48 protein-coding genes and 2 pseudogenes (1 of these 50 cut by a window edge) are annotated in these 57,409 nt (G+C 70.8%); 24 read left to right on the top strand and 26 right to left on the bottom strand.

Annotated elements, in window-relative coordinates; translation table 11 throughout:
* Together ACSIH6_RS13850 and ACSIH6_RS13845 are read left to right on the top strand one after the other, a co-directional pair.
* Positions 1-266: the 3' portion of an ATP-binding protein gene (locus ACSIH6_RS13850; RefSeq protein WP_435108679.1), read on the top strand. The gene continues 280 nt to the left of window position 1, outside the view; the window shows 266 of its 546 coding nt (coding positions 281-546); its start codon lies beyond the left edge, outside the window; its stop codon occupies positions 264-266.
* On the top strand, positions 263-772 hold the full coding sequence (locus ACSIH6_RS13845) for a hypothetical protein (RefSeq protein WP_435108678.1): 510 nt from the start codon (positions 263-265) through the stop codon (positions 770-772). The genes ACSIH6_RS13850 and ACSIH6_RS13845 overlap by 4 nt, the downstream gene beginning before the upstream one ends.
* A gap of 92 nt (positions 773-864) precedes the next feature.
* Here ACSIH6_RS13845 and ACSIH6_RS13840 read toward each other — a convergent pair whose 3' ends face one another.
* The 9 genes from ACSIH6_RS13840 to ACSIH6_RS13800 all read right to left on the bottom strand — a co-directional run bounded on the left by ACSIH6_RS13840 (position 865) and on the right by ACSIH6_RS13800 (position 6,580).
* Positions 865-1,428 carry a GNAT family N-acetyltransferase gene (locus tag ACSIH6_RS13840; protein ID WP_435108677.1) on the bottom strand — a complete coding sequence of 188 codons (564 nt, stop codon included), beginning with the start codon at positions 1,426-1,428 and terminating at the stop codon, positions 865-867.
* Positions 1,421-2,041, bottom strand: coding sequence for a lasso peptide biosynthesis B2 protein (locus ACSIH6_RS13835; RefSeq protein WP_435108676.1), 621 nt, complete (start codon positions 2,039-2,041; stop codon positions 1,421-1,423). Before ACSIH6_RS13835 ends, ACSIH6_RS13840 begins: the two co-directional genes overlap by 8 nt.
* Positions 2,038-2,556, bottom strand: coding sequence for an asparagine synthase-related protein (locus ACSIH6_RS13830; RefSeq protein WP_435108675.1), 519 nt, complete (start codon positions 2,554-2,556; stop codon positions 2,038-2,040). The genes ACSIH6_RS13835 and ACSIH6_RS13830 overlap by 4 nt, the downstream gene beginning before the upstream one ends.
* Positions 2,549-3,712 carry an albusnodin/ikarugamycin family macrolactam cyclase gene (locus tag ACSIH6_RS13825; RefSeq protein ID WP_435108725.1) on the bottom strand — a complete coding sequence of 388 codons (1,164 nt, stop codon included), beginning with the start codon at positions 3,710-3,712 and terminating at the stop codon, positions 2,549-2,551. The genes ACSIH6_RS13830 and ACSIH6_RS13825 overlap by 8 nt, the downstream gene beginning before the upstream one ends.
* 34 nt (positions 3,713-3,746) lie before the next feature.
* A complete protein-coding gene (locus tag ACSIH6_RS13820) occupies positions 3,747-3,860 on the bottom strand; it encodes an albusnodin family lasso peptide (protein WP_435108674.1) in 114 nt (37 codons plus the stop codon).
* A 160-nt stretch (positions 3,861-4,020) separates the two neighbouring features.
* Positions 4,021-4,863, bottom strand: a complete 843-nt coding sequence (locus tag ACSIH6_RS13815) for a helix-turn-helix domain-containing protein (RefSeq protein ID WP_435108673.1) — start codon at positions 4,861-4,863, stop codon at positions 4,021-4,023.
* Positions 4,864-5,418 (bottom strand): DUF6879 family protein, encoded by a 555-nt coding sequence (locus tag ACSIH6_RS13810; RefSeq protein WP_435108672.1) that lies wholly within the window; start codon positions 5,416-5,418, stop codon positions 4,864-4,866.
* Between the two features lie 364 nt (positions 5,419-5,782).
* The gene (locus ACSIH6_RS13805; protein WP_435108671.1) at positions 5,783-6,058 is read right to left on the bottom strand and encodes a GNAT family N-acetyltransferase; all 276 of its coding nucleotides are present in this window, start codon (positions 6,056-6,058) and stop codon (positions 5,783-5,785) included.
* 15 nt (positions 6,059-6,073) lie between these two features.
* Positions 6,074-6,580, bottom strand: a complete 507-nt coding sequence (locus ACSIH6_RS13800; RefSeq protein WP_435108670.1) for a flavoprotein — start codon at positions 6,578-6,580, stop codon at positions 6,074-6,076.
* A 513-nt stretch (positions 6,581-7,093) separates the two neighbouring features.
* On the opposite strand from ACSIH6_RS13800, the gene ACSIH6_RS13795 reads away from it, so the two are divergent.
* The 3 genes and pseudogenes from ACSIH6_RS13795 to ACSIH6_RS13785 form a co-directional block, all read left to right on the top strand.
* Positions 7,094-7,774, top strand: a complete 681-nt coding sequence (locus tag ACSIH6_RS13795) for a Panacea domain-containing protein (RefSeq protein ID WP_435108669.1) — start codon at positions 7,094-7,096, stop codon at positions 7,772-7,774.
* Entirely contained in the window at positions 7,771-8,139 is a 369-nt protein-coding gene (locus tag ACSIH6_RS13790) for a type II toxin-antitoxin system PemK/MazF family toxin (RefSeq protein ID WP_435108668.1), read from the top strand. Before ACSIH6_RS13795 ends, ACSIH6_RS13790 begins: the two co-directional genes overlap by 4 nt.
* Before the next feature lie 49 nt (positions 8,140-8,188).
* Positions 8,189-8,909 (top strand): annotated as a pseudogene (locus ACSIH6_RS13785) (3'-5' exonuclease); the annotation flags it as partial.
* A 156-nt stretch (positions 8,910-9,065) separates the two neighbouring features.
* Here ACSIH6_RS13785 and ACSIH6_RS13780 read toward each other — a convergent pair.
* From ACSIH6_RS13780 to ACSIH6_RS13770, 3 genes are read right to left on the bottom strand one after another with little or no spacing between them, the layout of a single operon-like run.
* Complete coding sequence (locus ACSIH6_RS13780) at positions 9,066-9,785, bottom strand: DUF6518 family protein (protein WP_435108667.1); 720 nt, start codon at positions 9,783-9,785, stop codon at positions 9,066-9,068.
* Positions 9,782-11,383, bottom strand: a complete 1,602-nt coding sequence (locus tag ACSIH6_RS13775) for an alpha/beta hydrolase (protein ID WP_435108666.1) — start codon at positions 11,381-11,383, stop codon at positions 9,782-9,784. The genes ACSIH6_RS13780 and ACSIH6_RS13775 overlap by 4 nt, the downstream gene beginning before the upstream one ends.
* A gap of 11 nt (positions 11,384-11,394) precedes the next feature.
* Positions 11,395-11,715 carry a hypothetical protein gene (locus ACSIH6_RS13770; protein ID WP_435108665.1) on the bottom strand — a complete coding sequence of 107 codons (321 nt, stop codon included), beginning with the start codon at positions 11,713-11,715 and terminating at the stop codon, positions 11,395-11,397.
* Between the two features lie 586 nt (positions 11,716-12,301).
* Between ACSIH6_RS13770 and ACSIH6_RS13765 the strand changes: the two genes are divergently transcribed.
* Positions 12,302-12,463 carry a hypothetical protein gene (locus ACSIH6_RS13765; protein ID WP_435108664.1) on the top strand — a complete coding sequence of 54 codons (162 nt, stop codon included), beginning with the start codon at positions 12,302-12,304 and terminating at the stop codon, positions 12,461-12,463.
* Between the two features lie 22 nt (positions 12,464-12,485).
* Here the strand turns inward: ACSIH6_RS13765 and ACSIH6_RS13760 are convergent, their stop codons facing one another.
* Complete coding sequence (locus ACSIH6_RS13760; protein WP_435108663.1) at positions 12,486-12,992, bottom strand: flavoprotein; 507 nt, start codon at positions 12,990-12,992, stop codon at positions 12,486-12,488.
* A 556-nt stretch (positions 12,993-13,548) separates the two neighbouring features.
* Here ACSIH6_RS13760 and ACSIH6_RS13755 point away from each other — a divergent pair.
* The 4 genes from ACSIH6_RS13755 (at position 13,549) to ACSIH6_RS13740 (ending at position 21,277) form a co-directional block, all read left to right on the top strand.
* Positions 13,549-14,325 (top strand): hypothetical protein, encoded by a 777-nt coding sequence (locus ACSIH6_RS13755; protein ID WP_435108662.1) that lies wholly within the window; start codon positions 13,549-13,551, stop codon positions 14,323-14,325.
* A 303-nt stretch (positions 14,326-14,628) separates the two neighbouring features.
* Positions 14,629-17,274, top strand: coding sequence for a DEAD/DEAH box helicase (locus tag ACSIH6_RS13750; protein WP_435108661.1), 2,646 nt, complete (start codon positions 14,629-14,631; stop codon positions 17,272-17,274).
* Positions 17,275-17,503: 229 nt separating this feature from the next.
* Positions 17,504-19,090 carry a serine/threonine-protein kinase gene (locus tag ACSIH6_RS13745; protein WP_435108660.1) on the top strand — a complete coding sequence of 529 codons (1,587 nt, stop codon included), beginning with the start codon at positions 17,504-17,506 and terminating at the stop codon, positions 19,088-19,090.
* Positions 19,091-19,138: 48 nt separating this feature from the next.
* Positions 19,139-21,277, top strand: a complete 2,139-nt coding sequence (locus ACSIH6_RS13740) for a UvrD-helicase domain-containing protein (protein ID WP_435108659.1) — start codon at positions 19,139-19,141, stop codon at positions 21,275-21,277.
* A gap of 453 nt (positions 21,278-21,730) precedes the next feature.
* Here ACSIH6_RS13740 and ACSIH6_RS13735 read toward each other — a convergent pair whose 3' ends face one another.
* The 4 genes from ACSIH6_RS13735 to ACSIH6_RS13720 form a co-directional block, all read right to left on the bottom strand.
* A complete protein-coding gene (locus ACSIH6_RS13735) occupies positions 21,731-22,348 on the bottom strand; it encodes a DUF1707 SHOCT-like domain-containing protein (protein ID WP_435108658.1) in 618 nt (205 codons plus the stop codon).
* 194 nt (positions 22,349-22,542) lie between these two features.
* Positions 22,543-23,508 (bottom strand): acyl-CoA desaturase, encoded by a 966-nt coding sequence (locus ACSIH6_RS13730; protein ID WP_435108657.1) that lies wholly within the window; start codon positions 23,506-23,508, stop codon positions 22,543-22,545.
* Positions 23,509-23,651: 143 nt separating this feature from the next.
* Positions 23,652-23,780 (bottom strand): hypothetical protein, encoded by a 129-nt coding sequence (locus ACSIH6_RS13725; protein WP_435108656.1) that lies wholly within the window; start codon positions 23,778-23,780, stop codon positions 23,652-23,654.
* A gap of 96 nt (positions 23,781-23,876) precedes the next feature.
* Positions 23,877-24,476 carry a hypothetical protein gene (locus ACSIH6_RS13720; RefSeq protein ID WP_435108655.1) on the bottom strand — a complete coding sequence of 200 codons (600 nt, stop codon included), beginning with the start codon at positions 24,474-24,476 and terminating at the stop codon, positions 23,877-23,879.
* 183 nt (positions 24,477-24,659) lie between these two features.
* Between ACSIH6_RS13720 and ACSIH6_RS13715 the strand changes: the two genes are divergently transcribed.
* The 3 genes from ACSIH6_RS13715 to ACSIH6_RS13705 all read left to right on the top strand — a co-directional run bounded on the left by ACSIH6_RS13715 (position 24,660) and on the right by ACSIH6_RS13705 (position 30,990).
* A complete protein-coding gene (locus ACSIH6_RS13715) occupies positions 24,660-26,228 on the top strand; it encodes a hypothetical protein (RefSeq protein WP_435108654.1) in 1,569 nt (522 codons plus the stop codon).
* Complete coding sequence (locus ACSIH6_RS13710) at positions 26,225-28,867, top strand: hypothetical protein (protein WP_435108653.1); 2,643 nt, start codon at positions 26,225-26,227, stop codon at positions 28,865-28,867. Before ACSIH6_RS13715 ends, ACSIH6_RS13710 begins: the two co-directional genes overlap by 4 nt.
* Before the next feature lie 533 nt (positions 28,868-29,400).
* Positions 29,401-30,990: a 3'-5' exonuclease gene (locus ACSIH6_RS13705; protein WP_435108652.1), complete on the top strand. Its 1,590-nt coding sequence runs from the start codon at positions 29,401-29,403 to the stop codon at positions 30,988-30,990.
* A 520-nt stretch (positions 30,991-31,510) separates the two neighbouring features.
* Here the strand turns inward: ACSIH6_RS13705 and ACSIH6_RS13700 are convergent.
* Entirely contained in the window at positions 31,511-31,846 is a 336-nt protein-coding gene (locus ACSIH6_RS13700) for an EthD domain-containing protein (protein ID WP_435108651.1), read from the bottom strand.
* A gap of 98 nt (positions 31,847-31,944) precedes the next feature.
* On the opposite strand from ACSIH6_RS13700, the gene ACSIH6_RS13695 reads away from it, so the two are divergent.
* The 4 genes from ACSIH6_RS13695 to ACSIH6_RS13680 all read left to right on the top strand — a co-directional run bounded on the left by ACSIH6_RS13695 (position 31,945) and on the right by ACSIH6_RS13680 (position 34,889).
* Positions 31,945-32,400, top strand: a complete 456-nt coding sequence (locus ACSIH6_RS13695; RefSeq protein WP_435108650.1) for a MerR family transcriptional regulator — start codon at positions 31,945-31,947, stop codon at positions 32,398-32,400.
* A 285-nt stretch (positions 32,401-32,685) separates the two neighbouring features.
* A complete protein-coding gene (locus ACSIH6_RS13690; protein ID WP_435108649.1) occupies positions 32,686-33,510 on the top strand; it encodes a peptidoglycan recognition protein family protein in 825 nt (274 codons plus the stop codon).
* Positions 33,511-33,851: 341 nt separating this feature from the next.
* Positions 33,852-34,415 (top strand): CG0192-related protein, encoded by a 564-nt coding sequence (locus ACSIH6_RS13685; protein WP_435108648.1) that lies wholly within the window; start codon positions 33,852-33,854, stop codon positions 34,413-34,415.
* A gap of 114 nt (positions 34,416-34,529) precedes the next feature.
* A complete protein-coding gene (locus ACSIH6_RS13680; RefSeq protein ID WP_435108647.1) occupies positions 34,530-34,889 on the top strand; it encodes an MmcQ/YjbR family DNA-binding protein in 360 nt (119 codons plus the stop codon).
* A 129-nt stretch (positions 34,890-35,018) separates the two neighbouring features.
* Here the strand turns inward: ACSIH6_RS13680 and ACSIH6_RS13675 are convergent, their stop codons facing one another.
* The 5 genes and pseudogenes from ACSIH6_RS13675 to ACSIH6_RS13655 all read right to left on the bottom strand — a co-directional run bounded on the left by ACSIH6_RS13675 (position 35,019) and on the right by ACSIH6_RS13655 (position 40,777).
* The gene (locus ACSIH6_RS13675; RefSeq protein WP_435108646.1) at positions 35,019-38,489 is read right to left on the bottom strand and encodes a DEAD/DEAH box helicase; all 3,471 of its coding nucleotides are present in this window, start codon (positions 38,487-38,489) and stop codon (positions 35,019-35,021) included.
* 288 nt (positions 38,490-38,777) lie between these two features.
* A complete protein-coding gene (locus tag ACSIH6_RS13670; RefSeq protein ID WP_435108645.1) occupies positions 38,778-39,719 on the bottom strand; it encodes a VOC family protein in 942 nt (313 codons plus the stop codon).
* 259 nt (positions 39,720-39,978) lie between these two features.
* Positions 39,979-40,176 (bottom strand): annotated as a pseudogene (locus ACSIH6_RS13665) (phosphohydrolase); the annotation flags it as partial.
* 120 nt (positions 40,177-40,296) lie between these two features.
* Positions 40,297-40,539, bottom strand: a complete 243-nt coding sequence (locus tag ACSIH6_RS13660) for a helix-turn-helix domain-containing protein (RefSeq protein WP_435108724.1) — start codon at positions 40,537-40,539, stop codon at positions 40,297-40,299.
* A gap of 67 nt (positions 40,540-40,606) precedes the next feature.
* On the bottom strand, positions 40,607-40,777 hold the full coding sequence (locus ACSIH6_RS13655; RefSeq protein WP_435108644.1) for a hypothetical protein: 171 nt from the start codon (positions 40,775-40,777) through the stop codon (positions 40,607-40,609).
* Between the two features lie 121 nt (positions 40,778-40,898).
* Between ACSIH6_RS13655 and ACSIH6_RS13650 the strand changes: the two genes are divergently transcribed.
* From ACSIH6_RS13650 to ACSIH6_RS13630, 5 genes are all read left to right on the top strand, one after another.
* Complete coding sequence (locus ACSIH6_RS13650) at positions 40,899-42,332, top strand: plasmid pRiA4b ORF-3 family protein (RefSeq protein ID WP_435108723.1); 1,434 nt, start codon at positions 40,899-40,901, stop codon at positions 42,330-42,332.
* A 361-nt stretch (positions 42,333-42,693) separates the two neighbouring features.
* A complete protein-coding gene (locus ACSIH6_RS13645) occupies positions 42,694-44,328 on the top strand; it encodes a TIGR02677 family protein (RefSeq protein ID WP_435108643.1) in 1,635 nt (544 codons plus the stop codon).
* Positions 44,328-45,518 (top strand): TIGR02678 family protein, encoded by a 1,191-nt coding sequence (locus ACSIH6_RS13640; RefSeq protein ID WP_435108642.1) that lies wholly within the window; start codon positions 44,328-44,330, stop codon positions 45,516-45,518. The genes ACSIH6_RS13645 and ACSIH6_RS13640 overlap by 1 nt, the downstream gene beginning before the upstream one ends.
* On the top strand, positions 45,515-49,660 hold the full coding sequence (locus ACSIH6_RS13635) for a TIGR02680 family protein (protein WP_435108641.1): 4,146 nt from the start codon (positions 45,515-45,517) through the stop codon (positions 49,658-49,660). Before ACSIH6_RS13640 ends, ACSIH6_RS13635 begins: the two co-directional genes overlap by 4 nt.
* Entirely contained in the window at positions 49,657-50,901 is a 1,245-nt protein-coding gene (locus ACSIH6_RS13630) for a TIGR02679 family protein (protein ID WP_435108640.1), read from the top strand. The genes ACSIH6_RS13635 and ACSIH6_RS13630 overlap by 4 nt, the downstream gene beginning before the upstream one ends.
* A gap of 13 nt (positions 50,902-50,914) precedes the next feature.
* Here the strand turns inward: ACSIH6_RS13630 and styA are convergent, their stop codons facing one another.
* Positions 50,915-52,162 carry a styrene monooxygenase subunit StyA gene (gene styA, locus ACSIH6_RS13625; protein ID WP_435108639.1) on the bottom strand — a complete coding sequence of 416 codons (1,248 nt, stop codon included), beginning with the start codon at positions 52,160-52,162 and terminating at the stop codon, positions 50,915-50,917.
* Between the two features lie 402 nt (positions 52,163-52,564).
* Between styA and ACSIH6_RS13620 the strand changes: the two genes are divergently transcribed.
* Positions 52,565-53,764 carry an FUSC family protein gene (locus ACSIH6_RS13620; RefSeq protein WP_435108638.1) on the top strand — a complete coding sequence of 400 codons (1,200 nt, stop codon included), beginning with the start codon at positions 52,565-52,567 and terminating at the stop codon, positions 53,762-53,764.
* A 99-nt stretch (positions 53,765-53,863) separates the two neighbouring features.
* On the opposite strand, the gene ACSIH6_RS13615 is transcribed toward ACSIH6_RS13620, so the two are convergent.
* Positions 53,864-54,157, bottom strand: a complete 294-nt coding sequence (locus ACSIH6_RS13615) for an Rdx family protein (protein WP_150252677.1) — start codon at positions 54,155-54,157, stop codon at positions 53,864-53,866.
* A gap of 387 nt (positions 54,158-54,544) precedes the next feature.
* Here ACSIH6_RS13615 and ACSIH6_RS13610 point away from each other — a divergent pair, with 387 nt between their 5' ends.
* Positions 54,545-55,543, top strand: coding sequence for a glycoside hydrolase family 11 protein (locus ACSIH6_RS13610; protein WP_435108637.1), 999 nt, complete (start codon positions 54,545-54,547; stop codon positions 55,541-55,543).
* 17 nt (positions 55,544-55,560) lie between these two features.
* Here ACSIH6_RS13610 and ACSIH6_RS13605 read toward each other — a convergent pair whose 3' ends face one another.
* A complete protein-coding gene (locus tag ACSIH6_RS13605; RefSeq protein ID WP_435108636.1) occupies positions 55,561-57,189 on the bottom strand; it encodes an IS200/IS605 family accessory protein TnpB-related protein in 1,629 nt (542 codons plus the stop codon).
* Positions 57,190-57,409 lie beyond the last annotated feature (220 nt).

Below are 57,409 nucleotides of genomic sequence, written 5' to 3'. Positions count from 1 at the left end.
CCACTTTGCACCTGGGCATCGTCGACGACGGGGTTCGGGAGTCCGCCCCCACTCTTCCGGAGATTCCGCGCCAGCGCACGGCGTCTGAGTGGGAGGAGGCCGAACGCGGCCGGGGCCTGCTGCTCATCGACTCCCTGGCCATGCGCTGGGGGAGCCGGGCCGTGGTGGACTTCCCGTCCTGCGGAGGCCTGGGCACGATCGTGTGGGCCGAGTTCACCCTCACCACCGACACCAACAGGACCGCAACCGCAGGGGCCGACCGATGACCGCCGAACCGGTCTCCTCGGGGGTGCGCGCGGTGCTGGACGCGCCCCGGGGACGCCGCTTCTCCAAGCCCAGCTACCCGACCCCGCTCACCCGGGAACAGCGGTTGCTCGCCCAGATGAAGGGCAACCCCCGCGTCGCCTACCGGCAGGCCCACGGCGAACTCCCGCCCTGGATGCACGTCCACGCCGCCCGACTGGCCGCACGCGACACCCCGAACCCCGAAGGTCCGGAGCGGCCGCGCAAGCCCGCCACGCCGCCGGTACGCCCTCAGACACCCGCGGTTCCGCGACCGCGCCCGGCCCCCGACGACGGTCCGATCCCGCCCCGGCGGGAGCGCCCGCCGCTGCCGCGCCGCCCCCGGCGTCCGCACAGCCACCGCAAACCGCGCAGCTGGTTCCGCACCGGTCGCCCTGGCCGCCCCGGCCCAGTGCGTCTGCTGACCGCCTACACCCTCGCCGTCAGCACGGGAGTCCTGGTCCACCACCTAGCCACGGCCCTGCTGTAGCGGGGGAGCGTCCCGCACTCGAACCACATCAGGAGGCCGCGCCGGATCGGGGGCCCGGCGCGGCCATCACCTTTCCGTTTTTTCAGGCCCTCTCAGCCGTCCGCGCCCATGATCACCGACGGCCCCGAGAAGTCCTCAGGCACGGCGTCCATCAGCAGCTCGTCCACCGGCACGCCCTGCCAGAAGCCCGCCTGACGCAGACGACCGGCGTGGCGGAACCCCGCTTTTTCGTAGGCGGCCACACCGGCCCTGTTGGGTTCGAGCACCTTCAACCACACCATGTGCAGCGCCGCCAGGTGGAAGGCCCAGTCCAGAGTGAGGCGCGCGGCCTCGGTGGCGTACCCCTTGCCGCGTTCGGTCGGGGCCAGGACGATGACGAACTCGGCGGTGCGCACGAAGCGATTGATCTCCAGCGTGGTCATTCCCACCGGTTCCGAGTCCTGGAGGCGCACCACCTCGAATTGGGGATAGTTCATGTTGCCGCGCTGGCGTTCCCACCCGGCCTCTCGGGTCTCCCAGGACTGGGGGACCTGGTTGCCGTAACCCATGAGGGTGCCGGGGTCGTTCTCCCAGGTGTGGTAGGTGGGCAGCATGTCCTTGCGGGGCATTCCCAGCGCAAGGCTCTGTCCGGTCAGCAGCACGTGCGGTTCACTCAAGAGTCTTCTCCAAGGTGGGCCCCAGCACGGGGCCGTCGGTTGTACGGATCGGGGTGTAGGCGCTGATGTCAGGCCCCTCACCCACGGGATGCCCGTCGCGATCGGCGACCCAGGCGTGTAGCCGGACCGGATCGGTGGCCAGCCCGTGGCGCCATTCGGCGCGTCGGCCGGTCAGGGCGAGCAGGAACGCGGTCGCCACCGACTGCTCCAGGCACGCCCATCGGCCGGGCAGGTAGGCGGAAAGGGCCCTGACAGCGTCCAGCGCCGCGCGGACACGTCCGTTCGAGGCCGGAGGCAGGCGGCGGCCCAGAGATGCCAGTACGACCAGACGGCCCAGACGCCCGCCCCGGGGCCCGAGAAGCAGGGCCGCAGCGGTCACCGTGACCGCTGGTAGGCACAGCAGCAGCCAGAGCGGTCTCCTGCGGGGCGGACACGGCAGTACCGCGGCCGTCTCGCCGGTCCCCCAGGAGGGGACCTGCTTCCCCAACCGGACGGTCGCGCACAGGCGCTGGCCGTCGGGCGGTGTGGTGCGCAGTTCGGTACGGCCGGTGCGGTAGTCGACGAGTACCCAGGCGTGCCCGGTGTCGACCGCGATCGTGGACGGGCGGTTCATGCGACGGCCCCGTCCGTTACGGACCAGCGGGGTACCGGGGCCTCTTCCGCCGCCTTCCACCACAGGTGTGCGCCCAGTGTGGTGAGCAGGTGAGCCCAGGGGACGCGGGCTCCCAAAGCCGCCGCGTGTACCGCTGAGCGCAGCTGCGCGGGGTCGACCAGCCCCGCCTCCGAAAGGGGCCCCTCGCACATGTCCAGCACCGAGTCGAGGTGGATGCGCACGGCACGGTGGTAGTCGCGGACGAACGAGCCCTTCGTTGTGCGCTTCCGGACGGAGTCGGGGAGTAGGTCCCCGAGGGCGTCCATCAACACGGGCTTGTAGCGCCGGGTCGAGAACCGTTCCTGTGCCGGGAAGGAGACCACCGCGTCGAGCACGGCTCCGTCGAAGTACGGGTTGTGCTGTTCGACGCCGACACGGTCGGCCAACTGGATGTCGGAGGCCGCCAACCTGGCCACGGTGTTGACGAGGGCGATCAGTGCTTCGTCGGCGTCGGCGGGGACCGGTCGCTCAGGCACGGGGGGACCGGAGCCACGGTGGAGCGCTCGGCGCGGAACGGGCCAACGAGGCCACATCATGGGTGAGCGCTGCCCGTACGTAGGGCCACGGTGCGCGTCGGCGCAGGCGTGCCCAGGCGCAGGCGTCGCGCCACACCCTCGCCCACTGACGATTTCGCGCCAGGGTCACCAGGTGGGTGGGCGGCGGAAGGAAGAGATTGTCTCCGCCGTCCCCGGTCATGTGGCACCCGTCTCCTCCCGCCCGCCTGGCGGTACGCAGTTGCCCGGCGAAGGCCGCCCAGCTCACCGCTGAGGGCGGTGGTTCGTCGGTGGGTGGGAGTGCCCCGGCGGACGGGCTGAACGGAAGATGCCGCTCGGTGACCTCGAAGCGCTCCCGGGTCAGCCCGGGAACGGTCAGGGCTCGTACATGGTCCAGATCCCCGCCTTCGACGCGGTCTCCGGGGTGGGCGGTCACACCGGTGACGGGACCGAAACGGGCCGCGATGACGGCGAGGGCGGTCGAGTCGGCCCCGGAGAGGTCGGTCGACATGGGACCGCCATGGGCTCGTGAGCGCACCCCTGCCACCAGAGTGGTCCGGATGCGGCACAGAGCCTCCTCACGCGGCAGCGCCGTGGGCCACCACCACCGGTTCACGGTCATGGAACCGGAGGTCAGGATCAGCCGGTGGCCCGGCGGGACCGGGCGTACCCCCGCCCACGCACTGTGGTTCGGAGGAACGGCGTGTTTGTCGCCCAGGTACGCCGCCAGCCACTCCCGGTCGATGCCGGAGCCGTCAAGAGCCGCCAGCGCGCGTGAGCTGGACCCCCACACGGTGAGTCCGTCACCGGTACGGGCGGTGTACACCGGGCACGCGCCGGAGGCGTCGGTGACGACCTCCAGTCTGTCTCCGGTGGAGCGGACGACGGTGAAGGATCCCGCCCAGGAGGCGGTGACGGCGGTGGGGTCGGGGGCGTGTGCCGCCTCGGCCAACCGGTCCTGACCGGCTGAGCAGGTACCGATGACCGCCAGGCGGACCCCCTCGCCCTCGAAGGTGCGTATGCGCTGCTCACGCCATGGCCCCACCGTCCACAGGGACGGAACCGACCATGGGAGGGCCGCGCCCGTCGGGACGGGAACACTCCGTCCCGACGGGGCACAGCCACCGAACCAGCGCATCTGGTTCCTGCCGCGATCAGCGGCACCGAACGTGTCAGTCATAGGGAGACTGCTTGCTCTCGACGCTCTGGTCGTCGCTGCCCTGAGTCAGGACGGCCGCGTCACCGAGCTCGATCACATCCGGTGCGCCTTCGTACGGTTCCTCCACGTGTACTCCTTCCTGTGGGTGTGGCACCAACATAGGAAGAAGCGGATTGACCAGCGATGAGAATACTCGCTTATGCGTATGCTCACGGGTGCCATCGGTAGTTCGAGAATAGTCTCGAATAAAGGTGCCTCGTCGCCTGTGCTCCTGGCCGGGGCGCGCGCTATCTGGCAAGCCTTTCCGCCGCATTCCTGAGAAGTTCCCTGGCCTGACCCTGGAAGCGGGCTCCGGAGGAGGCCATGGTGAAGACGTGCTCGTACTGCTCGATCTCGCTCTGATGGGTCAGGGTCAGTTCCGCGGAGACGGTTTCGACCACCACGGAGGACTCATCCTGGATCCAGAATCCGTGGAGGGGAAGATAAGGGGGAGAGGAATCGAAGGGGATAATCCCCAAGGAGACATGTGGAAGGTCGGAAACCGTGACCAACCGGTCGATCTGGGCGGCCATCGACTCCGGATTTCCTCTTCTGTGGCAGACGGTCGCTTCACTGATGACGAAACGGAACTGTCTGCCGCGTCGGTAGAGAATCTCCTGGCGACGCATTCGCTGCCCCACGGCGTCCTCGATACCGAAGGACGGTGTTCCGTTCTTGCGGTTGGCCGCTTCCAGGACCGCGCGTGCGTACCCGGGGGTCTGGAGCAGACCCGGGACGATCATTGGCTCATAGACCCGAAAGAGCCGTACGCGCTCCTCTTCGAGGGCCATACGCGACTGGATGCCGCCCAGGCCGCCGTGGAGCTGGTTCCTCCACTCCACCCACATCGATTCAAGGTCGTTCAACCTGGCGACGAGGTCATCGGTGAGCTGCGCTTGGTCGCAGACCTCAGTCCACGCGGCGATCTCGGCGGCGTTCGGTGCCTGACGCCCCGTCTCGATCTTGGAGACCTTCGGCTGGCTCCACGACAACAGCTCCGCGAGCCGGACTCCGGTCAGTCCCGCCGACCGTCGTACCTCGCGGAGCCGTCTGCCCAGATCCTGACGGGCTCGTTCGATGCTGTGGGACACCTAGGTATTGAATCCCGCGCGGCCTTCGGGTGCGAACTCGGTGTGCGCGACCGCGTGCCGCCAGGCGGTCTCACGCCATCGGCGGTAGCGGGCGACATCGTCGGGGTCGTCGACGCGTTCGAGTTCGTGGGGCACGTCATCGTCATCGAAGTGCAGGACGCAGGCCCACGTGTCGTCGAACAACCAGAAGTCGAGGTCGGGCAGTTCCGCCACGGCTGGGTGGTGTCGGGGGAGCCAACGGATGTCCTCCCCGGCCTCGATGTTGAACCGCGTGACGGCGTGTTCCCAGGTGATGTAGTCGCTCAGTGGTCGGGAGACGACGCGGACCCTCTGCCAGACCTTCCCTTCCTTGACCCCGGCGGTGACGTTGCGGTGCCAGGAGGAGGTGAGAGCGTGGTCCCTCTCCCGGCCGAGATCCCCGGTTCGGAGGAAGCGGTCGATGGTCTCGGCCTCCTCGTCGACGTTGTAGCGGTCGCGGACCTCCAGTTTCCAGGCGCTGTGTTCGAAGTCGGTGAACTGGCGGACGAAGTCGTCCTCAGTCAGGAGCCGTCCCATCGGTCAGGCGCCTTCGTCCGCGTAGCGCAGCAGCTCACGGGGGATCTCGACCAGGGTCTCGTTGTCCGCCAGGTCGCGGACGTCCGCGAGAGCGCCGCGTCGGTGACCTTGTAGCCCTGAACGACGATGGTGTCGCGATCAGTCCGGTAGAGGGTCGGGCACTTGCCGCCTTCGCTGTCGGTGCCCAGGAACGTCAAACGCATCAGTGCCAGCTCTCCTATAGTCGCGAATATTCTTCCAGACAGAGCATGACATGACGGAGGGCAACGAAGGAGTCGTTCCTCGTGACCGCATGTGGCCACGAGGCAGAGGCTCCCTGACAGACCAGGATCCCGGGGCGGCCGCCATCGCTTCCACCCCTCCGTCAGTCGTCCGCGTCCACGATCACCGACGGCCAGGGGAAATCCTCGGGCAGGGCATCCATGACGGCCTCGCCGCAGCGGCGCCCCTTCCAGACTCCGGAGCTGCGCATGGTGCCCATCTCCCGAAAGCCCGCTTTGGTGTAGGTAGTGCGCCCGTCGGTGTTGGGCTCCAACACCTTCGGCCACACCATTTCCAGGCCGATGACGTGGAAGGCGTAGTCCAGCGTCAGCTGCGTCGCGACGGTGCCCACACCCTTCCCACGGGCTTCGGGAGCCACGTTGGGCCCTTCTGATCAGAGGGAGTTCACGGTGTCGATGACCTGCCGCCACGTGGGCATGCGGCGTTCGTAGGGAGCGTCGGGATCGTACAGAACGGTGACCGCCTCCATCCCGCGCAGAGTGTCCAGGGAGCGGATGAACGCCGGATGGGAGGCGAGCTGGAGTTTGCAGTGGGGCACCACCACGGTGGGCACCCGGTACCCGGCCATCTCACACAGCAGCGCGACGGCGAAATTGTCCGCGAGGCCCTGGGCGAACTTGTTCACCGAGTTGAAGGTGAGCGGACACGCCAACACCATGTCGGCTGGTGGTAGGGCCTTGCCCGTGCCGGGCCTGCGGAACGCGGATCGGACCGGTTCTCCTGTGAGTTTCTCCAGCCGCGTCTGGTCGTGGAAGTCCAGGCCGGTAGGAGTGGCCAGCACCGCCACCTGCCAGTTCTGGCCCTGGAGAGCTTTGACGAGTTCGGGGGTTCCCTCGGGCGCGGGGGCTCCGGACACCACCAGGTACAGAGTTCTCGGCATGGTGCAGAGTCTAGGCAGGAGACTGTGGGCGACGCCCGGGGCTGATTTTTTGTAGGGAACCGCGTGCTTCCAGGCTGTGCCGCGCAGGCCGCGTCGGCCGCACCGGACCGGCCCGCCTGTTGGCCGCCTACACCCTCGCCATCAGCACCGGAGCCCTGGCCCACCACCTGGCCACGGCCCTGCTGTAGCGGGGGAGCGTCCCGCACTCGAACCACATCAGGAGGCCGCGCCGGATCGGGGACCCGGCGCGGCTCCACCCGTCTCACCAACGCCGACCGGTTGTCCACAGCCCAACGCCCCGCTCCTGCCGGAGTCTCCGCCCCTCGCTGACGTTCTCGGTATCGGAGGACCTCACCCCTCGACCCGCGGTCCCTGTTCGTCACATCCGCACGGCACCGAAACTCTTCCCGTTCGCCCACCGCGGCGCGTCGGGGCCTGTCATCATGAAAATGCCTTCCGCACGGCAACCGCAGTATTCGACAAGCCGCCCCCTAAGCTTGAAAGAGATTCGGTATGACGATCTCCTCGTGTGAGGCGGAGGTGACGCACGGCATGATCTTCAGCCAACCCGAAGACCCGCTGTTGCGCTCCGTCCTCTCCCTGTTCCGGGTCGCGCGGGACCAAGGGCACAGCCTCAACCGGACCAAGATCGCCAAGCTTCTCTACCTCGCGGACCTCTCCGCGGTGGAGAACGGGAGTGTCGCGTTCAGCGGCGCGACCTGGCGGTGGGAGAACTACGGCCCCTTCGACCCGGCCCAGTACCGGGTCGAGGACGCCTTGGTCGCCACCGGGATCATCGAACGCACACAGGACTCCCAGAGCCCCTGCGGGGAGGTTCGGCTCCGTCTGGTCGAGGACATCGAAGCGCCCCTCGAATCCGTACCGCTGACCGTGCTCGGCAGAACCGTCGCCGAACACGGCGGCAAGTCCGCCGCCCAACTGAGGGACCTGACCTACGAGACCGCTCCCATGGTGCAGGCCCAGTCCGAAGGCGAGCGCGGGGTGCTCCTCGATCTCAACCGGGCCAGGCGTCGCAGGCAGTACGCCGCACTCAAGGAGCGCTACCGGGCACGACTGGCTGACAGAGGCCCCGTCGAATCCGATACGGGTGTGGGTAAGGACCTTCTCGCGGAGATGGGCGAAACAGCCGAGGTCCGCCGTCGGGCGAACACGAAGGCGCTGGGTGAGGAGTGAAGCCCCCGATCAAACGCGGTGGGGTCTACTGGGTTCCCGACCGCCTTCTCGCCCTGCCCCCTGACTACGACCGGGACCCGCACCCCCGACGTGCCGTCGTGGTGATCAGCGGTGACGCCGAGCACGAGAACCAGGACTGGCCGATCGTCCTGGTCGCCCCGTGTTCGAGCCAGTCCTCGCGCAGGACCCGGTACTGCGTGAAGCTCAGCCAGGGTGTCGCCAACATGCAGAAGAAGTGCTGGGTCCGTGTCGCCGCCGCGCAACCGATCGCCAAGGAGGACATCGGCGACTACGTCGGTCAACTCCCCGCCCACCTGTTGGAGGACATCTACGTCAACCTCGCCGAGTACACCGGCCAGGTCTGAACGGAACCACCGAACTCTCCTCCCCCATGCCCGACACGGCGTCGGGGGAGGGGCGCGGCAGCTGACGGACGATTCCATGCGTCTGGAGCGACTCGACGTCACCACGGTCAACGCCCAGGCCGCCGAGGTCCTCACCGAGGCAGCCGGAGGCACCAAGCCCTCCTACGTCAACCACACCCAGGAGCTGGAGCGGTGGCGCGCCCTGGTGGAGGAGCGCCAGCTGCCGTGGACGGCCGAGTTCCTGCTCCAGGAGTACCGTCACATCCTTCTCGCCCAGAGCCTGGACACCCTTCCCGAGTACCTGTCCGCCACCCGCCGCGGACGCGGGCGTCCCCTGAGCGACGGCCAGCGCACCCAGGGGGGAGGTGATGTCCGCCTTCACCGTCCGCTTGGTCGCCGACGGTCTGCGCACGCAGTTGCAGGCGTGCGACGCGGCCGCGCGGCGGGCGGTCAACGCCCTCACCGAGGCGGGCGTTCACGCCTGCGAGCTGCGCACCGCGGGCCCGGACGATCCGGGGGTGCGCGCGGGGACGATGCACTCCCTCAAGGGGCTGGAGTTCCGGTGCGTGGCCGTCATCGGCGTCAACGACGGTGCCGTGCCCTATGCCAGGGGCATCACTCCCGAGGAGGTGGATCCGCTCCAGCACGAGGCCGACCTGATGGCCGAACGGTGTCTGCTCTTCGTGGCCTGCACACGTGCACGCGACCATCTGCACGTGTCGTGGTCGGGCCAGCCCAGCCGGTCCCTGACCGAGGCGGGCATCGGCTGAGCCATGGAAAGCGAGAATCAGTGTGACGTCAGCAGCAGGCGGAAGCGCTTGGGAGGCTGCCCCAGCCACAGGTGTCCGCGTGCACGCGGGCACCTGCCCGGGACATTCGCGTGCTCTCTCCACTCGCCGACATATCCGCTTACCCGCGCATGAGCCTCAGTAGTCTCCGCTCGCGAACCACATGAGCGAGAACACGGACAACATGCCGAAGGCGAACGGGATACTCAGTACGGCCGCCCACACCAGGGCCACACCCCGAGCGGCCCACCCACGGCACAGCGCCAAGAGGAGCAGTACCAGGGCCCCTTCGAGGAGAAGCACGCCCAAGTGGACTTCCTCCCCACCGGAGCTCACGTACGCCCTGACGCTCACCCACAGGAAGACCGCCATCAGCCCGAGGGGAAAACCCGCGGCGAAGGCCCTGACGCCCGTGGCGTGCGATCGGAACCTGTTGCCGAGGAACCCCAGGAGCGCCCCCGTGACCAACCCGACGAGCACCCAGACCCAGTACTCCCGCATGGTGTAGTCGCCGGCTGCCAGGTGGGTGGTGGCCAGGTGTCCGAGAACGGCGGACAGGTACGTGACTGAACCCGCGATGGCCGCCGACCGGGAACGGACCGCCGTCCAGCCGACCAGGAACGGCGGCGTGACATAGAGGCCGACGGACCATTCCAGGAACGGGAGCCCTTCGGAACTGAGTCCGTCGACGAACACCGCGAGCGCTCCGCAGACCAAGCCCGTTCCCACGGACAGCGCCAGGAACAGCCCCAGGTGCCGGTCCAGAAGGTCGCGGATGACGGAGGGCGGTTCCTGTCGGGACCTGTTCTCTCCGCCCGCCTGTCTGCTGTGAGGAGAAGGGGTGGGGTCCGTGTTCACCGGGGGGTGCCTCCTGTCAGTACCTCGCCCAGATAGCTGAGTGTCTCCTCGTCCGTGAAGTACCCGCTGTGGTCGGTGTCCGCTTCGGGATCGAGTCGGTTGCCCAGCTCCTCTCCGGGGTTGTCCGGATCCTCGAAGAACTCATCCTCGTGTAGCGGAGTTCCGAAACCCTCGATGAGGAGCCCGAAATCGTCTCTGGCATCCTCGATCCAGTCGTCGTCTCCCTGGATGACGTGCACGTTCTCCTCGTCGACGGTGAGGTCGCTGATGTGGTCGACGCTCGCGCCCGCCCCACCGACGAAAACGAGCGAGTCGGCGTCAAGACCGCCACCGATATGGGGGTTGGCCGCGGCACCAGCGATGTAGGCACCGTAGCTGTGTCCCAGCACGGTGTTGTGCGAGGGCTCATCACCTTGGTGTGTGGCACGCAGCCCTTCCTGGAACGAGGCGAGGGCCGTGGCGCCGTCCTTCGAGTCCCAGTGGGTGGGGGGTGCGTTGTATCCCATCCAGGTGATCGAGGCGTGCTCAGCGTTCGGATCGTTCTCGACCATCTGGGCGTGGAGCGCTTCGGAGCGTTCGATCGGAGTCGCGAGAGTGCCCATGTCGTTGAACATCCCGGGGACCATGGTGGAGACATGGTCCGCCAGGTCGGGGTTGCCAGTGGAGAGGGCCGTCTGTCCTCCCCCGGGGGCGAAGGGATCGAAGTGTATGAGGAACTTGTTGTCATCTCCCTTGGTCGCCTCCTCGATCTCCCGCAACTGCTGGAGAGCGAACGGATTGCTCCCGCCCCCGGGAGAGGAGAAGTGGTCGATCGCCTCCTCAAGCGCCGTGCGGTTCAGTTCGTCCCTGACGACGACGGGTACACCGTCCAGGTTCCGCAGGTCGTCCGGGTATTCCTCCATCGCGTGTTCCCGCTGGTTCGGTGCGAGGGTGGACCACCATTGCGCCACCTCCTCCGGAGGCCAGTCGTCCTGGGGTTCGAAGTCGACCGCTAGATCGGGTACGCCGCCGAAGAGGTGGATCTCCCAGCCGGTCATGAGGCCCGCGTCCTCGATGCGCTTCCAGGACGCGGCACCCGGGCCGTTGGTCAGAGCGTCCTTGGCGTCGTCGGTCGCGTCGTCCAGGTCCGACCGTGCCTGGGTGTGCTCGCCCAGGAGCCCCTCACGAACCCCGTTCAGGTAGTCCACCTCGGCCTGTTCCTGGGAGACGCCGTTGAACGTCATGGTGTCGGCGCCGAATTCCTCGATCCGCGCTAGGGCCTCGCGCTTGCACTCACTCCAGCGGATATGGAGGTCGACGCGCACACCTCGGTACTCCTCGACGGCGTCGGCGTACAGGGTGAACGTGCCCGAACCGTGGGTCAGGATCTCGGCCGCGTCCTCCCAGGTCTGGACCTCCTGTGCGGTCGCGTCCTTGATGTCCCAGGCGACCGTGTCACTGAACTCGTTCGCGGTCGCCCAGAAGCCGGTCTCCAGATCGGCCGACTGTCCGAGCATCGTGTTCCTGGTGGCGAGGAGGCCCGCGGCTCCGTCGCGTATGGCGTCCTCGTCCGCTTCGACGTCGTCGGGAAGACCGAGGACCATGGATTCGGGTGACATGTGGCCTTCCCTCAGAAGTTGACCGGTCGGGGAATGGACGGAACGGCGTCTGCGTAGTCCGAGGATGACCGGTAATCCGTCTCCGAGAATTCGCCACCGGCGTGTCCGCTCTTCTCGGCGAGGCTCCTGCTACTCATCACCGAAAGACGAATGCGCTCGTTGCCTTCGATGTCGTAGTCCACCAGGGAACCACCGAGCTCCGGGGCCCCGGAATAGAGCGGAGAGATGTTGTTCCCGAAGTCCTGGGTGAGTGTGGCCATACTGTCGGCCATGTCCGCCGCGCTGCCAGCGGAATTCACGGCATCGCCCGGGTTCGCGCCTGCGCCTGCCATGTGTTTCTCCTGGGGGGAGGGGGTGGTCGTGCGCTGATTCTAGCCAGGGAGAGGCGTCTCCGAGGACGATGGGAACGGGCTGGTACACGCGGTTGGCCGTGACAACTGGCTGTTCCTGGTGAACGTTCCAGGTCAACGGATTTTCTGGTCTCTTCTGTGTGTCACGCGAGAGAAGAGGGTAAACCTTTGTCTTTCGCAAGTAAGATGCCCTGGCCTGTGGGTTCCTGGTATCCGGCGCCGTGGGCTGGAGCCTTGGGATATGGCCACATTCGGCCATTCCGTACCTCTTCCGGAAGGCCGCGCCGGGCCCTGGTCCAGTGCGGCCATTCCTGGTGTTCCGTGGCCCGGTCCCCGCCAACGGTGCACAACGGGAGCTCCGGGGGGATCGGTCCCGTACAGGTCCGGTTTTCTGTACACCTGACACGCGGTCCCACGGCCCCACGGCCTGGGACACGTGGCCGTCGGTGCCACGCGCTCCGGTACCGAACCGAACATGATCCGGGAGCGGTCTGAGGAATCGGACAGCCCCGGAAACCACTCGTCTAGACTCGGTCAGCATCCCCACCCCCCGTATGGAGAGGCCTCCGTGCCAGCGACCGTTGAAGGCCCGGTCTGGGCCGGTAGAGGACTGGACCAACGGGGCGGGATCGATCCGCTCCGGGTGGCCCGTCCCGTTCTGGACACCGTGGACCGACTGCTCCCGGGAGTCTCCACACTGACCCACTTCGCCCGCCCCTACGCGTTCTAGGGGTCCACGTTGGCCCTTCCGGTCAGAGGGAGTTCACGGTGTCGATGACCTGCCGCCACGCGGGCATGCGGCGTTCGTAGGGAGCGTCGGGATCGTACAGAACGGTGACCGCCTCCATCCCGCGCAGAGTGTCCAGGGAGCGGATGAACGCCGGATGGGAGGCGAGCTGGAGTTTGCAGTGGGGCACCACCACGGTGGGCACCCGGTACCCGGCCATCTCACACAGCAGCGCGACGGCGAAGTTGTCGGCGAGGCCTTGGGCGAACTTGTTCACCGAGTTGAAGGTGAGCGGACACGCCAGCACCACGTCGGCTGGCGGTAGGGCCTTGCCCGCGCCTGGCCTTCGGAACGCGGATCGGACCGGTTCTCCTGTGAGTTTCTCCAGCCGCGTCTGGTCGTGGAAGTCCAGGCCGGTAGGAGTGGCCAGCACCGCCACCTGCCAGTTCTGGCCCTGGAGAGCTTTGACGAGTTCGGGGGTTCCCTCGGGCGCGGGGGCTCCGGACACCACCAGGTACAGAGTTCTCGGCATGGGCAAGGTCTAGGCAGGCGACTGTGGGCGGCGCTCGGGGTTGAATTCTCCGTGGGGAATCGTGTGCTTTCAGACTGTGCCGTGCAGGCCGCGTCGGCCGCACCGCCCTGGCGCGCCTGCTGGCCGCCTACACCTTCGCGACCAGTGTCGGAGCCCTGGCCCACCACCCAATCTCGCCGAGTACACCGGCCAGGTCTGAACGGGGGCCATCGAACTCTCCTCCCCATGTCCGGCACGGCGGTGGGGCGAGGTCTGCTTTCCCGCGCCCGCCCGGGTGGTGCGGTACCGGGGGAGCCCGCCGTGACCATGAGGGGGCCGCACGCGGGCAACCGCCTCAGGTCCGCCCCGTCCGTCACGTACGCGCACCATCGGTCGTACCCGGCAGGAGGAGGCGTATCGTCGCAGCTCAGAGCTCCCGTCCTGTCCGCCGGGTCACACTCGCCTGACACCAGCGCCCACACGGAGTCACCCGCCGGGTGATACCGGGTTCCACCACCACCGTGGACAGTGGAGACGGTCTGCCTCCTCTGGTAGGCCGTCGACCCCCGGAGTCCCTGTGGCGCACAACCACTCCTGCGCGAACGCCAGAAAGCCCGGTTGCTCGTGCTCCGGTTGCGGAGGCAGCCTGCACGGCTGGCCCGGACACCTCGAACTGTCGCGCAGACCTCCCGAGGAGCGCGCGGTTCGCCGCGAGGGCGCCCAACAGGACTGGTACGCCGCCGTGGGGTTCGACGAACAGACCAGACGCGAGCACCTGGCCGCCCCCACCCCGCGGATGCTCGGCCACGCCGTCGAGGCCGCCAGGGTCGACATGGCCGACTACCTTGCCGCACACCCCGCCACCGCGAACAGGATCCGGGAGTTCGGCGGCCTGCTCAACACCCAGGCGTTCGGCGTGGTCAAGACCGAGGCGGTTCGCCGCACCGCTCGGCACCCCGAACTGGCGCGGGTCGCCGAGGCCCTGCCCGGCCACTTCTGGTGCTCCCTGCTGACTGCTCTGGTCGGTGCCTTCGATCGGGTGGACCAGGCCGTCGACAAGATCCCGGCCCAGGCACGCGAGCTGCTCCAGGAGGAGGCGCCGCCGGACTGGGGCCTGGCTCAGGAACTGATCTCCGACACCGCGCTGGAAGCGGTCTGGGAGTGCGCCGCCGTGTTCCTCACCCTGTGGCGGCCGGGCGAGCTCCTCCTCGTCATGCGGGTACTCGCGGTCCTCATCTGTCCCGACCCGGTTCGCCACACGGAAGTCGTCCGTGTGTGCCTGCTCCCCCTGGGGCTCGGCGTCCTCCAGGACGCGGTCACCCTCATGCTCCACCAGAGCCTCACCCCGAACTAGGGAGGTTTCCCAACGGCCCGTCCACGCCACCCGACCCGGCTCGAAGGATCCCCGTCCTCTGCTCCGGGTCCCGTCTTGGCCCCGACGTCCATGCGGCCTCACATCCTCCCAGGAGGTTCGCGGTGAACGGATCCGCCGGAGAACCACGCCCGCGCCTCTCGTGCCCCGGCGGCTCCACCGCCAGAAGACGTGTGCTCGGATCGCCATCGGCTCCGAGCAGCGGAGGATAGGCTTTCCCCGCTTCCTCTTCGTCTATGCGGTACCCCCCTCGCCTTCCCCCTCCCCACGCGCGCAGAAGGACGTATGAACCGAGACGAACGCCGGGATCTGGACGTCCTCGTCGCCCGGATCAACGCCTGGATCGCACGGGCCCGCAGCATCCGATCCCAGCGCGGTACGGCGAGTGAGGTGGTGCGGGGATCGGCCGAGTACCTCCGGCGTTCCCAGTTCACCCTCCACCGTGATGGACGACCCGTCTGGCAGGCCCTGCCGATCACCCCCGAGGCCGACGTCCGTCTGGGAGACCTCCTCGCCTGGAGCAGGATGCCGACGGCGACGCGTGCGGACACTCGTGCCCTGCGTGCCCTGGCTGAGGACCTGCCCGCCCAGGTTCGGGCGGCGCGATCCCTGCTGGGGTTGCGCAGGTTCCTCTCCTCGAACCAGAGGAAGGAGGAAGCCGTCGCGGCCGCCTCCCACCTCGCGAACTACCATGCCCGTGCCGAACGGGAACAGCTGTCCCGGCGGCTGGAGGCACTCGACGTCCCCTTCCGCCGGAACGGGGTGGACGCCGCTCGCAGCCTTGCCCGGGACCTGATCCCACTGGAGGAGCACCTTCCGGAGCTGAAGGGGCGCCCCGTCCTTCTGGAACTGTGCGTGGTCAAGGAATTGGACGCCGCGATCAGCCGGATCCGACGGGCCCGGAGGCACGAGGCCTCCTACCGTGGCGCCGCGCTGAGAGCGGGTAACAACGTTCGCGGGGCGCAGACCCGCAAGCTGCTCGCGGAGATGCCGCTGGACCGGTTGAGGGAGGTCACCCGTGACCGGCTGCGCACCGCCCCGCTGACGGCCGCGGGGTTCACGACCGTGCTCGACGTCCTGGGCCTTGGCGAGCGCATCACCAAGCTGCCCGGTATCGGGGACAAGACGGCCCTCCACCTCCTGGGAGCGGCGCAGACGCTGCGGCAGACCACGTTCGACGAGACGCCCGCCCGGATCGACATCCGCCAGCGCACCAGTGAAGCCACCGTGCTCCTACAGGCACTGCGCGCCTGGGACGCCGCACGTGACCTGGCGGGCGGTTCGGCCCTGCTGTCGCGTGTGGACGAGTTCGCTCCCCTCGTTGACAGCCGCGGGACCGCCAGGGTCACGCACGTGGCGCTCTACCCCACCGCGCACGCCCCCGATCCCGACGTGCTGCGTCAGGACATCAGGGCCGTGTGCGACGGCGCCGCCCGCCTGGGTGCGTCCGCTCCCACCAGCAGGGGCGAGGGGGATGTGTGGGACGACTTCACCTCGCGCCCCTCGGATTACTTCGCTCTCCTGGCCGAACTCGGCATCAACCCCGAGGACGAGGCCAGGTCCACCGGGGACCTGCCCGACGAGATCATCCAGGCCATCCGCGACCTCAGTCTGAGGACCGACCACCTCAGGGTCGCGGCCCTGCGGGGCTACCAGAGCTTCGCCGCACGCTTCGCCCTGGTCCAGCGCAAGGTCATCATCGGGGATGAGATGGGGCTGGGCAAGACCATCGAGGCCCTCGCGGCCCTGGCGCATCTGAGCGCGGCGGGTGAGAGCCGTTTCCTGGTGATCTGTCCAGCGGCCGTGGTCACCAACTGGACGCGTGAGATCACCGCCAAGTCCACGCTGACCGCCCACCGCGTGCACGGCCCCGAACGTGACCAAGCCCTGCGTTCCTGGCTTCGTCAGGGCGGGATCGCCGTGACCACCTTCGAGACGCTCGCCCGCTTCCAGGACCGGTTGACGAACGTTCAGGACATCGCATGCGTGGTGGTCGATGAGGCCCACTACGTCAAGAACCCGACCGCGAAGCGCTCCCGCCGCACCGCGGAGCTGATCGACCGGTCCCCGCGCGCGATCCTGTTGACCGGCACTCCGCTCGAGAACAGGATCGAGGAGTTCGCCAACCTGGTGGGCTACCTGCAGCCCCGTCTCCTCAAGGACGTCTCCGAAACGAACCCCCGCCGGTTCCGCAGGCAGGTCGCGCCCGCCTACCTACGGCGCAACCAGGAGGACGTGCTCAACGAGCTACCGGAGCTCGTCGAGGTCGACGAGTTCGTCCCCCTGACCGCCGCTGACCGGACCGCCTACCGCCGGGCGGTAGCCGAGGGGAACTTCGCCGCCATGCGGCAGGCCGCCATGGTGGAGGGTCGCGGCTCCGGCAAGGTCCAACGGCTGCTGGAGATCGTCGAGGAAGCCGAGGACAACGGCCGGCGCGTGATCGTCTTCTCCCACTTCCTGGGTGTCCTGAAGCAGGTGACCGACGTGCTTCCCGGCAAGGTCGTCGGGCCCCTGACCGGGTCGGTGCCAGCCGTGCGCAGACAGGGCATGGTGGACGAGTTCTCCGCGGCCCGCGGTGGTGCCGTCCTGGTCTCCCAGATACAGGCCGGCGGGGTCGGCCTGAACATCCAGGCCGCCTCCGTGATCGTCATCTGCGAGCCCCAGCTGAAGCCCACCATCGAGTGGCAGGCCACCGCACGCGCGCATCGCATGGGCCAACTCGAATCCGTGCAGGTTCACCGGCTGGTGAGCGAGGAGGGGGTCGACCAGCGCATCAGGCAGATCCTGGAACGCAAGAGCTCCCTGTTTAGCGACTTCGCCCGTCAGTCCGCGACCGCGGAGAGCGCCCCTGAGGCGTTCGACGTGTCCGAGGCCGAGCTCGCCCGCGAGATCGTCGCGGAGGAACGCGAGCGCCTGCTCAGTGACCGGTAGGCGATGTCCGAGCCTCCCACGAGAAAGTGCGTTGGCCCCTGAAGCCTTCCGCTGGCGCTGCCCTCACCGGTGCGTGGCTTTCGGCGGCCGAGGAGTACGTCAAGGGACCAAGGTCCCTGCGCCTGCCCGGGCCCGGCCCCGTAGGATCTCCCCGCAGAGAAGAGGACCACCATCCGTGCGGGCCGGGCCGACCCGCCACAGCCCGTCCGCACCCGACCTAAGGGGCCTGGTGCACGCCACACCCGAGCGGATCGCCGACCGGTACGAACTCGTCGACACCATCAGCACCGGCGGCATGGGCCGTGTCCTGCGCGGCTACGACACCGTTCTGGACCGGCCTGTCGCGGTCAAGGTGATCCGCCCCGACCTGGTAGCCGACCCCAGGCTCTACGACGAGTACGCCGACCGGTTCAGGCGCGAGGCCCGCGTCACAGCACGCATCGAAAGCCCCGGCGTACCGGCCGTCTACGACGCTGCCGTGGACAAGGACAAGGGCTCGCTGTACCTGGTGATGCAGCTGGTGCGCGGCGTCTCCCTCGCTGACACCATCGACGAGAGCGGCACCATGTCGGTGCCCGCGGCCGCGGCGGTCGCCGCCCAGGTGTGCGCGGCCCTGGCCGAGGCCCACGCGGTCCCTGTCGTCCACCGCGACCTCAAGCCGGGCAACATCATGGTGGCCGACGACGGCACGGTGAAGGTCCTGGACTTCGGGATCGCCGCCGTGCTGCGCACCGACGTCACCCGCCTCACCCACACCGGCAGCATGCTGGGAACCTACGCCTACATGCCCCCCGAGCAGGTGCGCGGTGCGCCCGCCACCCCCGGCAGCGACCTGTACTCCCTGGGCTGCGTCCTCTACCAGATGCTCACCGGCCGGACCGTGTTCCCCGCCGACTACACGCACTTCCAACTCCAGGTCGCGCACGTGGAGGAGGCCCCCTCACCGCCCTCGGCCCACGTGGACGGCCTTCCCGAGGACCTGGAACGGCTCGTGCTGGATCTGCTCGCCAAGGACCCCGAGGACCGGCCCGCCACCGCGCAGGACGTCCATGACCGACTCGTCCCCCACCTGCCCCGGCCCGACCCCCTCGCACCGGACAAGCCGCTGCCGCCCGGAGCCCTGCCCGACCCCACTCGCCCCTACCGGCGCCCCGTACCGCTCCGGCCCCGGGCGACAGTGCCCTCGCCGACCAAGCCGCTGCCCTCCACGCTGGTGGAGTCCACCGCGGCCACGCCCCCGATCGCCGGTCTGGCCCCCGGAGAGCTGACCGAGGCCGACGGGCACGCCCAGGCCCTCATCGGCGAGGGACGCTTCGCCCAGGCCATCGGTGTCCTCGACGACGTGATCGACCCGGCCGCCTCCGTGCTGGGCCCCGAGTCCGCCCAGGTCGTGGAACTGCGCCTGCTGCGCGCCAACGCCCTGGCCATCAGCGGGGACGCGCGCCGGGCCCTGCCCGAGTTCACCACCCTGGCCGACATCCTCCAGCGCCAGGCCGGACCGCAGGACGAACGCGCCCTCATCTGCTGGCAGCAGGCCGTCTACTGCATGGCGCAGCTGGGGGAGACCACCCGGGCCCTGCACGAGGCGGAGGGACTCCTGGAACGGTTCCGCCGGGTGAGCGGGGACCGCTCCGAAGACGTCCTGGACCTGCGCCGGGAGGTGGCCCTGTGGCGGCTGCGTTCGGGAGACACCGAACGCGCCTCGTCCGAGCTGCCCGCGCTGTACTCTGACCTGCGCGCGGCCTACGGCCCCAGCGCCCCCGAAACCCTCCAGGTCGCCGACCTCCTGGACCGGCTGGGACGGGGCCGAAGCTGAGCCGGACCGTCGCCCGAGTCACCCCAGCCAGAACGGAGCCCTGCCCCCATGCCCCAACTCGCCCTGGGAAAGCAGTTCTTCGCGAGCGGTGAGTACGACGAACTCCCCCCGTCGGCCCGGAAGAACATCCGGATCGCCATGGAGAAGTTCAGCCTGCTCACCCCCGCCGAACTCAAGGCCGACAAGGGACTCAACTTCAAGCCTCCCCAGGGACGGCGCAACCGCAGCATCTTCACCTTCAGGGTGGACAACTTCTACCGGGGCGTGGTCCTGGCCCCCGAGAGCGGCGACAGCTACACGCTGCTCAAGGTCATGGCGCATGACGACGCCTACGACTGGGCCAACAAACAGGACGCGGGCGTCAACCAGCTCACCGGAGCGGTGGAGATCTGGGACGCCGAGGCACTGGAACGGGCCACCACGGACCTGGAGGGGAGGGCGGCCCCGACCGACCCGGACGGGCAGCTGTTCGCCAAGGTCTCCGACGGCGACCTGAGGACCCTGGGCGTCACCGACAGGGTGCTGCGCGCCGCCCGCACCATCGCCGACACCGACGAACTCGCCGGTATCGTCCCGCTCCTGCCCGAGGACCAGGCCGAGGTCCTCCAGTACCTCGCCGCCGGGTTCTCCGTGGAGGAGATCTGGCGGGACATCGTCGCCCACCGGCCCTCCGGGCCCGTCAGCGGCGACCTGGACACCGCTATCCGCAACACCCCCACCCGGATCAAGCTCGTCTCCGGGCTCGACGAGCTGGAGGAGATCCTTTCCCAGCCCTTCACCGTCTGGCGCACCTTCCTGCACCCCGCCCAGCGCAAGGTCGCCTACAAGGCCAGCTACCCCGGCAGCTACCAGGTCACGGGAGGCCCCGGCACCGGCAAGACGGTGGTGGCCATGCACCGCGTCCACCATCTGCTGTCCTACCTGCGGTCCGATGAGCGGATCCTGTTGACCACCTTCACCAACACGCTCGCCTCCGCGCTGAGGGAGGGGGTGCGGCAGCTGACGGGCGACCCCTCGAGGTTGGACCGGCTCGACGTCACCACGGTCAACGCCCAGGCCGCCGAGGTCCTCACCGAAGCGGCCGGAGGCGCCAAGCCCTCCTATGTCAACGACACCCAGGAGCTGGAACGGTGGCGTGCGCTGGTGGAGGAGCGCCAGCTGCCCTGGACGGCCGAGTTCCTGCTCCAGGAGTACCGTCACGTCCTCCTCGCTCAGCGCCTGGACACCCTCCCCGAATACCTGGCCGCCACCCGCCGTGGACGCGGGCGCCCCCTGAACGACGTCCAGCGCACCCAGGTGTGGGAGGTGATGTCCGCCTTCACCGGCCGTCTGGCCGCTGACGGCCTGCGCACGCAGTTGCAGGCGTGCGACGTGGCCGCACGCATCCTGGAGGAGAAGGGGCCCCGCTACCGGCACGTGGTGATCGACGAGGCCCAGGATCTCCACCCCGCGCAGTGGCGGCTCCTGCGCGCCCTGGTCGCCCCGCGCCCGGACGACTTGTTCATCGCGGGTGACCCCCACCAGCGCATCTACGATGCGAAGGTCTCCCTCAAGGCGCTCGGCGTCAACGTCGTGGGGCGTTCGCAGCGTCTGCGCCGCAACTACCGCAGCACCCAGCAGATCCTCACCTGGGCCGGACCGCTCCTGGCGGGGGAGAGGGTGGAGGCCCTCGCTGACGGGGGCACCGAGTCGCTGACCGGGTACCGCTCGGCCCTGCAGGGACCCCGGCCCACGACGCACGCGGCCACTGGCCAGAGCGAGGAACTCGATGTGCTCGTGGACACGGTGCGTTCCTGGATCGACGGGGGAGTGGAGCCGTCATCCATCGCTGTCGCGGCCCGCTTCAACTCCGCGGCGCGGCGGGCGGTCAACGCCCTCACCGAGGCGGGCGTTCACGCCTGCGAGCTGCGCACCGCGGGCCCGGACGATCCGGGGGTGCGCGCGGGGACGATGCACTCCCTCAAGGGGCTGGAGTTCCGGTGCGTGGCCGTCATCGGCGTCAACGACGGTGCCGTGCCCTATGCCAGGGGCATCACTCCCGAGGAGGTGGACCCGCTCCAGCACGAGGCCGACCTGATGGCCGAACGGTGTCTGCTCTTCGTGGCCTGTACTCGTGCACGCGATCACCTGCACGTGTCCTGGAAGGGCCAGCCCAGCCGGTTTTTGACCGAGGCTGATATCGCCTGAGCCTTGGACCGTCGGTCCAGCCCGTTTCCTCGGTTTCGCCGAGGTCGGTGAAGACCTTCTCGGCCAGTACGTCAACTTCGCTGAGCCCACCGGCCAGGTCTGAGCAGGACGGAGGGCGGACGACCCGACTGGATTCTGCCGAGCCGCACCTCACCTTGCTGGTCAGCCAGCCTCGGGAGCGTCCCAGGTCAGTGGCTTTCAACCGGGCTTTGCGGCGGCGCCGTAGTGCACGGCGCAGTGTCCGCTCGGTCTCGGCCGTGTCCTGGGTGGTGGGGTCTACGCGGTCTTGTCGTTGTGTTGACGGATCCCCTTTTCCTCGGTCAGGGCCTTGTCCAGGTCTTGGAGCAGGTCGGGGTCCACGCGCATGCGCACCGCGTGCCGTGGGTCTGATTTACCGGTTCGGGCACTCGCTCGGGGCGGGCGCCCGAACCGTGATCAAAACCCAGAACAGGCCTAGTCCTGCTTCGGGTTGCTGTTCAGCTTGCGCCGTTCCCAGCGGTTGGGGTGGCGGATGACCACTCCCGCCATGCCGCCGGACCCGGTGAGCCGGATCAGCGGAGTTCCCGCGCGCCGGTCGGGAGTCGTCTTGTCCTTCAGGCCGCCGATGCCGGGATCCACGCCGCTGGTGTCCGCCGCCCAGCCGTCGGGGATGACGATCGTGACGCCAGCGGCCTCCCCGTACGCCTCCACCGCGACCTCCGCGAAGCGGCACTCGACTCGGGTGAAGTCGATCTTCACCCCCGCTATGCCTCCGTGGGCGATCACGTGCCTGGGCACCTCCCAGCGTCCGGGGCCGCGAGACGCGCCGTGTATGCCGCCCTTGAGCACCAGCGGCGGCTGGCTCTCAGGGGGCTGCGGCCTGGGCAGGTCGGCGGTCAGGACGGCCAGCTCGGCGTGGGTCCTGGAATTCAGCGCCTGCTCCAGGCGCGCGTCCAGCTCATCGAGGTCGATGCGCCCCTCGGCCGCCGCGTCGCGCAGTTGCTCCACCACCGCTTCCCGGTCGTCGTGAGAGGCGCGGAGCTCTACGGAGGGAACGGGGCGCGGGGAGGGTTTCGGGGGCTGGGCGTTCATGATCTCAAGGATAGGAGTGAGCGAACCGGGCTGTACATCTCGAGGGTCGAGGACGGTGGGAGTCGTCGATCGAGCGGTCTGTGTCGTCCATGGCCCGTTCCGTCCCGGTCGCTGTGTGTGGTCACACGGCCGGGCCCCTCACGCCCACGGAGCCGACGGAGAACCCAGCGGGGCGTGTACATCCGGACGCCGTCCTACCGCGGGTTGACCATCTTGGCCCTCAGCCGCTCGTTGTCGGGCCAGCGGACCTTGGAGGCCCAGCCGAACTTCTCGAAGATCCAGATGATCCGGGCGGAGATGTCGATCTGGCCCTTGAGCACGCCGTGGCGCGCGCAGGTGGGGTCGGCGTGGTGCAGGTTGTGCCAGGACTCGCCGAAGGACGGGATGGCCAGCCACCACACGTTGCGGGAGCGGTCGCGCACCTCGAAGTTCTCCTCGCCGATGGTGTGGCAGATGGAGTTGACCGACCAGGTGACGTGCTGCTGGAGCGCCAGACGGACCAGGCCGCCCCAGAAGAAGGCGGTGAACGCGCCCCACCAGGACATGGTGACCAGGCCACCGATGACGGCCGGGGAGAACAGGGAGAACATGAAGATCGGCACCGCCCAGCGGTCGATCGCCACGATGTCCTTGTCCTTGAGCAGGTCGGGGGCGAACCGCTTGAGCGAGGTCCTGCGGTTGTCCAGGTACAGCCAGCCCATGTGGGCGTAGTAGAGGCCCTTGGCCACGGACCTCCAGTCGTCGCCGAAGCGCCACGGCGAGTGAGGGTCGCCGTCGGCGTCGGCGAACTTGTGGTGCCGCCGGTGGTCGGCCACCCACTTGATGACGGCGCCCTGGAAGGCCAGCGTGCCGGCGATCGCCAGCGCGATGCGCAGCGGGCGCTTGGCCTTGAACGCGCCGTGGGTGAAGTAGCGGTGGAAGCCGACCGTGATGCCCAGCCCGCCGATCAGGAAGTAGACGACGCCGATGGCCACGTCCACCCAGCTGAGCGCCCATCCCCAGGCGAAGGGGACCGCCGCGGCCACCGCCAGCAGCGGGATGAGCACGTACACGAAGACCGTGACACGGTCCTTCATGGTGCGGAGCTCCGGATCCAGGTCGATCTCGGGCGCACCACCCGGAGCGGTGCGCGCCTCCCCCGCTACGGGGGGCTTGGACATGCGGGAGGACATCATCTGCCGCCTTGTGGTCGTTGCCGCATCAGTACCTACGGCAGCGTAACCTACGGTTCCGTAGGTTGGCGACCCCTGTTTCCCTTCTGTCGTTCGCGGAAAATGTTTTCCCTGGTCATATCGGATATGTGCTACTTGGGCGCCTCCGTGAGCGGCCGCCAACCTCCTCCGGGCATGACCAGGCAGTCCGTCACGCCGTTGGTCGCCTCGGCCGCGGTGCGCAGGACTCCGCGGCCGAAGGCCCGGTCGGTGACAGGCACCGGATCGTGTACTGAGGGGGCGCCTCCTCCGGCCGTCCACCAGCACACACGGAGGGGCCCGCACACCGGCGGGCCCCGGGGTTCTTCACGCGTGGATCAGGGACGCTCGGAGGCGGCGGCCCTCTCCCGCCGGTCGCGCACCCGGGTGACCACGGCGAAGGTCACGGTGGCCACCAGTCCCAAGGTCGGCAGGGTGATCCAGGTCATCGCCCACATGAACTGCCGCGTTCCGGCGCTGTCGGCCACGTAGGTGGAGGCGAGGCCGAACTCGGAGGTCGTGTTGCTGCAACTGATGCTGTAGGTGCCGCTCTCGGTGACTTCCAGGGTCTGGACCAGGTGCCACTCCTCGGCCCCGTAGTCGACGCTGCGCACAGTGTGGTACTCGCTTTCCCCCGGAGCGCCGGAGGGGGTGGTGAACGAACACGGGGTGTCGAACGACAGGCCGTAGACCCCGATGGTGTCGAGGTCCTCCCTGTCGACCTCCAGCCGGACGTACAGGTTCGTGTCCACCTCGCTGATGAAGTCCGGTGCGGGGTGACGCACCCAGGGACCCAGCGCCAGCAGGATTCCGAAGACCACCAGCGTGACGACCGCGGAGACCAGGCTCGCGACGTAGCCGCCGCGCAGACGACGCCTACGCGGAGCCTGTGGGGAGCCGGGGGACATGGAGGGAGAAGGGGAGGCAGGGGAAGACATGAACGACATCATGTCAGTGGGTCACGACCAGAAGTGAGCGACAGGTGAGCGATATACGAGACACCTCACACAAGGCCCGAGGGACGGGGGAGCGGGCGACCCCGGGGAGCACCCGTCTAGACTCGGTCACCGCCCCACCCCCATCCCCGCCCCCGCCCCCACCCCCCGTATGGAGAGGCCTCCGTGCCAGCGACCGTCGAAGGCCCGGTCTGGGCCGGTAGAGGACTGGACCAACGGGGCGGAATCGATCCGCTCCGGGTGGCCCGTCCCGTTCTGGACACCGTGGACCGACTGCTCCCGGGCGTCTCCACACTGACCCACTTCGCCCGCCCCTACGCGTTCTACGCGGCTCTGGCGGAGCACTGCGAACGCGTGGAGGCCAGCGAGGAACAGCGGCTCCGGCTCCTGCGCCGGGGCGAGGTGCTGATGGCGGCCGTCACGGCGGCGTGCCAGGACGCCGGACACGTCCACGACCGCGTGGCCGGGGGCAAGCCGCACGGCACCGACGGGGTCCGGCCGCACCTGGGCGACGACGGGCTGGACCTGGCCGCCTGCGCGGCGGCCCACAGCGCCGAGGCGCCGCTCCGAAGCTACTCGCCGCGCGGGCTCGGGTTCTGGTCCGACTACCGGGGCCCGTGCCTGTCCCTGGGGGTGGCCGCCGGAGGCGATGCCCTGCCCCTGCCGGGTCGGCACGCGTGCCCCGAACCGGTCCGGGAGGTGTTCGCCCCGCTGTTCGGGGCGACCGCGCACGACCACCTGTCCCGGGACCGCCTGGTCGCGCTGGCCGAAGTGGGGGCGCACCACCTCACCGAAGCCGAGGTCCCATGGTTGGCGGGCCTGTTCACCGCCTCCGAACAGGGATTCCACGACCCCGACTCCTGGGAGCCCGAGGACCTGCACCGGCGCGCCGCCCTGCGGATCCTGGGACGTACCGCCGCGCTCTACCGCGAGCGCACGGACTGGTCCTGGGAGTGGACCTGGGAGCGGGCCTTCCGCGCCGCCGTCGCCTACGGGGACACCGCGGTGACCGACCCCGTCCTGGGCGCCCACCCCCAGGCCCTGGGATGGCGCGGGGCCCTGCTGCGCCGGTTCTCGGTGGGAGCCTGGCGCCGGCTGTGGTCGTTCGTGACCGGCTGCATGAACGACGGGGACTCCGGGTCGGGCTCGACCGAGGACGAACTCCGGGACCGGGTGGCGTCGCTGATGCCGGACACGAGTGTGCGGGCGTTCGCGCGGGACCTGCCCGACACCACCGGGGGCGGGCACCCGGCCGCCGCCGAGGAGGGCCTCCTCGACGCCCACGACGAGGACACCCCGCGACTCAACGTGGAGCTGCTGCTGTTGGGCGCGCGAAGAGCCGCAGAGTTGCAGGGGGACGCCCACCGGGCCTTCCTGGGGCAGGCCAAGGAGTTCCTGAACCCCCTGTGGGTGGCCCAGCGCAGGGACGACCTGCTGGACCGGCCCGTCGCCGAGTTCGCCGCCGGACTGGTCTCGGACATGCTCCACCAGTCCCAGCGGGTCGCCCGGGAGAAGACGAGGATCGGGGACGGCGGCAGGATCACCGTGTTCTCCAAGGTCCACGAGCGCAACGGCAGGTACTACAGCACCGGTGACGAGGGCAGGGGCGAACCGGCCACCCGGATCAACGAGATGGCAGGTCTGGCCCTGCAACTGGGGCTGGTCAGCGAGGACAGGGGCCCCGCCGGGGCCCTGACCGACACCGGTGCGAGGCTGCTGGAGGTGGCCGGATGAGCCTGTACTCCCCGCTGAGCCTGCTCCACGAGTGGCACGAACGCACCGACGGCGCTCCGCTGCGCGAGTTCCTGCTCACCGGGTTCACCATGGACCTGCCGTTCCTGGAACGCGCCGCGGTACCCATGGCCCGCGGTCTGGGCGCGGCCGTCACCCTGCTCGGCGACGCCGCCCAGAGCAGGTACGACCCCGTGGACGTGCGCAGGGCCGGACGCGACTACACGCACGCCCTGGCCTCCTGCGGGGGGTCGGCCTTCCACCCCAAGCTGGCGCTGCTGCTCGGCGACCACGAGCTGGTGGCGGCGATCGGCTCGGGCAACCCGACCCTGGCCGGATGGGGGCACAACGACGAGCTGTGGACGGTGCTGCGCGGCGACTTCGACGGGATGCCCTACGAACTGGACGACCTGGTCACATGGTTGCGTGAGTGCGTCGGATCAGGTGCCGTGCGCCTGCCCGGGTACATGGTGGACCGGCTGGACCAGGTGGCCGACCAGCTGGAGGAGCTGCTGCTGGTCGGCGCGCCGGACGAGACCGGGACGCGGGTGGTGCACAACCTCGACCGGGGCCTGATCGAACAGCTGGACGCGGGTCCCGTGGACGAGCTGCGCCTGTACGCGCCGTTCATCGACCCCGGCGCCCGCGCGCTGCGGGCCCTGGTGGAGCGGCTGAACCCGGCCCGGGTGGTGCTGGGGGTGCAGGAGTCCTCGGGCAGTTACGACGGTGACGCCCTCGCCCGGGCGCTCGCCGGCACCGACGCCGAACTCCGCCTCCTGGAGGAGAAGGTGCCCCGCCACGGCAAGCTCGTGGAGTGGTCGGTGGGGGAGGGTCGGTGGGCGCTGACCGGCAGTGCCAACCTCACCGAGGCGGCGCTGCTGCGCTCCGTCCACGAGGGCGGCAACTGCGAGCTGGGCACGATCGTCCCGGTCGAGGCCTCCCTGATGCCCGAGGCCGCGGCTCTTCCCGTCTCCCGGCTGGCGGGGGTCAACACCATCGGGCGGTTCGAGAGCCAACACGCCTCCGGCGTGCCGGTGCCGCTCGGAGCCTTTCTGAGGGGGGAGAGCCTGGTGGTGACCCTGGCCGACGCCCACTCCGTGGACGTCGTGGTCGAGTCGTCCCGGCACGGTTCCCCCGGGACCTGGGAGGACGTGGGCACGATCAGTGCCGGTGAGGTGGAGGGAACCTTCGCCACCTGGGGCGGGGGTGGGCTGGTGGTACGGGTGCGTGCACCCGACGGCAGAGCCTCCGCACCGGTCTTCACCGTCGACCCGAAGGCGTGCGCACGGCCGACCGGGGAGGACTCCAGACCGCGGATGCGCCGTGCCCACACCGAGGAGTCGCTGTTCGACGACGCATCGGAGCGGGAGTTCCAGCGGGACGTCCTGCGGCTGGCGGAGGAGTTGGCCGCGCACGGCCTGACCGGCGCGGCGACCCGGGAGACGGCAGCCGCCGAGGACCGCTCCGGCACCGTTGAGGCCTCGGTCGGGGACCGGTGGGCGGAGTACCTCGAAGACTGTGAGAGGACCTTCGGCGTACCGCTGACGGTGAGTATGTTCGGCCGCCGAACCCCCGCCGCGAGCCGAGACGGCTCGAAGGCGGGGGAGGAGCGCTGGAGCCTGGCCGGGGCCCGGGAGGAGGACGAGGAGGGCAAGGAGGAGGGTGCCCAGGAGGAGACGTCGGAGGCCGCGCAGGAAGGGGAGGAGCGCGGGAGGGGCTTCACCGACCAGGAGAAGCGGCGCTGGCGCGGGTGGACCAGGCGCGCGGTGAACACCTGTGTCCCCGATGAGGGCGCTCCCGTGCCGCCCCTTCCGGTACGGCTCCTGGTGACCCGTGTGGTGGTCCGGCTGCTCGGCGGAGGTGTCTGGAGCAGCGGGGACGAGTCCTGGCGTCCCGAGCTGGCCCGGCTGGCCCGCGGACTGGTCCGCGAGGAGGAGGCGATCCCCGGCCAGGCCCTCGAACAGGCCTGCCTGGTGACCGCCGTGTGCGCCGGACTGCTGCTGGAGGACGTCCCGCTCAACGCGGGGACCCCCGAATCGCGGGAAGCCCGCACCACCTGGTCCCGGTTGCGCGAGCGGGTCGCCCTGGCCGACCCCGGACTCGACTCGGGGCTGCTCCTCGCCCCCGAGGCGTCCCACGCCCGCGTGCTCGGCCCGGCCGGGCTCGAACGGGTGATACGGATGGCCTGGGAGGACGATCCCCTGGCGTCCGTGCGCGAGGAGCTGCTGGAGACGTCGGGCTGGACCCTGGAAGCCGACTCCGGGGTGCACCGGGTCCACGGGGACTTCACCAACCCGGTTCCGGTGGCCGCCAGGGTCGCCGAGATCCTGGAGGAGCACGTCGGGCCGGTGATCGTGCACGCCCAGGGACCCAAGGCGTGGGCTCTGCTGGTGTGGAGCAGACCGAGGATGCTGCTCGCCTCCCGCCCCAGGGGGAGCGCCTGGCGGCTGTACCGCGTCGACCCGCCCGCCACCCCGTTCTCCCGCCTGGGCGGCGAGGAGCTGTCGCGGGTGGGGCTCCTCCGCACCAGCGCGCCGCTGCACCGGGCTCCGCACCCAGAAGTGAGCGCCTTCCTGGACGGCCTCGGCACCGATCACATCGCCCTGTTGGAGAAGGTGGGCTTCCTCCACGAACCGCTCTGAGCCGGAGCGGGCATTCGCGTCGCCTTCCCGGCCGTCACCGACGTCACCGGCACTGCTCCGGGCTTTTCGGGGAAGCCCGGAGCAACGCCGTGGGCGGAGCGGTTCGAGCACGTGACGGAGGTGCTGGTGCAGTGGCGCGGCTGCGCCAGCTCTCAGCGGTGGGGAGGCACGAAACCCAGATCCGAGCTGATCGGGTGCCATCCCGCGACCGAGACTTGATTGTTAACTAGGTTCACACTTGAGGTGTGTACATTGGGTTCAGCGGAGTCTCGGAGAGCTCTCGATGATCTGACGGCGACGCGGGCCTTCGGGTTGACCCGGCTCGGCGGCCTACCCCCAGACAGGGCTTTGGTCCCGAAAGGGATGCGGCCCTGTCACCGCGGATCGGAGGACGCGGCGACATCGACCACGACTTCGGCGGGACCTCGATGGAATCCCGCTGCGCGCAGCGCTTCCGAACCAGTTGACGGTCGCCCCCACCGTCCCAGCCCTCCCCGGGGCGGTCCCCTCGAATTTCCGCATCGGAGGTACGCATGTTCACCCACGGCCGCCTGACCCGAGGCCAGGGAACCGATCCGCGACGGATGCTGTTCGCCGTCCTGGACGTGGAGACCACCGGGCTCGACCCCCGCGGAGGCCACCGGATCTGTGAGGTGGCCGTGGTGCGCATGCGCGGCGACGGCACGGTCGTCGACGAGTACGCGACCCTGGTCAACCCCGGGCGCCCCCTCACGGGGGAGGAGTTCCACGGCATCACCCCCGCCCAGGCGGCCGAAGCGCCCGCCTTCGCCGACATCGCTGGTGACCTGGTGACCTACCTGTCCGACGCGGTGGTCGTCGCGCACAACCTGCCCTTCGAGGAGCAGTTCCTCGAAGCGGAGTTCACGGCGTTGGGTATGCGCCCCTCCGGGCTGCCGGGACTGTGCACGCTCCAGGCCCTCCGTGCCCACCTGGACCGGTACGCCTACCGCCAGCACCAGCTGTACCAGCTGATGACCGGGGAGTGGATGCAGGGGCAGCACCACGCCCTGGCCGACGCCCGCCACCTCGCCCGCATGCTCTCGGTGCTGGTGAACGAGAGCCCGCAGCCGCTCGTCTGGTCCGGCTCCGGACCCGTGGCCGCGCCGCGGGTTTCCCGCAGCGGGCGGATCGCTCCGCGCACCAGCGACCTCCGCAAGGGGCGGGAGGGGTGGCTGGCCAACCTGGCCGCGGGGCTGCCCGACATGACCCCCTCGCCCCGTCCCCACCCCCAGGGTGTGGCCGCCTACCGTTCCATGCTGGGGCACGCCCTCGCGGACGGGAAGATCGTCGGTGACGAGGCGCAACGGCTCTCCCTGCTCGCCACCCGGGCGGGGTTCACCCAGTCCACGGTGCGCCGGGTGCACGAGCAGGTGCTCCTGGAGGCACGCGCCCGCGCCGAGGCCGACGGGCGGGTGACCTCCACCGAACTCAGGGAGTTGGAGAGGGCCGCCAAGAACCTGGGCGCGGGACACGTCATCCAGGACCTGCTCTACGTCGCGGACCAGGAGAAGGCGCGCAGGAACGGTCCGCTCAAGGGTTGGCGCGTCGTTCCGGTGGGGGAGGACGGGTCGGTGAACGCGGTCGTGGACTTCGCGGTGTCCCACGGCGCGACGGTCGGGGTGAACGTCACCAAGACGGTGCGGCTGGTCATCGCCGAACCGGGAGCGGACGACGCGAAGGTCCGCAGGGCCCGGGAGACGGACATCCGGGTGGCGACCCCCGCCGAGGCCTGGGACCTGCTGAAGGCGGCCGTCGACAAGGCGGAGCGCGGCCTGTTCGACGACGGGACCGGGGTGATGGTCGCCGCCCAGCTCCGGGCCGAGCAGCAGGAGGAGGCGGACCGGAAGCCCTGGCAGGCGTTCTGGCGCCCCCGCGAGCTGTCCGACCGGCAGTACCACGAGCAGTTCGTGGCGCCCTTCGAACGCCGTGACCGTACGGCGTCGTACGAGCGCCGGTCGGACCGGGGGCCCCACAGGATCAACGCCCGGATCACCGTGGAACCGGAGAAGAAGGGCAGCGGCGGATGCGCGGGCGCGGCACTGCTCTTCACGGCCACGGTCTCGGGAGCCGCCACCGCGGCCTCCCAGCTCTGGCCTTTCTAGAGGGGTGACCGCGAGGGCTCACCGGTCGGCCGAGCACCGCACTGGACTCACCCAGGTACGGAAGCGGGGACGGGGACCCGGGCAGCGCACCCACCGGACAGGGCGCGTTTCGCCCGACAGCGGGAAAAAGGAACGCTTCGGTGTTCTCCGCGCCGACCGAACCTGACGGTCCTATCCACCGCCGTCGCACGGGTGGTCCGGATCGGACGCGAGCGCGCGTCGCAGAGCCGCTGGAGCGACGGCTGGTGGGGTCGGGCTTCGCCGTCACGACCCCCAGGAGCCGTCAGGGTGTTTCGCGACCTGGACGATCGGTTTCTGGGTTTCGATCACCAGGCCTATCGCTTCCTCGCGAAACCCTCGTGAGTACTTACTTGTCCGGCCCACGTTTCCCCTTGTTTCCTTACGAGCCCATTGTGTTGGGCCCCTGTCCGGAAATCTCGGGGCACCTCAACCAGTCGGTGGCGCCGCGCGGGATGTCGAGTCTCGCTGACCGACACCCCGCGCGCGTGAGGGGTGAGTGCTACTTGACGACGGTTTCGTTGGTGACCATCACGCCGACGTTCGAGAAGTCGATGAACTTCGACTCATCGGGATTGACCTTGGCCTTGTAGTTCGCGGACGCGAAGAAGGAGTCGTGGTCGTCCCACGAGTCGAACCAGATCTCGGTCAAGCCATCGTAGGCCGGCTCCGGGTAGCCATCGGCCGCGATCGGATGCGAGACGGCGTACTTGCGCACGTACTTTTCCGTTTCGGGGATGGAAGTGAACAGGGGCGCGTGCCTGTCGCGGTGGTAGCGCTGGAAGTCCTCGACCGTCATTCCGGGTAGACGGTTGATGAGAAAAGCGAACTTGATCATAAGTGTCCTTGACAGTGATAGGCGCCTGAAACTGAGGTGCAGTGGGCGCACCGGTAGGCTAAACGGTGACACCAGTGTCATGGGCAAGAGGAGAGTCGATGCGGATCGGTGAGGTCGCGGAACGGGCGGGTGTCAGTCGGCGGTCGTTGCGGTACTACGAGCAACAAGGGCTCATCGAGGTTCGCCGGTCGCCGAGTGGTCAGCGTCTTTACGAGGAGGACCACGTCCGTCGTGTTCGTCTGATCCAGACCTTCTACGCGGCCAAGCTCACCAGTGCGACGATCGCCGAGTTGGTTCCGTGTATGGAGCGCTCCCCTTCGCGGGTGGTGGCTCAGCGTGCACAGACGGTGATGGAACGTGAGCGCAGCCGGTTGCGTGTGGCTGTCAAGGAACTGTCGGCGGCCGTGACAGCGCTTGACGAACTCATCGACGCCACGGCCGCACATCGGCCAGGGCCCCGGAGCCCTCGCGATGCAGATCCCTACGTTCTGGTCACGGGTGATTCCGCGGAGAGCGAGGCCCCTGCCCGGGTTCGTGTGTGCTCTGCGACCTGAGGCGGGGTTCCTCCACCCTGCGGCGGCCGGCGAGCGGCCGCCCCGCCCGGCGGCCCTCGGTCAGGAGAAGGAGGGCGGGAAAGGAACGGGAATCGCGGGGATTCTCCCTTCCGCCCTCCTCGCCGCTCGTACAACATTGAATGAAACCTGGCCATAGGGGCTGTGTGCTGCTTCTCTGGCCGGAAGCGGCCACAGAAATACGCGATGTGACCCTTTGCGCACTGCGGGGTCCATGTTTTTTCATGAACTGGCAAGTAACCCCCGCTATCCCCCTCAAGGATCCACATGACCAACACCCACCGGTCAGGTCCGGACAGGCGCAGCATCCTGCGCGGAGCCACCATCGCCTCAGTCACCGCCGCCCTCGGCGCGGTCGGCGCCACGAGCGCCTTCGCCCGGACAACCGACACGAGCGCCTCCGTCCAGGCGGCCCGGCCGTACCTGTACTGGCGGGGCGCCTGGGGCGCGCGCCCGCCGAGCAGTCCCATCCAGGTCCTGGCCGCTCCGCCCCGCTACATCGTGGTCCACCACACCGCGACGCCCAACAGCACCAACTACACACTCGACCACGCCCTGAACCTGTCCAGGTCGATCCAGAACCACCACATGGACACCAACGGGTGGAGCGACACCGGCCAGCAGCTGACCATCAGCCGCGGCGGCTACGTCATGGAGGGCCGCGACCGCACGCCGGAGGCCATCGCGGCGGGCAACCACGTCGTGGGCGCCCACGTGGCCAACCACAACAGCACCTGCATCGGCATCGAGAACGAGGGCCTGTACACGAGCGTGGGCCCGACCGCGGCCCTGACCGACGCGCTGGTGCAGACCCTGGCGTGGCTGTGCGGCGCGTACGGACTCAACCCCCACAGCGCCATCCTGGGCCACCGGGACTTCAACGCCACCGCCTGCCCCGGCAACGTGCTGTACTCGAGGCTTCCCGAGCTGCGCGACAGGGCCGCCCAGACGATGCGGGCCCAGGGCGTCGCCATCGCCGCCCGCCAGGAGCCGGGTGAGGACGGCCCCACCTACCCGCCCGTGCCCGACGATGAGCCGGACCGCGAGTTCTACCACGGTCCCGCCCGGGGACCGGACGACTTCTCCCGCTAGGAGACCGTCCGAGTGGGTACCGGTGAGGTCCCGGGAACAGGGGCGCGGGCACCACAGGCCCCGGTGGCCACGCGGACACAGCGCCGCGTGACCACCGGGGGGCCTGTGCCCCTACCCCTGCCACGGCTCGTCGAGCCCCGCAGAACCGGTCGCCTCCCGGAACACCCCGGTGCGGGCGCAGCGACGTGCGGGCCGTGGTTCCCGCGACGCGGACCCGTCGCGGCGTGGAGCCCGCCTTCCGGGCCTGACACCGCTACGGCCGGAGCCCGCACCTTCCGAAGGTGGACGGTGTGCCGGGTCCCAGCGCCCCCCCGCGAACCCCGTGCCGGATACTGGTGTCCATGGCGATCATCTACAAGGCCGATCTCACCCCGAGCAAACCCGAGCTGATCGGCGCCTGGCTGGACGGCCAGCCGTGGGCGGGCCCGGGGCCCGACGAAGCACTCGGCGCGTACCGGTTCGACGACCCGGAGGGGGAGGTCGGGGTGGAGGTGTTCCTGCTCCGGCGCGGGGACCGTCTGCTCCACGTACCGCTGACCTACCGGGGCGCGCCCCTGCCCGGGCACGAGGACCACCTCGTCGGCACCCTGGAGCACTCCGTGCTGGGAACGCGCTGGGTCTACGACGGCACCGAGGACGAGGTCTCCCTCGCGTGTTTCCGGCGGGCGCTGACGGGCGAGCAGGAGCAGGCGGAGCTGGAGGTCTGGGAGGACGGCCGGGTACGGGAGCGCAGGCCGCAGCAGGTCGTGGTCTCCAGAGAGGTTGGTGCCGCTGGTGACGGCACCGGACCGGCCCGGGAGGGACGGGTGCTGGTCCGGCGGGTCCTGGACGGTGAGCCCGAGGGAAGGCCACGGCTTCTCGCCCGGTGGGGCGGCCAGCAGGCGGTGGTCGCGGCGCTGGTCTGACCCGGGGCCCTCCTGGCTGGGCAGGGCTCACCGACGCACGTGCCCGGCCTCGGCACCGACGGACAGCCACCCGCCGCGCGCCGACCTGTCGGCGGCGTGTGGTTGGCTCCTCCCATGAGTGTGGAGATCGAGCGGTTCGTGCGGTTGGTCAGTGCTCTGCCGGAGTGCGAGTCCAAGGACTCGGACCAGTACACAACGTTCCGCGTGCGCGGCAGGCCCTTCGGCTACCTGTGGCCGCGCACCGCGACCGTGGGGCTGAAACAGACCCTGCTGGAGCAGACCGCGCTGGTGGCCGAGCGGCCCGAGGTGTTCGAGGTGCAGTTCACCGCGGGCGGGTTCGGCTGGGTGGTCGTCCACCTCGACGGGATCGACCTGGACGAGCTCAGCGAGCTCACCCTGGAGGCCTGGTACCTGACCGCGCCCGAGGAGTTGGCGGCCGCCCCGCCGACCCCGGCGTCACTGGTCCGGGCCTGACCCGGACCACGGGCAGGTCCTTCGCCCGGCCGCGTGCGCACGCGGCCGACCCCGTCCGTCGGCCCGTGCCGGATCCCGTGGTCCGCGCGCCCGACGTTCGGCCTCCGGAGCGACCCCGTACGTGCCTGTTCATGTTCCCGAGGGCCTGCGCAGCGGCAGGTGCCGTCCCAGGGTCCTGAAGTGGTGGCGGTGCGCCCAGGCGGAGTGGTCGCCGATCACGTAGAGCCGGCGTTTGGCCCGGCTGGCGGCCACGTTCAGCAGGTTCGGAGTCTGGCTGGCCCACTCCATCGCCCCTTCCCGGTCGGGTGATCCACCGAGCACGAAGACCACCACACCGGCCTCCTTGCCCTGCGAGGTGTGGATGGTGCCGGTCCGGTCGGGCCGTACCCCGAACCCGCGGGCGATCCGGCCCACCTTGGTGGCCACAGCCCGGAACGGGGCCAGCACGAACACGTCGTCCATGCGGTGACCGCGCCGCTCCAGCCCCCGCAGAAGCCACTCCAACGCCTCGCCCTCCGCCGGACGCCAGTGGTCCGAGGAACCCGGACCGGACGCGGGAACGTGCACCCACTGGCTGGGCGGCAGGTCCAGCTCCCCACGGGGAGGCGTGCCGTACACCATCATCCCGTCGTAGGCGACCAGGTTGGAGACGGTGAACATCGGGTCCTCGCACCGGCGGTGCACCCGTAGGGGCGATCCCACCCACAGGGCCTCCTCCCCGCCGCGGTCGAGCAGGGTGCCCAACGGGTTCACCGAGTCCGCCAGGGCCTGGACCGAGGTGCGCGCGGGCAACCACCGCTCCTCCACACCGAACCGGTTCCGCAGGTGCTGCTGGGCGGGGAACGACAACGACGTCACCGGTTCCAGCTGGAGCGGGTCGCCCACGATCACCGCGCGCCGCGACCGCCACAGCGCGCCCACCACCTGCTGGGGTGTGGCCTGCCCGGCCTCGTCCACCAGCAGCCACCCCAGCGACTCGGAGTCGAAGGCGCCGAAGAGCCGGGGGTAGGAGGCGAAGGTCGAGGACACCACCGGCACCACCAGGAACAGGCTCCGCAGGGCGTCACGCTCCAGGTCGGCGGGTGCGTTGCGCACCTCGCCGGAGAGGACCTGCATGGCGGCGCGCAGGTTCTTGGCGAGCTTGCCCGGCACGGCCCGGACGAACGCCTCGTGCACGGCCAGGGCGGCCAGGAACACCTCGGTGCGGGCCCGGGTCAGCTCCGGGTCGCTCCAGGGGGCACTCAGTTCGCGTTCGTGCTCGTCGGTGAGCAGGTCTCCGAGGGGCACATGGCCGGGCCAGTTCCGTTGGGCGGCGTGCACCGTCCTCTCCGCCGAGACGAGCCGCTTCCGGACCTTCGCCAGCTCGCGGTCGGCGGTGTCCAGGGCGAGATCGCACCGGCTCACCCGCTGCTGTGCCTCCGCCTCCTCCAACCCCCGCTCATGTTCGACCGAGCGCAGATCCTCCACGACCCCCATCAGCTCGTCGTCCCGCCTCTGCCACTCGCGCAACCGGCGGCCCAGGGAGAACACGACATCCCAGAAACCGGGCTTGAACTCCCAGTGCCGGGCGCGTTCGGCCTCCACGGACTGCCGTTGCTTCAGGACCTCCTCGTGCCGAAGCACGGTCTCCTCGTGGTCGCCCCGCGCCGAAACCAGTTCCCGCCCACGCTCGGCCACGGTACGGGTCGCCCGGTCGGTTTCGCGCCTGAGCCCGGGTAGGCGCTCCAGGTCGCGGGCGACCGCTTCGCGGACCGCGACCAGCCTGTCCCGTTCCCGCAGGACCCGGGAGAAGTCCTCGACGGCCTTGCGCCACTCCCGCAGGGCCGCGCCCTGGTCACCGCGGTCCGCCTGGTCGAGCTCCCTGAGCAGTGTGTACATGCCGTGCTCACCCCGAGAACCGTCGGGGCGGTCTCCCCACCAGAAGCGTTTGACGAACCTGCGCCTGTTGCGTGCGTTGCCCAACTGGGCGGCCAGGGTCCCCCAGGCCTTCTCGCCGTCGTCGAGCATGTTGGTGGCGGTGGCCGCGAAGTAGTCGGCGTGCTTCCAGCGCTCGTCGACGGCCTGGCGGCCCGGGATCTCGGTGGTCACGTTGTCGACCGCGCCGTTGTTGGCCGAGGCGACGACGATCTCGAACCCCGCGAGCTCCGGGCGCAGCCGGGGAAAGGAGGTCCGTCCCCTGGCGGTCTCCCAGGAGCCCCACGTGGTGAAGGCGTTCCAGGGTTTGTCCAGGCCGGACAGCACCCGAGCCCGCTCCACGACCACGTGTGCGACCAGGTCCCGCAGCAGGGTCGTCTTGCCGGTGCCCGGCGGACCGTTCACGGCGAACAGGCCCGGACGCTCTCCCAGCGAGCGGGTGATGGCGTTGATCGCGATCTGCTGGCTCAGCGCGAGGGGGTGGGCGTCCTTGGCGGGCCACCGCCCGGGCGGTGTCAGCTCGGGGGAGACCCGACGGACCGCCGCCGCCCCCTCGGCGCGGACGTCCCGCCGGGCGATCGCGGACACCTCCCGGGAGGAGGAGAGGTAGTCGTGCAGCGCTGCCCCGTACCGCCCCTCGCGTACGGCCTCGGCGACCATGGCCAGGTCGTCGGCGATGAAGCTGTTCAGCAGAGGGGTGTCCGCGGAGTCCACGTCCTCGTCCAGGCGGGCCTCGGTGTCACCGGCCTGGCGGGCCAGGAGGACCTCCTGGCGTTCGGCCTCGTCCTGGGCTCGGGCCTGGGAGACCGGATAACTCCTGATCCGCATGCCGAGTGTGAGCCGACCCCGCACGCCCAACAGCGACGCCAGTACCTGGCACAGGGCCCTCAGCTCGCCGTGCCCCAGCACCCGCGAGGAGCGGTCGTCAGGCGCGGCGGGCGGACGCGGACCGGCGGTGCCGTCCGCCGACACCTCGGCCGAGGCCGACACCCCGGCGTCGAACCCGTCCACGGAGACCGCGGCGGCCGCCTCGACCGACACGTCCAACGAGTCGCGCACGGCCGCCCAGAGCTCGACCAGGGGAGCGGAGACGAGACCGCCGTCCACCAGGGCGAGCAGCGCCCGTGTCGGTCCCGGGCCCGGTTCGGCGACCAACCACGCGTAGAGGGTCTCGAAGCGTTCCTCGACCCCGGCGAACCCCTCCAACCAGTCCTTGGCCCCCGGGCCGGGGGCCAGCGTCCTGCCGACGGCCCAACCACAGGTGGACACCGCCTGCGTGCCGAGCAGGGCCTGGCCCCGTTCGTCCACCTCGAAGGCGCCCAGGGCGGTCTCGGCGCCGGGCCGTTCCTCCACCTGCCTGGGATCGGCACCGAAGGCCTCGTCCAGGATGGTGTTGGTCTCCCGTGTGGAGAAGACCCCGAGGTGGACCGTGTGCCGCCAGACCGTGTTGCGCGGCGGACGCTTGTTGCGTAGGGGACTTCCCTTCTCCCAGGGCAGGGGGAGCCCGGAGTCCACGTCACAGACGGGAGTGTCACCCCGAAGGTCCGGGCGGTCCACCTTCTGCGGTTCGAAGAGCTCCACCGCCCGCCAGAAGTCCACGATGTGTGCGCGTTCCCGGTCGCTCCTGGCCACAGGCCCCCTCTTCCGTTCGATGCGCACGGACACGTCCGGTCCGTCGAGCGTCACCCGTCGTTGATACCAGTCGCGGGACGGCGTTCCCTCACGGAGAGGCGTCTCGGAGGCGGATCGGGAGGGCGGTGGCCGCATCCGGCCACGGACTGACCGCCGCCCGGCGGAAGTGGTCCGCGCGCCTCGCGCTCCGCTTCCGGAGCGACCCCGCCGGACGTGTCCGGGCTCATGGGAGCCCGCGTGAGGGCAGGTGTCGCCCCGGGGCCCGAAGCGGTGGCGATGAGTCCGGGTGGAGCGGCCGCCGACCACGTGGAGCCGGTTGTTCCGCTCAGGCGGCGGCCATGGTCAGCGGTCCAGGAGCTCCTCGGCGCTGGTGCCGGGAAGGGCGACCGTCACCTGTGTGTCCCACGGGTCGCGGAGCACCACCGACCCGCCGGTGTCGGCGTGGGCCAGCTTGTGCGCCCTCAGGCGCGTGACGAGCGCGTCGAGGTCCTGCCGCGCGGGCACGGTGATCGCCACGTCGCCAAGCCCCAGACTCGCGGCGCGCGGACCCGCGCCCGCACTCTGCCAGGTGTTCATCGCGACGTGGTGGTGGTAGCCGCCCGCCGACGCGAACAGCGCGCCCGGGTAGGTGTCGACCGTGGTCTCGAACCCGATCGCGTCGACGTAGAAGGCCCTGGCGGTCTCGATGTCGCCGACCTGCAAGTGGACGTGTCCGACACCGCCCGCCCGGCGCGGCCCCTCGGCGACGACCGCCTCGTCGAGGTGTGCGCGCAGGTAGTCGTTGGGGTCGAGGTACAGCGTGCCCATCCGCAACCGCCCCTGGTCGTATCTCCAGGCCGAACGGTCCCGGTCGGTGTAGAGCTCGATGCCGTTGCCCTCGGGGTCGGTGAAGTAGAAGGCCTCGCTGACCAGGTGGTCGGAGGAGCCCACGAACCGGCTGCGCGGCTCCCGCGCCGCGCGGTAGACGGTCGCGGCGAGTGACGCCGGGTCCTCGAACAGGAACGCGGTGTGGAACAGTCCGGCCTGGCGCGCGTCGACGGCGGGCAGCCCCGGGGTGGAGACCAGCCGCACCATGGGGGTCCTGCCGCGGCCGAGCACACGGTGCACCTCGCGGCCGTGCGCCCGTTCCTCGACGGGCTCCAGGGCGAGCGCGTTCGCGTAGTACGAGGTCATCGACTCCAGGTCGCCCACGCGCAGGGTCACGGCGTCCATGCCCGTGCCGTCGCTCAGGTTGCGCTCGTCCAGGGACGACGCCTGCGGTGTCGACTCCGCCGAATCGGACATGGTGGTCTCCCAGGTCAGTAGGTCCGAGGGGTTCCCTCGTGTCTCGAAGGGTCCCGGGCCTCGGAGGATGAGGCGCCTTTGCCCGAACAACACCATCCTAGGGAAGTTTCTTCCTTGTCAATTAAATAGCGCGCGGACCTCCTCGCGGGTCCCACGCCGGTCCCGGGGAGGACCGCGCGTCAGGAGGGAGAGCGCGCCCCCACGAGCCCTGCCTCGTGAGTGGGTGTCCCGCCTGGTCCGGCGGCCCACAGGGCCCGGTTCAGACCAGGGCGTGGCCGTGGGCGGCCACGAGCGGGGCCAGGTCGGGGACTCCGAAGCGCGTGCGCAGCTCCTTGAAGCGGGTCACCTTGTCCTCGCCGAAGCGGGCGATGGACGCGGCGTAGGAGTCGGCGGAGAAGAACACCGGCGGGGTGCGCTTGCTGTGGAACTTGTCCGCGTACTTGACTTCCTCTTCCTCGTGAACGAGGGAGATTCCGACCACCCCTTGCCGGGGCGGTGGCGCTGCGCGCCTCGCGGCCGCAGCTGGTTCCTGCTTCGTCGACATGGCATCCCAGAGGTCTCGGCAGGCTGGCACGGTTCACCCCGAAGGGTTAGTCCATCCGCGCATCAGGGTGTTCTGGGCCGCGTTCACGTCCGCGTGCGCCCTGTGCCCGCACCTGCCGCAGTGGAAGACCGATTGGCTCTCTCGGTAGCGGGACACGGCCTCACGCCGCTGGTCCAGGCCGGTGTTCCACACCGCCCGACAGATATCGCCATAAGTCTGGCACGCCTGGGCCTGCTCGTCGGTGAGCGCGAGCCGGTACCGAAACCCCGTCAACACAGTGTGCACACCCCCTCGAACCAGCACACACCGTAGCCACGCCCTACGACATTGTGGTGAGGGCGGCTTACCCCGCCCGGACCAGGGCGCGGTCCAGAGCCAGGCCTGAGCGGTCGAGCAGCTGCTCGGCGACCGCGCACACGATCTCGCAGTGGGTGTGGACGAGGTCGAACGCCTCCCTCGTGGGCGCGTACTTCTCATGCAGTGCGCGGATCTCCGCGTCGCTCGGGATCACCATGCCCCCGACGGTAACCGGCACGGAAACCGTTTGGACGCAGTGCCCCGAAGGTTCCGGAGGAGAGACCGATCGGCGCATACGGCACACATCCGCCGCCCCGCCACGCTACGGTCGGAACGTGATGTTCGCATCGGGCGCCGCAGACCCCTCCCCGCGCCGTTCTCCCCGTCGCGACACGCCCGCCGTCCTCACGGTCAGGGTGGAGCTCGCGCACACCTCGCCTCCGTTGTGGCGGCGGCTGGACCTGGCCAGCGACCTCTACCTGGACGAGGTCCACGACATCCTCCAAGCGGTGTTCGGCTGGGACGACAGCCACCTGCACAAGTTCGGCACCGGCGGGGGAAGGTTCCACGGCCGGGGGACCGGGTACTTCCTGGCGCCCTTCGCGGACGAGGAGGGCACCCCCGGGATCCCGGAGCGGCGGGTCCGGCTCGACGAGGTGCTCAGCAGCAAGGGCGACGAGCTCTTCTACATGTACGACTTCGGAGACTCCTGGGAGCACGTCCTCACGCTCCAGGACACCCGCGACCTCGCCGAGGACACGCCCCGGGCGGTGTGCACGGCGGGCCGCCGCCCCTCCCTGGTGGACGACTGCGGAGGGGTGCCCGGGTACGAGTTCTGGAACGCGGTCAACGACCCCGACCACCCCCACCACGACGAGGCGAAGGCTGACTTCCGTGAGGGATACGGCCAGGACGAGGGCTACGACCCCGCTGGCTGGGCGCCCGTCCCCTTCGACAGGGAAAGGGTCAACGAACTCCTGACCGCGCGCTTCCCCCGGACGGGACCCTCACGGGATGAACGCGACGCGCTGGGGCCCGTGCCGGAACCGAAGCGGCCCACCCCCGTCGACGAGGTCGTGTACTGGTCCCGCGGGTGCCCGGAGCACGGGGCCGTCAGGGAACTCGTGGAGCGGGCCCGGCTCGAGGACGGCGGCGGCGACCCGGATCCGGCCTCGGTGCGGACGGCGGTCGCACCCTTCACGTGGCTGCTCGACCACCTCGCCGGGGACGGGGTGCGTCTCACCAAGGCCGGGTACCTTCCCCCCGCGAGCGTCGAGGAGGCGGCCGAGGCCCTGTCCCTGGGGGACTCGTGGGTGGGCCAGCTCAACCGGGAGGACCAGACAGCCCCGGTCCTGCTGCTGCGCGAGTCAGCCCAAACGCTGAGGCTGGTGCGCCGGTACGGGGGGAAGCTCGTGTTGACCCCGGCCGGGCGCGGGGCACGCTCCGATCCGGCCGCGCTGTGGAGGCACGTAATGGAACGGCTCCCGTTCGCCGCCGAGTCCTCCCTGGAGGGGTACGCCGACATCCTGTTCCTGCTCAGCCTCGCCGCGGGCGAGACCGAGCCAGAGAGGCACACGGCACGGATCATGGAGACCACCGGCGGCCACCCCAACGGCCTCTCCGGTTCGGACGTCGTCGGCCTGGTCCACCGCACCCGTGGTGTGCTGCGCCTGATGGGCGCCTACCCGGGCAGGTGGGGCCACGGCACGGCCACCCCGACCGGGGCGGAGATCGCCCGCGCCGCGCTCCGGCACTGGCCGCGGTACCGGTAACCGCCGCGCGCCGGGGTCGGGGCCGCCCCGTGTCCTGGCCGGAAATGTTGCCGGCGTGAGGCGTGCGGCCCGACCTGCGCTGATCTTGTACTTATGGCCAATGAACCTCGCTATAGGTACAAGATCACAGTGAAGGGGGCGACCCGCTCGGGTGGCCCTCGGCCATGGGGCGGCTGTCCGCATCCGGCCACGTGACCCCACATCCCTGGCCGCGCCGCCCGCCCCCGGCCGCGCCTTCTGTACGCAGGGCCGTCGCCATCCGGCCGCGCCGCCTGCGTACGGGGCCGTCACCGCCGAACACGGGCGGACAATCCGCACGAAGGCGCACCGGGCACAGCCCACAAGGCCGATACTGGAAGGGATGACTCCTCCCTCTGAACCCGGGCCGCTCTCGGAGGGGACCACTCCCTCCCGTCCTCCCGAAGACCACACGCCCTACGCGGTCTTCGCCCACCTCACCGCGCCCAACAACGACCTCTACCGCGCGGTGATGGGGGTGTTCGTCCGGGCCAAGGAGCAGTTCCGCGTGCACCTTCGCCCCGAGGAGGTCCACACCGGGCTGCCGGAGGAGGCGCGGCCCGCCGCCGTCGAACCGGTCGCCAAGGCCCTGGAGAGCCTCTACACGTGGGGCAACCTGCGCCAGGACCCCGACACCGAGCGCGTCACGGCCGTGGAGGACTTCTACCGCCGCCGCCACATCTACCAGCTCACCCGGGAGGGGGAGGCGGCCGAACGGGCCCTCGCGGCCTACGACGAGGCGCTGGGACAGAAGGGCTCGCTCCAGGCCGTCGCCCTGGCCGACATCGCCACACAGCTGCGCGCCCTGCTGGAACTGACCGCGCACGAGGGCTCCGACGAGGCGGTCGTCCACCTGACCCTGCTCGGCCTCGTGGAGCGCTTCACCGACCTGGCCGACAACGCCCGCGCCTTCATGGGGTCCCTCCAGCGCACCATCGACCTGCACGACGCCGACGTCGAGGCCTTCCTGGCCTACAAGGACCGCCTCATCTCCTACCTGGAGCGCTTCATCGGCGACCTCATCACCCGGGGCGGCGAGATCGCCCTCCTGCTCACCGAACTCGACGGGACCGCCTCCCGGCCCGGGCCGGTCGGCGACCTGCTGCGCGTGGCCGCCGCACGCGAGGCCGCCGACGCCGCCCCGGACGGAAGGCCCGCCGATCCCGGCGCCGAGACCACCGGCGGCGCGGACTTCGACCGGGCCCTGGAGCGCTGGCAGCGCCGCTGGGAGGGGTTGCGCTCCTGGTTCCTGTCCGCCCCCGGCGCCCCGGCCCAGGCGCAGCGGCTGCGGGTCAGCGCCCGCGGCGCCATCCCCCAGCTGCTGCGGGTGGTCGCGGTCATCAACGAGCGCCGCACCGGCCGCTCCGACCGGTCCGCGGACTTTCGGACCCTGGCCCGGTGGTTCGCCGAGGCCCCCGACGACGACGCCCGCCACCGGCTGTGGCGCACGGCCTTCGCCCTGCACTCCTCCCGCCACCTGACCGTCGACCCCGCCACGGCGGAGCGGCGCGAACGCGAACCGATCGCCCCCACCACGCCCTGGGCCGAGGCCGACCGCCTCACCATCAGCCCGCGCCTGCGCCGCACCGGCAGCTACGAGCGGCGCGGCCGCGCGCGCAAGGTCATCGACCGCGGCGACGAACGCCGCTACCTGGCCGAGCTCGCCCGCAAGCAGGCCCAAGAGGCCGCCGCCGCCCGCGCCCGGCTGGCCACCCGCGGCCAGGTGCGCCTGTCGGACCTGGACGAGCTCGACCCCGTCGCCTTCGGACTGTTCCTCCAACTGCTCGGCGACGCCCTGTCCCGCTGGGGGCCCGACACCGAACACACCGTCGCCACCAGCAACGACGGCACCATGGAGATCCACCTGAGCGCCCTGGACGACGGACGCACCGCCACCGTGCGCACCCCCGGCGGCACCTTCCACGGCCCCGACCACCTGGTGCGCATCGTCGACCTGACCGGCGGGAGGGAGGACTGATGAGCACCCCCGAGGAGCTGCACCGCGCCGCGCGCGCCCTGCTCCGCCAGCCGCTGCTGCGCGCCTCCGCCCACCCCCGCGAGTTCCGGCAGGTACGCGACCACGCCCTCGAACTGCGCCAGTGGTTCGACCGCAACACCGGCTGGCGGCTGCACGTGGACGCCGAGACGGCACGGCTGCGCAAGGTCCCCGGAGACCCCGGGGACGCCACCCACCCGGCCCGTGAGGAGGGCAGGGGAAGACTCGCCTTCGACCGGCGCCGCTACGTCCTGCTCTGCCTGTCCCTGGCCGTCCTGGAGCGGGCCGAGGCACAGACCGCCCTGGGCCGCCTGGCCGAACAGGTCGTACTGGAGGCCTCCGCGCCCGAGTTCGCCGACCTGGACTTCACCCTGTCCACCCGCGACCAGCGCATGGACCTGGTGGCGGTGGTACGGCTCCTGGTCGGCCTGGGGGTGCTCTCCCGGGTGGCCGGGGACGAGGGCGCCTTCGTCGGCGACCGGGGAGACGCCCTCTACGACGTGGACCGGCGCGTGCTGACGGGCATGCTCGCCGGCGCGCGCGGCCCCTCCACCATCGCCGACACCGACCACGCCGCGCGGCTGCACACGCTGGCCGAGGACGGAGTGGCCCACCAGCTGGACAGCGACGACCTGCGCAACACCGCCATCCGCCACCGCCTCACCCGGCGCCTGCTCGACGACCCCGTCCTGTACTTCGACACCCTCACCGAGGGGGAGCTCGCCTACCTCGTCAGCCAGCGCGCCGCCATCACCCGCAGGATCGGCGAGCTCACCGGCCTGGTCGCCGAGGTCCGCGCCGAGGGCATCGCCATGGTCGACCCCGACGACGCCCTGACCGATCTGCGCATGCCCGAACAGGGCACACCCGGGCACGCCACCCTGCTCCTGGCCGAACACCTGGCCGCGGCGGGGCGCCCCCTCACCCTGGACGAACTCGGCGACAAGGTGCGCGAACTGGCCCGCGAGCACTCCTCCTACTGGTCCAAGTCGGCCCGCGCCCCCGGCAACGAACCCGCGCTGGTGGCCACCGCCGTGGAGCGCCTGCGCGGCCTGGGGCTGGTCGAGACGGTCCTCGTGGACGACCGGCCCGCGGTCGCGCCGCGCCCGGCACTGGCCCGCTACTCCGTCGCCGAACCCCACGTCAGCACACCCGAGGGAGAGACTCCGTGACCCTGCCCGAACCCGGACGGGAACGCTGGCAGCCCCTGCGCCTGGGCGTCGTGGACCTGTTCTACTACGAGGACGAGCAGTTCCACTTCCGCGACGGGCGGCTGCTGCTGCGCGGCAACAACGGCACCGGCAAGTCCAAGGTGCTCGCCCTGACCCTGCCGTTCCTGCTGGACGGGGAGCTGTCCGCCCACCGGGTCGAACCCGACGGCGACCCCAAGAAGCGCATGGAGTGGAACCTGCTGCTGGGCGGTGAGCACCCGCACGACGAGCGGCTCGGCTACACCTGGATCGAGTTCGGCCGCCGCGACGCCGACGGCACCGCCGAGTACCGCACCCTGGGCTGCGGCCTCAAGGCGGTCACCGGACGCGGCATCGCCCGCCGCTGGTACTTCTCCACCACCCAGCGGATCGGCACCGGACCCGACGGGCTCAGCCTGCTCGACGCCACCCGCACCGCCCTGTCCCGGGACCGGTTGATCGAGGCGGTCGAGGGCCGCGGCATGGTCTACGACCAGGCCGGGGACTACCGCAGGGCCGTCGACGAGGCCCTCTTCGGCCTGGGCGAGGAGCGCTACGGCTCCCTGGTGGACCTGCTCATCCAGCTGCGCCAGCCGCAGCTGTCCAAGCGTCCCAGCGAGACCGCTCTGTCCAAGGCGCTCACCGAGGCCCTGCCGCCGGTGGACCAGGCGGTCATCGCCGACGTCGCCGAGGCCTACCGCGAACTGGAGGACGACGAGGAGGAACTGGGGGCGATGGCCGACGCCGAACGCGCCTCCTCCGCCTTCCTGGACCACTACCGCCACTACGCGCGCGTGGCCGCCAGGCGCGCCGCCCGCCCGCCCCGCCAGGAGCACTCCCGGTACGAGAGGTTCACCTCCGAACGCACCGCCGCGCTGGCCGCCCACGACACCGCCCAGGCCGACCTGGACCGGATCGACGCCCAGGCCGACGAGCTGGCCTCCCGCGCCGCGCGCCTGCGCGGACAGGACCAGTCACTGCGCCGCAGCCCCGAGATGGACAGCGCACGCGACCTCGACCGGGCACGCGCGGAGGCCGACCAGAGCGCGCACCGGGCGGAGCGGGGCGCCACGGACGCCACACGCGCCCGCGGCGACGCCACACGCGCCCGGCACCGGCTCGACCAGGCGGCCCGGGCCGTCGAACAGGCGGACCTGGAGCTGGAACGCGTCCGGGACCGGGCGACCGGGGAGGCCCGGCGCGCGGGCCTGGACGGCCAGCACCGCGACACCGTCGACCGGGCCCTTCCCGAGCACGCCGAACCCGCCCGCCGCGACGCCGAGGACCTGGTCCAGCGCCGCGCCCGCGCCCTGGACCACACCGCCGCGCTGCTGCGCGCCGCGGACGAGGCCCAGGGCCACCACCTGCGGGCGCGTACCCGGCTGGAGGACACCGAGACCGAACTCGCGGACCTGGACCTGGCCCGCTCCCAGGCCGAGCAGGACCTGGACGCGGCCGCGCGCGAGCACGTCGCGTCCGTACGCGGTCACCTCGACTCCTGCGCGGAGTTGCGCCCCGACGACCTGCCGGGGCTGCTCGACCAGGCCGCGGACTGGGCCACCACCCTGGAGGGCCCCGACCCCGTCCGCCAGGGAACCCGGCGGCACGCCCAACGGGTGGAGACGGCACTGGCCGCACGCGAGGCCGAACTGGGCGTGGAGCGCGACGCCCTGCACCGCGACCGGCAGGCGCTGGAGGACGAACGCGAACAGCTCCGGGCCGGGCGCCCCGCGCCCCCGCCGGTTCCGCACACCCGCACCGCCCCGCGCGGACGGGAACGCCCGGGCGCGCCCCTGTGGAAGCTCGTCGACTTCGCCGAGCACCTCACCGCCGTCGAACGCGCCCGCCTCGAAGCGGCGCTGGAGGCCTCCGGGCTCCTGGACGCCTGGGTGGCCCCCGACGGCTCCCTCACCACCGCCGGGGGACACGACACCCTGGCCGTCGCGGGCGCCCCCGTACCCGGCCCCCATCTGGGGCTGCTCCTGCGTCCGGCCATCGACCCCGACGACCCCGGCGCACACGCGGTCGCCCCCTCACGGGTGGCGGCGCTCCTGGCCGCCGTCGGCACATCCGAACGCGAGGACGTCACCACCTGGGTCACCGTCGAGGGCCGCTTCCGCACCGGCGCCCTGCGGGGCAGTTGGACCAAGGACGAGGCCCGCCACCTGGGTGAGGGCGCCCGGGAACAGGCCCGCCGCGACCGGCTCGACCAGATCGCCCGCGAACTCGACACCGTCGAACAGCGCCTGTCGGGCATCGACACCGCCCTGGCGGCCCTGGCCGAGCGCCGCCGCGTGCTGCGCTCCGAGCTCGACGCCCTGCCCGACGACGCCGCCCTGCGCGCCGCGCACGCACGGGTCGCCGACGCCGTGCGCGCCACCGTCGCCCTCACCCGCCGCAGGCACGAGCGCGCCGCCGAACTCGACCGGCTCCGCGACCGGCTCGACCGGGCACGGGCCGAACTCGCCGAGACCGCCGCCGAACTGGGCACACCCACCGAAGAAGCGGAGTTGTCCGCCCAACGCGAGGCACTGTCCTCCTACCGGGTCGCCCTGGCGGAGCTGTGGCCCGCGGTCCGCACGCACCTGGACACGCACCGGACACGGGAGGGCGAGCGGGAGGAGGCCGAGCGCGCCGACCAGCTCGCCACCGACCTCGCGGAGCGGGCCGGGGAACTGCGCCTGGAGGCCGAGGAGGCGGCCGAACGCCGCGACACGCTCGGCCGGACCGTGGGAACGGCGGTGGCCGAGCTCAACCGCATGCTCACCCAGGTCGCGCAGCAGCTCCAGGAGTGCCAGGAACGCTCACGCCTGCTGGAAGGGGAGCGCGCCGACGCCTTGGACCGCCGGGGCCGGGCCGCCGGGCGGGTGGAGGGACTCGACGACGACATCGCCGAGAGCGCGCGTGCCCGGGCCGAGGCGGTCGACGCCCTGCGCGCCTTCGCGGCCACCGGCGTGCTCGCCATCGCCCTGCCCGACCTGGAGGTGCCCGACACGGCCAGGGAGTGGGCGGCCGACCCGGCCGTGCGCCTGGCGCGCGCCGTCGACCGCTCCCTGGAGGCGACCGAGGACTCCGACCAGACCTGGGGCCGGCTCCAGAAGAACCTGTCCCAGCAGTTCAAGAACCTCCAGGACGCGCTGTCCCAGCACGGGCACGGCGCCGCGTCCTGGCCCGAGGCGGGGGTCATCATCGTCCGGGTCACCTTCCAGGGGCGCGAACAGCCCGTCCCCGAACTCTCCGCGGCGCTGGCCCGGGAGGTGGCGGCACGGCGCGAACTGCTCTCGGCCCGCGAACGCGAGGTGTTGGAGAACCACCTGCTCACCGAGGTCGCCGGCACGCTACAGAACCTCATCGGCGCCGCCGAGCACCAGGTGGAGCGGATGAACACCGAACTGGAGGAGCGCCCCACCAGCACCGGTATGCGGCTGCGGCTGCTGTGGCGGCTCAACCGGGACGCCCCCGAGGGTGTGGCGGCCGCCCGCAACCGGCTGCTGCGCCAGACCGCGGACGCGTGGTCGGCGGACGACCGCGCGGCCGTCGGGGACTTCCTCCAGCGCCTCATCGAACGCGAACGCGACCGGGACCCCAGCGCCCCGTGGTTCGACCGCCTGGCCAGGGCACTGGACTACCGTTCCTGGCACCGGTTCACCGTGCAGCGCCACCAGCACGGGCAGTGGAACAGCGCCACCGGTCCCGCCTCGGGCGGCGAACGCGTGCTCTCGGCGTCGATCCCGCTGTTCTCCGCGGCCTCCTCCTACTACGCCACCACGACCAACCCGCACGCCCCGCGCCTGATCATGCTGGACGAGGCCTTCGCCGGGGTCGACGACGACTCCCGCGCCAAGTGCCTGGGGCTGCTGCACGCCTTCGACCTGGACGTGGTGATGACCAGCGAACGCGAGTGGGGATGCTACCCGCAGGTCCCCGGCCTGGCCATCGCCCAGCTGTCCCGGGTGGACGGGGTCCCCGCGGTCCTGGTCACCCGCTGGGAGTGGAACGGCCGCGAGCGACTCCTGGCCGACGAACCGAACGGGTCCGGACGGGAGGCCGCGCGGGGAGCGGCCGCCGGGGACCGCTCCGGTGCGGACGGCGGCCAGCCGACCCAGGAAGGGCTGTGGGAGTGACCGGACCCGACCTGCCGCGCCTGCGCCGCCTGCTCGGCACCCCGGCCACGGCCTGGCTCCTGGAGCGGTCGCGCCGCCGCCTGTACGAGGGCAGACCCCTGACCGGGACCGTGACCCGCAGCGGTGCGACGGAGGAGGAGCGGGCCGCGCTCGCCGCGCTGGTGGGCCGCCGACCCGGACGCGGAAGCAACGTCAGCGTGCGCCTGGAGCGGATCGACGACGTCCTCCGGCGCAGCGGCGCCTGCCCCGGCGGTCTGGCCGCGGCGGTGGAACTGCTCACCGGGCCCGTGGTCGCGCGTGAGGAGGAGCAGGAACGCGAGGAGCGCGCCTGGGCGCGGGTCTTCGCCCCCCTGGAGCGGGTGTGCGCCCGCGTTCCCGCCTTGGAGGCGTGGTGCGCCGACGTGCGACGGGACGGCCGTGTGCGCCGGATGGCCACCGGGCCGGAGGAGGCCGCCCCCCTCGTGGAGGCGGTCGCCCGGACGGTGGACGCGCTGCCCGCCGACGGGGTCGCCCTGTCCCAGCTGGCCGCCCGGGTCCTGGGAGACGCCCACGCCCTGGACGACGACCGTTCGGTGACCACCCTGGTCCTGGGCGCCGCCCGCCTGCTGGGCGGTGAGGCCGAGGGCGAGGGCGCGGCCTGGCGGCGGCGTGTGTGGGCCTCGGTGGGTGTGCTCAAGGATGAACTCTCCTCCACCGTGCTGGTCCTCAACCTGCCCGGGAACCCGGAAACCGCCACGGGCCGGGCGCTGGCGGCCCTGGCCGAGGCGGGACAGCCGGCCGTGCTGACCCTGCGACAGCTGGTCTGCGACCCCCGGCACACCTCGTGGCCGGGCCGGACGGTCTCGGTGTGCGAGAACCCCGTCGTGGTCGCCGGAGCCGCCGACCGCTGGGGCGCGGAGTGCGCGCCGTTGGTCTGCCTCCAGGGTGGGGCGAGCGCGGCCGCCCTGACCCTGCTGCGCCAGGCGGTGGACGGGGGAGCCGTCGCCCGGCTGCACACCGACTTCGACTGGGGCGGGGTGCGTATCGCCAACGCGCTGGCCCGACAGGTGCCGTGGCGGCCGTGGCGGCTCACCGCCGCCGACTACCGCTCCTCCCTGGGGGAGCGGGCGCGGCCGCTGTCGGGTAGCGCCGCCCCGACCGACTGGGATCCGCTCCTCGCCGAGGAGATGGCCGCGCACGGCGTACGGGTCGAGGAGGAGACGGTCCTGGACGCCCTGCTGGCCGACCTCGGCCCGGTGTGAGGGCCGCCGCGTCTCACACGGAGGCCGGGGTGTGCCGGGCGATCCAGGCGGCCGTGCGCCGGGGATCGGCCAGGTCGTCCCAGAAGCGCTCGGGATAGTTGAACCACTCCGTGAACTCGTCGGCCAGGGAGCGGTTGCGGCTCAGCTCCCCGAGGAACTCCACGAAGTCCGCGGGCATGGCCTCCAGGTTCTCCATCAGCAGGTTGGTGGTGCGAAACGCCGACAGGACGCGGTCCTGCCTGCGCATGTCCACGTGGTCGACGAAGCGGCGGTCCAGGACGTCCTGGCGGACGATCTCCTCGGCGAGCACCCACGCGGCGTGGGAGGCCATGTTGGCTCCCTGGCCGAGCAGGGGGTCCACGGTGACGTGCGCGTCGCCGAGGGCGAGCACGACGGTGCCGTCGTCCAGCACCGTGTGCGTGCGGCGCACCACGGGGGTCACCGCGCCCTGGAGGATGCCGCGCGGCCCGTCCAGGGGGCCGAACTCCGCCGGGTCGATCCGCTCGGAGCAGTCCGGGTAGTGCTCGCGGAGCAGCCCCAGAGCGAGGTCGCGGTAAGCCTCGGGGTCCTCCTCGTAGGGAGTGGCCGCCAGGGCCTCCAGGGCAGAGCCGCGGTGGTTCTCGATGACCAGGGCCATGACCAGGCCGCCGTCGGTCCAGGTGGGGATCTCGATCATCTCGCCCGCTCCCGGGGAGACGTGGAAGGTCACCTGGGGGACGGGCTGCTGGGCGACGCCGGTGAACAGACCGGCGCACAGCACCCTCCCGGGGCGGGTGAGGGGCGAGTGCGCGGGGTCGCGCTCGAACACCTCCGCGAACGGGCCGCGTCCGGTGCACACCACGACCAGGTCGAACCGGGAGGCCAGAGAGGGAAGGTTGTCGGGGGAGAGGCGGCCGAGCACGAGTTCCCCGCCGCGCTCGGCGAAGTCCTCGGTCAGCCGGGGCTGGTAGATCCGGTAGTCCACGGCCCGGCTGGGCGCGCGGAAGCGGCCCCGGAAGGCGGTGGGCTCCGGTCCGGGGCCCACCCGGTACTCGTGCCCGGGATAGCCGAACTCCTGTGCCGGCCAGTGGTCCACGCCGAGGGCACGCTCGCGTTCCACGGTCACGGCGTGGTGGGCGACGGTGTTGAGCACCTTCGACCGCCGCTGTTCGTCCGGCGAGCGCTCGGTGAAGAGGGTGACCTCCACACCGTGCCGCAGCAGGTGTAGGCCCAGGTGCAGGCCAGCCGTCCCGGCGCCGACGATACCGATTCTCTTGCTCACGTCTCTCCTGGGGGCAGGGGGCGGGGGGCGGTACGCGGGCGAGGGCCGGAGTGCCCGGGTGGGCCGGGGGTCGGGGGAAGCGCCGTTCTCCTCACCGGTGGTGATCGTACGGAACATGTCCTGGCTCGGCCAGGGGTGTGCGCGCGATTCGGCGGGCGGTCCGCGATCCGGTGGCGACCGCGTTTCTACGCGGACTCCTCCTTTTCCCTTGGGAGAGCCTCCCTTGGGGAAGCCCGTGTTCCTCCCGTGGGAGAAGCGGTGCGTGCGGCTTCTGCCCAAGTGAGGTGTGGGGCTTTCGTGTTCATAGGGTGACCATGTGATCCTCGTGGGTAGCTGTGGTGGCAGTGGCTGTGTCCACGCGGGCGTGCGGAGCCCGCCGGAACCGGAGGTGGCGGGAGGGGCATGCGGTCTCTGAGCGGTCTCGTCCGCGCCGGACTGCGGTCGGCGGCCCGCACGGGGTCGGCGGCGCTGGACCGCCTGTCCGCGGACGGGGGATCGGTGGTGCAGGCCACGGTCGCCGCGACCGCGGCGTGGATCATCGCGGGCGGCCTCGTCAGCGACCACTCCCCGTTCTTCGCGCCGATCGCCGCGGTCATCGCGCTCAACGCCGCGGGCGGGGAGCGGGGGACCAACGCCGTGCGGATGCTGCTCGGCGTGGTCATCGGCATCGTCGTCGGTGAACTGACCCTGGTCGTCACCGGCGGAGGTTACGGGGCTCTGGCCGCCGCCACCGGCGTGGCGATGGCGATCGCCGTCGCCGTCGGCGCCGCCCGGCTCGTGATCGCCCAGGCGGCGGCCGGCGCGATCCTCACCGTGGCCTTCGCGGAGGGCCACATCGGGTTCGGCAGGCTCATCGACGCCCTCATCGGGGCGGGCGTGGCGCTCGTGGTGAGCCAGATCCTGTTCCCCGCGCGTGTGGTCTCGCGGCTGCGCCGGGCCGAGGCGGCCGCGCTGGCGGAGATGGTCCGCCTGCTCGGCGCGACCGGCCGCGCGCTGGAGGAGGACGAGGACCCCTCCCTGTGGACGGTGGACCGCCTGGGCGCTCTGAGCAGACCGATGGCCGACCTCAGCCGCGCACGCGAGAACAGCCACCGCACGGTGCGCTGGTCCAGTGCGCGGTGGACCGACCCCGAGCCGCTGCGGTACGAGGACGAGAGGGTCGACCGGCTCATCATCCTCGGGGAGAGCTGTCTGTCGCTCGCGCGGACCACCGCCGCCACCGAGACCGACGAGCGCCGACGCCTGGCGCCGGTGGTGTGTGAGATGGCCTCCGTGCTCGACGTGCTGGCCGCGGACCTCGGGGGCCGCGCGGCGCGCCAGCGTGCGGTCGACCGGGTGCTCGTCCTGGTCGGGCCCTTCGACGACGACGCGGCGGACGATCCCGTGACCGGGGCCGCCCACCTGTACGTGCGGATGGTCGCCACCGACATCATGCTGTTCGCCGGGCTCGAACCCGAGGGGGCCGAGCGGGCGCTGGCCGGAGAGGACGAACAGACGCGGGTCGCCCACCCGCCGCGTGAGCCGTGGCTGCCGTGGGCGCCGCGGGGGCGCGCCCGGCCCGGGGGCCGTGACCGGCGCCGCCGGCCGTTCCGGCGTTCCTGAACGGTCCGGGTTCGGCAGCGGCTGCCGCCCGCTTCCGCTCTCCTCGCGCTCCCGAAGGGGCCCGTTCGCGCCGGACGCGAACGGGCGTGATCTCGGCCTCTAGCCGTCCGAGGGCAGTTCGGAGTGCCCCAGGTGGTGTTCGGGGGCGATCCGGTCCCGGACGAGGCGCTTGAGCTCGGCGGCGTCGGTGAAGGCCGCGTCGGTCCGGCGCGACCACACGCTCTCCCCGTCCAGGCGCACCTCGAACACGCCGTTGGTGCCCGGGATGAGCGCGACCTCGCCGAGTTCGGCCTCGAACGTGGTCAGCAGTTCCTGTGCCATCCAGGTGGCCCGCGGGAGCCACCGGCACCGGGTGCAGTACTCGATCTCCAGCCGCGGTTCCTTGACCTCCATGACTCCCAGCATGGCACGGGGCCGGGCCCGGGAGGGAGGCCGGAGCGAATTGTCGGGCCGGTGCGAGGCGGCGTTGCCCGCACGTGCCGGGCCCTTGGCGCGCTCGTGACAGGTGTTCTCGCCCGCCATGATCCGGAAGCCTTCCGGAACCAAGGGCGGTCGACCGCGAGCGCACCGTATCTCCAGATCACTGAACAGGGGGTGTGCCGCACAGAAGGAGGTGCGCCCTCCAAGCTATCCGGAATCTTCCGGAAATTATTGACAACGCAACGGAGCCAGACGGACACTGAGCCTGTGACGGGGCTCACGATCCCCGTCGGGTCGGATCACCCCCGATCCGGTCCTGCGCACGCCTCCTGACCCCCCAAGCACGAGGAGGAAGCACTCATGAACGATTCCCCCGCACCCCCGCGCAGCGGCGAACGCGGTCGCGCCAGAACGCTCGTCGGCCGGGTCTGCGCCGTCGCGGTCGCGCTGGTCACGACCCTGGCGCTGCTGCCCGGCACGGCCAGCGCGGCCATCACCACCAACCAGACCGGCACCCACAACGGCTACTTCTACTCCTTCTGGACCGACAGCCAGGGGACCGTCTCCATGGAACTGGGCTCCGGCGGCAACTACAGCACCTCATGGAGCAACACCGGCAACTTCGTCGCCGGTAAGGGCTGGCCCACCGGCGGGCGCAGGACCGTGAACTACTCGGGCAGCTTCAACCCGTCCGGAAACTCCTACCTGACGCTCTACGGGTGGACGAGGAGCCCGCTCGTGGAGTACTACGTCGTCGACAACTGGGGCACCTACCGGCCCACCGGAACGCACATGGGCACGGTCACCAGCGACGGCGGCACGTACGACATCTACCGGACGATGCGCTACGACGCCCCCTCCATCGACGGCATCCAGACCTTCCCCCAGTACTGGAGCGTGCGCCAGTCGAGGCGGACGGGCGGAACCATCACCTCCGGAAACCACTTCGACGCGTGGGCCCGCGCCGGAATGAACCTGGGCAACCACGACTACATGATCATGGCCACGGAGGGCTACCAGAGCAGCGGCAGCTCCAACATCACGGTGGGCTCCGGCGGTGGCGGTGGCGGTGGCGGCGGCAACCCCGGTGGTGGCGGCTGCACCGCGACCCTGTCCGCTGGCCAGCAGTGGAGCGACCGGTACAACCTCAACGTCTCGGTCAGCGGTTCGAGCGACTGGACCGTGACGATGAACGTGCCGTCCCCGGCCAGGATCAGTTCCACCTGGAACATCAGCGCCGACTACCCCAGCTCCCAGGTGCTGACCGCCAGGCCCAACGGCAACGGAGACAACTGGGGCGTGACCATCGACCACAACGGCAACTGGACCTGGCCGACGGTCTCCTGTAGCGCGAACTGACCGTTCCTGAACAGTGATCAGAAGTGGCCCTGGGGGTCACTCTGGCACTGCACCCATCCCGAACGGTTCTGGATGGGCTGGGTCGCCGCGTTCCTGCCGCGTCCGGCCACGCGCATCGCGTGCACGCTCCGTGACGGGTGGGCGGTTTCCCTCGCGCCCAGAGCCATCCGGTGTGGCCTGGGCGGTCCGATGCCCCGCACCATCACTCCGGTGGTGTGGGGGCGGTGCCGTCCGTCGCCGGACCGGGTGGCCCTGGGCGCGCCTGCCGACCGCGATGCTGGCCGCATCGTGCCGGGAGACCTTCCTGTGTTTGGTGGTGAGGGGTTTTGCCAGTGCTGGGCACCCCACCGGGATGTGTACGCCGGGTCCACGGCCATGACCGAGACCCCCAGGGTGTGGGCCATCGACACCAGCCGGGACCGCAACCGAGCGGTGGGAAAACCACTGATCAACTGCCGGAACTTCTTGCGGCGTCCGTGCTTCTCCCGGGTCTTCTCGCGGGCGAAGTCCAGGTCCTCCACCGCGATGGCCCGCACGCCGCATCCGGTGGCCCAGCGCAGCAGTCGGGACAGGGCGTGGCGCACTTGCGCGTCCCGGTGCTGGGAGTTCCCGGACAGGTCGAAGGCGAACCGGCGCGGGTTCCCGATCGGGTTGCCGTGGGTGTCGAGCTGCCAGGCGGCCAGGTGGTCGGCGTTGGCGTCCACCCCGACCGCCCCGTGGGCCAGCGCCGCCTCCCACGGCACCTGCGGGACAGGAGCGGGGGTCCAGGATGCGCTCACGTACCACCGGTTCCGACCCGCATCCAGGTGGATGCGGTAGGCCACCGCCCCGTCGGCCTCGACCCGGTCGGCCCACTCGGTGCCCCGGTGGGCGAAGGCCACCCGGCAGGAGAGCACGTACCGACCATGCGCAGCGTTGGCCAGATGCGCCAGCGGGGCGGGCAGCCTGATCGAGGTCTGCCCCTCAGGGGTGATGCGGATCGTCTCGTTGCCGTAGCGTTTGCCGGACTCACCATCAGCGGACAGGAAGAAGCGGGCGGCCTCCCAGCGGGCCCGCCACGCGGTCTCGGTCAGCTGTGCCTGGTCCAGGTGGTGGCGGGTGTTCAGCAACCGTTTGCCGCCGCGCACCACATGGACCCGCCCCACATCCCAGTCGGCCACCTCTGCCGCGTGCCGATTCTCCAGGGCGGCCAGGCGTCGGGACTTGGCGTGCCACTCCTGCCGGGAGGCGTACCCGCCCGGGGCGCTCTTGGTGCCCGGGGTTCCCAGGGGCTGGGACAGACGGTGGCGCAGGGTGTCGATCCCCGCCTGGAGGCGGTGTAGGTGGGCGAGTTGGCTGCGGCGGGCCAGCGCCCACTGCTCATTCGAAGCTTTAGTGATCGCCCCCGCCCATCGAGAGGACGAGACAGGGGTCACCCCCCGTTTGCGGGCCGCCCAGGCGTTTTTGTCGTGGCCGGTACCGTCCGTGCATCGGGTGGCCAGGTCCGTGGAGGCGAGCGATCCCAGATGGGCGCCCACGGCCCGCAGTACCGCTTCGTCCCGTGGCGTGAGGCCCTTGAGCCGGTCACGCACGCTCACCCCGGTCGGCGTGGGGGCCAGGAACGGGTCGGCGATGGTTCGCAACCGCCGTGTGCTGGCCTGTGGCATCGTGCCCCCACATCCCGACCCTGTTGGTTTCGTCGCTGTGTTCGAGATGACCGTAGCCAGGATCGGGGGTGCTTGTCCGGAGAATCAGCGAACTCCTCGGACGGAGTTTTCTGGGCGAGCCGTTCACCGGGGTGGGGGCACACACCACACACCACTTTCCGACAGCAGTAGAGGCTCACTCCTGTGCCCTCGTGTGCGCTCGAGTGGCCTCCCAAGCCAA

This window comes from Nocardiopsis synnemataformans, assembly GCF_965343085.1.
Classification (GTDB): domain Bacteria; phylum Actinomycetota; class Actinomycetes; order Streptosporangiales; family Streptosporangiaceae; genus Nocardiopsis; species Nocardiopsis alborubida.
Note: the sequence above shows the minus strand (reverse complement) of the source record. Positions and strands in the feature narration are given on the sequence as shown.

What these genes read in the sequence shown, in the direction of transcription:
- ACSIH6_RS13730 (WP_435108657.1), bottom strand. Translation starts at nt 23,508, where the DNA reads ATGTCCAAGCCCCCCGTAGCGGGGGAGGCGCGCACCGCTCCGGGTGGT.
- ACSIH6_RS13670 (WP_435108645.1), bottom strand. Translation starts at nt 39,719, where the DNA reads ATGTCCGATTCGGCGGAGTCGACACCGCAGGCGTCGTCCCTGGACGAG.
- ACSIH6_RS13845 (WP_435108678.1), top strand. Translation starts at nt 263, where the DNA reads ATGACCGCCGAACCGGTCTCCTCGGGGGTGCGCGCGGTGCTGGACGCG.
- ACSIH6_RS13760 (WP_435108663.1), bottom strand. Translation starts at nt 12,992, where the DNA reads ATGCCGAGAACTCTGTACCTGGTGGTGTCCGGAGCCCCCGCGCCCGAG.
- ACSIH6_RS13735 (WP_435108658.1), bottom strand. Translation starts at nt 22,348, where the DNA reads ATGAACGCCCAGCCCCCGAAACCCTCCCCGCGCCCCGTTCCCTCCGTA.
- ACSIH6_RS13810 (WP_435108672.1), bottom strand. Translation starts at nt 5,418, where the DNA reads ATGGGACGGCTCCTGACTGAGGACGACTTCGTCCGCCAGTTCACCGAC.
- ACSIH6_RS13640 (WP_435108642.1), top strand. Translation starts at nt 44,328, where the DNA reads ATGAGCACCCCCGAGGAGCTGCACCGCGCCGCGCGCGCCCTGCTCCGC.
- ACSIH6_RS13655 (WP_435108644.1), bottom strand. Translation starts at nt 40,777, where the DNA reads ATGGTGATCCCGAGCGACGCGGAGATCCGCGCACTGCATGAGAAGTAC.
- ACSIH6_RS13685 (WP_435108648.1), top strand. Translation starts at nt 33,852, where the DNA reads ATGGCGATCATCTACAAGGCCGATCTCACCCCGAGCAAACCCGAGCTG.
- ACSIH6_RS13700 (WP_435108651.1), bottom strand. Translation starts at nt 31,846, where the DNA reads ATGATCAAGTTCGCTTTTCTCATCAACCGTCTACCCGGAATGACGGTC.
- ACSIH6_RS13645 (WP_435108643.1), top strand. Translation starts at nt 42,694, where the DNA reads ATGACTCCTCCCTCTGAACCCGGGCCGCTCTCGGAGGGGACCACTCCC.
- ACSIH6_RS13720 (WP_435108655.1), bottom strand. Translation starts at nt 24,476, where the DNA reads ATGTCTTCCCCTGCCTCCCCTTCTCCCTCCATGTCCCCCGGCTCCCCA.
- ACSIH6_RS13825 (WP_435108725.1), bottom strand. Translation starts at nt 3,712, where the DNA reads ATGCGCTGGTTCGGTGGCTGTGCCCCGTCGGGACGGAGTGTTCCCGTC.
- ACSIH6_RS13835 (WP_435108676.1), bottom strand. Translation starts at nt 2,041, where the DNA reads ATGAACCGCCCGTCCACGATCGCGGTCGACACCGGGCACGCCTGGGTA.
- ACSIH6_RS13800 (WP_435108670.1), bottom strand. Translation starts at nt 6,580, where the DNA reads ATGCCGAGAACTCTGTACCTGGTGGTGTCCGGAGCCCCCGCGCCCGAG.
- ACSIH6_RS13770 (WP_435108665.1), bottom strand. Translation starts at nt 11,715, where the DNA reads ATGGCAGGCGCAGGCGCGAACCCGGGCGATGCCGTGAATTCCGCTGGC.
- ACSIH6_RS13710 (WP_435108653.1), top strand. Translation starts at nt 26,225, where the DNA reads ATGAGCCTGTACTCCCCGCTGAGCCTGCTCCACGAGTGGCACGAACGC.
- ACSIH6_RS13620 (WP_435108638.1), top strand. Translation starts at nt 52,565, where the DNA reads ATGCGGTCTCTGAGCGGTCTCGTCCGCGCCGGACTGCGGTCGGCGGCC.
- ACSIH6_RS13695 (WP_435108650.1), top strand. Translation starts at nt 31,945, where the DNA reads ATGCGGATCGGTGAGGTCGCGGAACGGGCGGGTGTCAGTCGGCGGTCG.
- ACSIH6_RS13690 (WP_435108649.1), top strand. Translation starts at nt 32,686, where the DNA reads ATGACCAACACCCACCGGTCAGGTCCGGACAGGCGCAGCATCCTGCGC.
- ACSIH6_RS13795 (WP_435108669.1), top strand. Translation starts at nt 7,094, where the DNA reads ATGACGATCTCCTCGTGTGAGGCGGAGGTGACGCACGGCATGATCTTC.
- ACSIH6_RS13615 (WP_150252677.1), bottom strand. Translation starts at nt 54,157, where the DNA reads ATGGAGGTCAAGGAACCGCGGCTGGAGATCGAGTACTGCACCCGGTGC.
- ACSIH6_RS13705 (WP_435108652.1), top strand. Translation starts at nt 29,401, where the DNA reads ATGTTCACCCACGGCCGCCTGACCCGAGGCCAGGGAACCGATCCGCGA.
- ACSIH6_RS13610 (WP_435108637.1), top strand. Translation starts at nt 54,545, where the DNA reads ATGAACGATTCCCCCGCACCCCCGCGCAGCGGCGAACGCGGTCGCGCC.
- ACSIH6_RS13650 (WP_435108723.1), top strand. Translation starts at nt 40,899, where the DNA reads ATGTTCGCATCGGGCGCCGCAGACCCCTCCCCGCGCCGTTCTCCCCGT.
- ACSIH6_RS13740 (WP_435108659.1), top strand. Translation starts at nt 19,139, where the DNA reads ATGCCCCAACTCGCCCTGGGAAAGCAGTTCTTCGCGAGCGGTGAGTAC.
- ACSIH6_RS13605 (WP_435108636.1), bottom strand. Translation starts at nt 57,189, where the DNA reads ATGCCACAGGCCAGCACACGGCGGTTGCGAACCATCGCCGACCCGTTC.
- ACSIH6_RS13680 (WP_435108647.1), top strand. Translation starts at nt 34,530, where the DNA reads ATGAGTGTGGAGATCGAGCGGTTCGTGCGGTTGGTCAGTGCTCTGCCG.
- ACSIH6_RS13775 (WP_435108666.1), bottom strand. Translation starts at nt 11,383, where the DNA reads ATGTCACCCGAATCCATGGTCCTCGGTCTTCCCGACGACGTCGAAGCG.
- ACSIH6_RS13750 (WP_435108661.1), top strand. Translation starts at nt 14,629, where the DNA reads ATGAACCGAGACGAACGCCGGGATCTGGACGTCCTCGTCGCCCGGATC.